Origin of the sequence: Peribacillus sp. NPDC097675 (assembly GCF_050277655.1) — a bacterium.
Classification (GTDB): domain Bacteria; phylum Bacillota; class Bacilli; order Bacillales; family DSM-1321; genus Peribacillus.
The window spans coordinates 1-53,037 of sequence record NZ_JBNNSK010000019.1; the positions used below are offsets into that span (position 1 = coordinate 1).

A 53,037-nucleotide genomic window follows, 5' to 3' on the forward strand; every position below is an offset into this window, starting at 1 on the left:
ACCCGTTCCCATTCCGAACACGGCAGTTAAGCTCTTCAGCGCCGATGGTAGTTGGGGGTTTCCCCCTGTGAGAGTAGGACGCCGCCAAGCCATTTGAAAGGTCAGCCATTGTGCTGGCCTTTTTTTGTTTGAGTAAAAGGTCTTAATCGGAAGAAAAGATTTCTAGGCAGGGATTTTTTATATAGACATACACCTAACGTAAGCCTTCAACATACATTATTAAAAGAGCCCCGAGTTCTCTTAAACTATTTAAAATCATGTATGTGGACAATGATTTTTGGGGAGAATGCAGCTATGGAGGTGGAGATGTTGGGGATAACAACAACCAAAACAACAGCAGGGGAATCGTGCGTGGTATGTGAACAAGTAAAAGGAATGGGGATACACCTATATACGACATTTATATGTGAGGAATGCGAAAGGGATATGATTGGTACGGATACGAATGATCCCAGGTATAAACATTATCTGAAACAGTTAAGGAAAATCACGAATCCTGAAATCTGTTCATAAGGAATAGTAGTTGTCGATAGTCGTAGAGTTAGAGAATGAGGAGTTTGGAATGTCCTTATTCTCTAACTTTTTTCTGCGCTTAAATGAACAGGAAATAGATGACCGGGGATAAACCTGGACATATTTGATAGAATGAAAGTATTAAGAAATTGAAGGATGAGGTAAATGAATCAATCCTATACACCATTGTTCGATGCAATGAGCGATTTAAATAAAAAGAGCCCTGTTTCACTACACGTCCCAGGCCATAAAAATGGGCACGTTTTTAACGAAAAAGGCCGTGCACTTTATAATTCCATACTTGGTATAGATGCTACGGAAATAAGGGGTCTGGATGATCTGCATGCTCCAGAAGGGGCCATATTAGAGTCTGAGCTGCTTCTAGCCGACTTATATGGAGTGAAGAAGAGTTACTTCTTAGTCAATGGATCAACTGTAGGAAATCTAGCGATGATCCTTGCTGCTTGTAGAGAAGGGGATAAGGTACTTGTTCAACGGAATTGTCATAAATCCATCTTGCACGGACTGATGTTGGCAAATCTACAGCCAGTCTTTTTACAACCGATTTATTACAAGGATTGGGGAGTGGCAGGTGGCATAAGTTCTGAACAATTGGAAGAGGCGCTGGCTGTTCATTCAGATGCCAAGGCTCTCATAGTTACAAATCCAAATTATTATGGACTTGGCGAAGACGGCTTATCCGACCTTGTGCTACTGGCACATGAAAAGGGCATTCCTGTGTTGGTGGATGAAGCACATGGTGCTCATTTCCAATTGGGAAGTCTTTTTCCTGATTCGGCAGTCCTGGCAGGGGCGGACGCAGTAGTCCACTCGGCACATAAAACGTTGCCCGCCATGACCATGGGTTCTTTTCTTCATGTTCAATCCGATTTGTTGGAAATCGATAAGGTGACCTTCTATTTACAAATGCTTCAATCGAGCAGTCCTTCTTATCCGATTATGGGATCCCTTGATTTAGCACGGGGATATCTAGCTTCATTTACAACAGAGGATCAAAATCATCTTATCAAAAGGATTTCAGACTTCAGGGCAGAGCTGGCTAACCTCGATACGATACGTGTGCTAGAGGCACCGCTGGGCACGACAGTTGACCCCTTGAAAGTAGCTATTAGGTCTATAAGGGGCCTAAGTGGATTTCAGTTGCAAGAGTTTTGCGAAGCGGAAAACATCTATTCGGAACTTGCAGATCCCTACAATCTATTGCTGACTCTTCCATTAGTGAAGGCAGATCAGGATTTTCCATTCCATGAAGTTATTCAAAAAATAAAACAAGCAACAAAAAATAGATCAGGAGAACAAGAAGAACCTTCTGTAGAAATTGGAATTGATGGTGGCAAGATGACAACCCTAGCCAATCCATATTCTGTCCTGAAACAAAAAAGTACAAAGCCTATTGAGTTTGGAAAGGCTATTGGGTCGGTCTCCGCTGAAATGGTTATCCCATATCCACCTGGTATCCCTTTAATTATGACCGGGGAAATGATTACAGCAGAGCACATGGTAAATCTAGAGAGATGGTTAGCACTGGGCTCTAGGTTTCATGGTGGTTCTTTACTTTCAAGTGGGAAGCTGATTGTTTATGAGAGCAGCCAGATTGGTTAAGATGATATACTACATACAAAGAACCTTGGAGGTACATCAATGAATCGTGGTATTTTTATAACAATGGAGGGTCCGGAGGGAGCAGGGAAAACGACAATCATCCACATGCTCGGCCAGGCTCTACAAGAAGAAGGCTATCAAGTTTTATTAACGCGTGAACCAGGCGGTATCCCAATATCCGAGCAAATAAGAGAAGTCATCTTAAATAAAGACAATACAGCAATGGATTCAAGGACGGAAGCTTTGCTGTATGCTGCAGCTAGGCGTCAGCATTTGGTCGAGAAAGTCATCCCGGCCCTAGAAAATGGGACCATCGTTCTCTGTGATCGATTTATAGACAGCTCGTTAGCCTATCAAGGCCATGCAAGGGGCTTAGATATAGAAGAGGTGTACAATATCAATAAATTTGCAATTGGTGACATGATGCCCGATGCTACGTTCTTTTTTGATATAAAGCCCGAAGAGGGTCTGAGACGTATACAGTCCAATGGAGACCGGGAAGTGAACAGGCTGGACTTGGAAGCCTTGGAATTTCACGAAAAGGTATATGAGGGCTATCAGGCAATTATCAACAGATGGAAAGGCCGTTTCATTATCATTGATGCTGATCGGACTATAGAGGAAGTTTTTCATGAAACGAAGAATCAATTAATGGTTGCTTTGAAAAAACAGTAATATGATTCGAGGTTTTCCATAATATTCAACTGCACCCTATTCCATGCAAGGACAAATTGTTATAATAGAGATGTAATAGTAATGAAAATTCATAGTAAGCGGAGGATGATGAGAATGAAAATGATCATTGCTGTCGTTCAAGATAAGGATAGCCATCGACTGCTTAATGAATTAGTGGAACATAATTTTAGGGCAACCAAGCTCGCCAGCACAGGTGGGTTTTTAAAATCAGGGAATACAACTTTTATGATTGGTACGGAGGATTCACGTGTCGATCAGGCCATTGAAATAATAAAGGAAAGTTGTCAGTCACGGTCCCAATTAGCATCACCGGTTTCACCCATGGGTGGCAATGCTGAATCCTACGTGCCTTATCCAGTGGAAATACAAGTAGGCGGTGCAACCATATTTGTTCTGCCGGTTGAAAATTTTTTACAATTTTAGCGGTCAGATATATGGAGGTTCTTTATGAAAATCAACCATGACATTCCTATTAAGTTGGATAAAGCCCGGCAAGATAACAAACAAATGCAAACAGGTAGTGGAAGGTTTCAACAGATGGTCCAAACACAGGATCAGAAGATGCAGGTTCAAACTTTGAACCGTTTAATCGGCGACATTGAAGGGGCAGGCCAGAGGCTAGTTCGGTCCCGTACCTTCAGAGAACTGGCCAAATATAAGGCATTAGTGAAGCGTTTTGTACGGGAAGCTGTTGAGTATGGACTTGAGTTGAAGCAGTCTACAAGTTGGAATCAATACGGACAGAGCCGTCCATTGAAAACCGTAGAAACGATTGATGCAAAACTGATTGAGTTAAGCGAGGAAATATTGAATAAAGAGAAGAGTTCGCTTGAGATATTAGAAATGATAGGCGAAATTAAAGGCCTTCTGATTAATTTATATACGTAAGTGAGTTGAAGAAGTTGGATAAAACATGGCAGGACATGAGACAAATTCAGCCACAGGTTATGACGATGTTGCAAAATAGCATCACGAAAAACAGAGTGGCTCATGCGTATATATTTGAAGGAGATAGAGGTACAGGTAAGCAGGAGGTTAGTAGAACGTTTGCTAAAAGCTTACTATGTGAGGCCCCGGTAGAGGGCTTTCAGCCATGCGAGCAATGTAAGAACTGCAAACGAATTTCTAGTGGTAACCACCCAGATATCCATTTAATTGAAAAAGACGGGCTCTCGATTAAGAAAGAACAAATTAAGAGTCTGCAAGAAGAATTTTCAAAGAAAAGTGTGGAAGCCAATCGGAAAGTGTACATGATTATGGACGCGGATAAAATGTCAGTCGGGGCAGCGAACAGTCTCTTAAAGTTTTTGGAAGAACCTATAGGAGATACGGTAGCGATACTGATGACCGAACAGTTTCAGCGTATCCTTCCGACAATTATGTCAAGGTGCCAATTGATATCGTTTAAACCGTTGTCACCTGAGAATGTAAAACGAAAGCTGATGGAACAGGATTTGGATCCACAGATGGCCTCTATCATCTCTCATATAACACAGAATGTGGGAGACGGAATCGACATGAGTCGTGATGAATGGTTTGTACAAGGTCAAAAAATAGTGGTAAAATTGTATGAAGTGTTAAAACAGAATTCCTTGAAGGCTTTGTTGTTCCTTCAGACGGATTGGTTTTCACACTTTAAAGAAAGAGAACAGGTAGACAGAGGACTTGATTTGTTACTTCTTATTTATAAGGATTTATTATACATTCAGTTGGACAAGAAGGACTTGGTTGTATTTCAAAATAAACTAAAGGAATTTGAAACTCACGCGCTTCATCTTTCTCCGAGACGACTCGCCGAACATATGGAGTTTATTTTGGAAGCGAAAAGGAAATTGATGTCCAACACAAATCCACAGCTGTTAATGGAACAGCTTGTGCTGAATTTGCAGGAGGGATCATGATTTGTATGATGTTGTAGGTGTCCGTTTTAAAAAAGCGGGCAAGATATACTACTTTGATCCGGGCGAATTCGCTATTCCTAAGGACGATTTTGTAATAGTAGAGACTGTCCGCGGTGTTGAATTCGGTAAGGTCGTTACAGCCCGTAAACAAGTAGATGAAAATGATGTTGTCCTGCCATTGAAAAAAGTACTTCGGGTTGCAGATGCAAAAGATAAGCTAATTGTTGAAGAAAACAAGGCTGCTGCAGAAGAAGCTTATTATATATGTTGTCAAAAGGTCGATGAGCATAAATTGGATATGAAGCTTGTCGACGTATCATATACTTTTGATAGAAATAAGGTAGTGTTTTACTTTACAGCGGATGGTCGCGTGGATTTCCGTGATTTAGTCAAAGATCTAGCCGCTATATTCAGAACCAGGATTGAACTTCGACAGATCGGGGTCAGGGATGAGGCAAAAATGCTTGGTGGCATTGGACCATGTGGCAGAATGTTGTGTTGTTCCACTTTTCTAGGAGACTTTGAACCTGTTTCCATTAAAATGGCCAAAGATCAGAATTTATCACTAAATCCTACAAAAATCTCAGGGTTGTGTGGCCGGTTGATGTGCTGTCTGAAATATGAAAATGATGAGTACGAAAGTGCTAAGGAAATGCTTCCTGATTTAGGTGAGATGATAGAAACGCCTGGTGGCAAAGGCAAGGTAGTAGGGCTTAATATTCTAGAACGCGTACTTCAGATTGAACTAATCGAGCAGGAGAGAGTATTAGAGTATACTTTAGATGAGATTCTAAAAGAGGGAGCCGTTTCTATTCAAGCCACAGATTATTAAGGTGGTGGGAGAGCGTGGACAAAAAAGATATTTTTGAGTCGGTTACCAATATGGAAGCCCAGATAGGCCAATTATATAAACAGCTTGGAGAATTGAAGGAAAATCTTGCGGATATTCTCGAAGGAAATCAGTCGCTTAAGTTGGAAAATGAGCACTTGCGCCATCGATTAGGCCTTACGGATGTCGAGAGTGAACCCACTTCTATAAAGGTGAAACAAAAAGCGAAAAACCGTACAGAGAGTACGGATAAGGTTATGGATATAGGGGAAGGCTATGATAATCTAGCCCGTATCTATCAAGAAGGCTTTCATATTTGTAATCTGCATTTTGGCAGTTTACGAAAAGAGGGAGATTGCCTGTTCTGTTTATCCTTTTTGAACAAGAAGTGAAAATGGAATAATAGAAAAGAATGTTCCATCTCTTTTACGTGATAGATAGACCGTTTACAATATAGAGTGATTCGGGGTCTGACGCATACTATGAGTCAGGCCCTTTTTGTACGAAAGAAGGTTAAAGTAAGGGCCTAATCCTGCTTTTTCTTCATATATAGGAGGGTTAACTGCAATGGTAGAACTTAAAGGAGATGAACGGCTTGATTACCTATTGGCGGAGGATCTACGAATCATCCAGAGTCCATCGGTTTTTTCTTTTTCATTAGATGCCGTTTTATTATCTAGATTTGTAAACGTACCAATTCAAAAGGGAAGGTTAGTGGATCTCTGCTCTGGAAATGGCGTCATACCTTTGTTGTTAAGCACGAGAACTAAAGGCTCAATTACAGGCGTGGAGATTCAGGAACGATTATATGACATGGCCCAAAGAAGTATCGATTATAACGAGGTATCTTCACAGATTAAGATGATACATGCTGATATAAAAGAAATTCCTAAGCAAATAGGGTACAGCAAATATGATGTAGTGACGTGCAATCCACCATACTTTACAACTCCATCCATCGAGGAAATCAATAAGAATGAACACTTTGCGATTGCCCGTCATGAAATCATGTGCACGTTAGAAGACGTCATGCGTGTTTCAAGTCAGTTGCTTCGTCAGGGCGGCAAAGCGGCATTCGTCCATAGACCGGGGCGATTGATGGATATTCTAAGACTCATGAAGGAGTATCGAATAGAACCGAAGAGGTTGCAATTTGTATATCCAAAAAGTACGAAAGAGGCCAATACGATTCTTATCGAAGGAATCAAAGACGGAAACCCGGATTTGAAAATCTTGCCTCCACTTGTCGTTTACAACGAACAGAATGAATATAATCCTGAAATCAGAAGGATTTTATATGGAGACGAATAAGCATTACTTCTACGTCTTGAAATGCAATGATGATAGCTATTATGCGGGATACACAAACAATTTAGAACGAAGGATAAACATGCATAATCAGGGTAAGGGAGCAAAATATACACGTGGACGGGTCCCTGTGGAACTCATTTACCATGAAACGTTTGAAAACCAAACATTGGCCATGCAGGCAGAATATCAGTTTAAGCAACTGACTAGAAAACAAAAAGAAAAATGGATGGCAAAGGAGGAGACATAATCAATGTGGCAACAAAAGAGTTTTGAAAAAGAGGGATTGGAGCCAGCTCTATATCTAGTCCCTACACCAATAGGAAATCTCGAGGATATGAGCTTCCGGGCGTTAAGAATTCTAAAGGAAGCGGATGTCATTGCAGCTGAGGATACGAGAAATACAAAAAAACTATGTAACTATTTTGAGATTTCCACACCTATTGTCAGTTACCATGAGCATAATAAAGAATACAGTGGGCGACAAATGCTTGAACGTCTTCGCTCAGGCCAAGTCATCGCTCTTGTCAGTGATGCAGGATTACCGACGATTTCCGATCCGGGATATGAACTTGTGAAGGAAGCAATTGCAGAGCAGTTCAAGGTCATCCCATTGCCCGGTGCTAACGCTGCATTAACGGCATTGATCGCCTCGGGTCTTGCCCCTCAGCCCTTTTACTTCTATGGATTCTTAAAGCGGGGAGCAAAAGAAAAGAAACAAGAGTTGGAAAAGCTAAAGAAAATGGAGGCTACTTGGATTGTATATGAGTCGCCACATCGTTTGAAGGAAACATTGAAACATATGCAAGAAATCCTCGGAGACCGTCAAATTGTACTATGTCGCGAATTAACCAAGAAATTTGAAGAGTTCATACGTGGTTCGCTAAGTGAGGCAATGAATTGGGCGGTTGAAAATGAGGTGCGCGGTGAGTTCTGTCTGATAATCGAAGGGGCGAAGGAACAGGAAGAAGAGCCAGAGGAATCATGGTGGACGGCATTCGACATTGTTGGACATGTTAATTATTATATCGAAAACAAGGAGCATTCATCAAAGGATGCTATAAAGCAAGTTGCAAAAGATCGAAATATGCAAAAACGTGACGTATATCAGGCATTTCATGTCGATGCCGAATAAGAAGACAAAAAAAACTTCCGGATATCGGAAGTTTTTTTGTATGTTAATTAGTTAGAAGTTGTAAAGTTTTGTTGGATTTCTTTAATAAGCATTTCGGCACCTTCACGGCTAAGAATCAATTTACCATTAGCAAGTGTAAGGTTGTTATCAGAAACTTCACCAGTTACTTGGCAAGTCATGTTAGGTTTATATTTTTTTAAGATAATGCGCTCATCATCAACATAGATTTCTAAAGCGTCTTTCTCAGCGATGCCTAATGTACGGCGAAGCTCGATTGGAATAACTACCCGGCCTAACTCATCAACTTTACGAACGATTCCTGTAGATTTCATTGAAATATTTCCCCTCTCAAAATACAATGTAGTACCTTTTTCTATTTTTTTCGTCATTATTCGACAATTTTTTTTATAAATTTATAATACCAGCCATTCCCATATTCGTCAATGATTTATTTTCACTTTTCTATATGACCGTATTAACGCCTTTTATAAAGAATGAAAAGGATGAATGCTCATAAATATTCAGTCTTAGTCTGAAATCCTCAACTACTTACTTAGCCATGATTCGACAAACTATGATAAATGATTTAAATTTCTCCTCCTATTATATGATTAATGATCTTTTAGTTTCAAATCATAAATTATGAATATAGGATATTTTTCCTGTAAAATCATATATGAGCAGTTGATATTGCGTAAAATATGAATAGTAGGGTATATTTTGTTGATGTAAGAGGTAATGCTGACATACAGGGGTAGCAGCATCTTTGCAAGTATTAGTGACAATTATAATCCTTCGTCGTTCGTTCACTTATCAAGAGCAAATGATTGTTGATTCTTGTCGCATAGAATGACAGATAGGGTTAAAATAGAGATAATAGTTTTACTGTAGTCAAATTAGCAGGAGGAAGTCCCTAGCTAGTTTTGCAAATGATGAGGAGGCAATACAATGCAGGATAAATCAAAAACATTTTATATCACAACACCCATATATTATCCAAGTGGTAATTTACATATAGGGCATGCGTATACGACAGTGGCAGGTGATGCCATGGCCCGTTATAAAAGGATGCGTGGCTTTGACGTTATGTACCTAACGGGAACAGATGAGCATGGCCAGAAAATCCAGCGCAAAGCGGCCGAAGAGGGAATTACGCCTAAGCAATACGTGGACAACATCGTATCCGGGATAAAAGAGCTATGGAATAAGCTTGATATCTCCTATGATGATTTCATAAGGACGACAGATGACCGACATAAAGAAGTTGTGGCGAAAATCTTCAAGAAACTCCTTGACCAGGGCGATATATATCTCGACCAATATGAAGGCTTATATTGTACCCCATGTGAGTCTTTCTTTACGGAACGGCAAGTCGAAGAGGCCAATGGGAACTGTCCGGATTGTGGAAGACCAGTAGAGAAGGTTAAGGAAGAGTCCTATTTCTTCAAAATGAGCAAATATGCGGATCGGTTGTTGAAGTTCTATGAGGAAAACCCAGAATTCATCCAGCCTGAATCTAGAAAAAATGAAATGATCAATAATTTTATCAAACCAGGATTAGAAGATTTGGCTGTTTCCCGTACAACATTCGATTGGGGAATTAAAGTACCGGGAGATCCAAAGCATGTGATTTATGTCTGGATTGATGCCCTGACTAACTATATTACAGCTTTAGGGTATGGGACGGATAATGATTCTAAATACAGGAATTACTGGCCGGCGGATGTACATTTAGTAGGGAAGGAAATTGTTCGTTTCCATACCATTTACTGGCCGATAATGTTAATGGCTCTCGATATGCCGCTACCAAAAAAAGTATTTGCCCACGGCTGGTTGCTTATGAAAGATGGCAAAATGTCGAAGTCAAAAGGTAATGTGGTTGATCCGGTTACATTGATTGATCGCTACGGTTTGGATTCCTTACGTTACTACCTACTTCGCGAGGTTCCGTTCGGTTCGGATGGGGTATTTACACCAGAGGGATTTGTAGAACGAATTAACTTTGATTTGGCGAATGACTTAGGTAACTTATTGAACAGAACGGTTGCAATGGTCAATAAGTATTTCGATGGTGTGATTCCAAATTACGAAGGATCAAATGGTGAATTTGAAAAGATTCTGCTGGAAATGAACCAAGATACGGTCAATAAGTATGAAGAAGCAATGGAAAAAATGGAATTCTCCGTGGCTCTCACTTCCATTTGGCAGCTTGTGAGTAGAACTAATAAGTTCATCGATGAAACCCAACCGTGGACACTGGCAAAAGAGGAAACCAAAAAAGGGGAACTTGCGAGTGTCATGGTCCACTTGGCTGAATCTTTACGCCGGACAGCCGTTCTGTTAAAACCATTTTTAACTCAGACACCGGAAAAGATCTTTGCTCAGCTAGGCATTCAGGACGAAGCTTTAAAAGTATGGGATAGTCTGGTTGAGTTTGGCCAAATTCCATCCGGGACAAGCGTGTTAAAAGGGGACCCTATCTTCCCACGATTAGAAATGGAAGAGGAAGTTCAATACATTAAAGAACAAATGCAGGGTGGCACAACTAAAGTGGAAGAAAAGGTAGAAGTGGAGATTCCAGAAGTTGATGAAATCACCATCGATGACTTTACTAAGGTTGAACTTCGCGTAGCACAGGTGATGGAAGTAGAGCCCGTGAAAAAAGCAGACAAGCTACTTAAGCTACAGTTGGATTTAGGCTACGAAAAGCGTCAGGTTGTTTCAGGTATTGCCCAACACTACAAACCGGAAGAACTAGTAGGAAAGAAAGTGATTTGCGTAACCAACCTTAAGCCGGTGAAGTTGCGTGGGGAGCTTTCACAAGGTATGATTTTGGCGGGCAGTCAGGATGGCGTCCTATCTGTTGCAACAATAGATGCTGCCATTCCTAATGGATCGAAAGTGAAATAAATTAAAAGAACATAAAAGTGTTTCATATGAAACACTTTTATGTTCTTTATTTATACAATCAAAAAATAGAATACGTTACTTACCCGCTCACATAGCAGGGTAACTATGTAATATGTTTGTTACCTAATTGAGAAACATAAAACTCTCATTTAGAAATAAAATAGTGCTAGAAAGGAAGAAATAACATGCTTTTCGATACACATGTACATGTAAATGCAGAGCAATTCAATGAGGATCTTGAGGAAGTCATAGAACGAGCACAAGAAGCAGGCGTCAAGAATATGATCGTCGTTGGATTTGATCGTCCTACCATTACCAGAGCAATGGAATTGGTGGAAACGTATGATTTTATGTTTGCAGCAGTCGGCTGGCATCCTGTTGATGCAATAGATATGACGGAAGAAGACCTCCGGTGGATTGAAGAACTGTCGGCACATCCTAAAGTTGTTGCTATAGGGGAAATGGGTCTTGACTATCATTGGGACAAATCACCAAAGGAAATACAAAAGGATGTATTTCGGAAGCAAATACGCCTAGCGAAGAAAGTGGGCTTACCCATTATCATTCATAATCGTGAAGCGACCGCAGATATCGTGAGTATATTGAAGGAAGAAAATGCTTCAGAAGTGGGAGGCATCATGCATTGCTTTAGCGGTAGTGCTGAAACTGCACTGGAATGCATTGATATGAACTTCTATATTTCATTGGGAGGACCTGTGACCTTTAAGAATGCGAAGAAACCAAAAGAAGTAGCAGCGGCTGTGCCTTTAGAGCGTCTATTAATTGAGACGGATTGTCCTTATCTTGCACCTCATCCTTTTAGAGGAAAACGTAATGAGCCATCCTATGTGAAGCTTGTCGCAGAGCAGATTGCCGAAATTAAGCAGCTTTCCATAGAAGAAGTATCCCAAGCAACAACGAACAATGCCAAGAAATTATTCGGCATTAATTGACAGCATTTTGGGTCATAGTCTCCCCGGGTTTGGCATCTGGAAAGCATTTTTTGAGATTCTACAAATCTCTTGCCCAGAATAGGCAATTTATGTCGAGAAGTCACCCTTCCCTTTTCTACACGGAATAGGCATAATAGTTAATAATTTCCTAAAAGAGAAGTGGATGGGTTGACAGCTCGATAAGTATGTCTATATAATCACCGGGAGGAAGGAGGAGTTTTTCATTCTATCAAAAACTATGAAAAACCTTATTTCCAAGCTGGTAGGTAAGAGGAGAATGACGGTTGCAATATGCACGGGAATTCTTGTCACTACTGCGCTGGGAATACTGATCCATAATGGAACAATGCATACTGTTACAATCATGCTTGACGGAAAAAAAGAGGTAGTGCGGACACACGCGGCTACTGTAAATGATATGTTAAAAGATTTAGAGATTACGGTTCAAGCCGCAGATTATGTTCATCCTTCGGTCGACAGCGAGGTAGCAGATGACCTGGAGGTCGTGTACAAGCAGGCTCGAAAGATTGACATCGTAGAGGATGGGGAGCGAGAGGAAGTCTGGTCAACCGCTGATACCGTGGAGGAATTTTTAAAGGAACAAAAGCTTGGGGTGGATGAGAAGGATAAAGTTACACCTTCGAATGATACGAAGCTCAAGGCGGATATGGAAGTTAGCATCAATAGAGCCTTTTTACTGAAACTGGTTGTAGGTGGAAAAGAAAGGCAGGTTTGGTCAACTTCGACTACGGTCGCTGACTTTTTAAAGCAACAGGGTGTCAAGCTCAATGATTTAGATCGAGTTGAACCGGGGTTAGTAGAAAAAGTTGAAGCAAAGAATACGGTAAACGTTATTCGAATTGAAAAAGTCACCGATGTAGTGGAAGAACCTATTGATTATGCTGTCATTACTAAAAAAGATGACTCCTTGTTAAAAGGGAAAGAGGATATTGTAAAAGAAGGTAAAAAAGGCGTCACTTCTAAGGAATATGAAATTATCAAAGAGAATGGCAAAGAAGTCAAAAGAAAACTGCTCTCTAAAAAAGTTGTGACTAAAAAGCAGGATAAAGTCGTAGTGGTCGGGACAAAAACAGTGGAGACTCAAACTGCACCTAGAGCTACCAACGTGGACTCTACTAACGGTAGAGAAATATACGTCTCATCAACCGCATATACGGCAAGTTGCCAGGGATGTTCGGGTGTTACTTCAACAGGAGTAGACCTGAAGAGTAATCCAAATGCCAAAATTATAGCAGTTGATCCAAGTGTGATTCCTTTAGGATCCAAAGTGTACGTAGAGGGCTATGGATATGCCACTGCTGCCGATAAGGGTGGAGCAATTAAGGGAAATAAAATAGACGTATTCTTCTCATCGAAGAATGACGCATATCGCTGGGGCGTAAAGAAAGTGAAAATCCGTTTACTGAACTAATAAGCTTTTACTCTCGCAGGAGATAAATAGTCTCCTGTTTTTTTGACGTTTTATTTTACCCTTTGTTGAAAACATCAGTATAAAACTGTTTTAATAAGATAGACGATTTATATGTCATAAAGTTTCAGTATAAAGAAAAATGGGTTGAGTGATGGTGTCTTGGTCCAGAAGCTATCTCGAGTGAAAGTCATTGCAAGGGTCTTTCGCTTTTCTGTATGGAGGAAAATATGAAAAAGATTAAAGAAATTATTGTCGTAGAAGGTAAAGACGATACGGTCGCGATAAAAAGGGCAGTCAATGCAGATACCATCGAAACGAATGGTTCTGCCGTGAATGAATCCTGTATAGAACAGGTTAGGCTGGCACAAGTGACACGTGGTGTTATCATCTTTACGGATCCGGATTTTCCAGGCCAAAAAATCAGAAACATCATTTCAGAACAAGTAAAAGGCTGTAAGCATGCCTTTTTAACAAAGAAGGAAGCATTGCCCAAGTCAGGTAGAGGAATAGGCGTGGAACATGCTTCTCCAGAAGCAATCCGTAATGCATTGAAAGACGCACAATTAATGGATGAAGAAGCCCAAGAGGAAATATCCCAGCAGGATTTAATAGATGCAGGTTTAATCGGTGGAGCTGGTGCTAGAGAGCGTAGAGAAAGATTGGGCACCATCTTAAAGATTGGTTTTACAAATGGAAAGCAATTATATAAGAGATTAAAGATGTTTCAAATATCAACTGAGGCTTTTTGCGAAGCGATTGTACAGATAAATCAGGAGGAAGAACATGAATAAGGATATAGCAACCCCTGTCAGGACAAAAGACATTCTAAAGAAGTATGGATTTTCGTTTAAAAAGAGCCTAGGTCAGAATTTTCTAATCGATACGAATATCTTGAAACGGATTGTCGAACATGCGGAGCTGACCGAGGAAAGTGGAGCAATCGAAATCGGGCCAGGTATCGGAGCGTTGACGGAACAATTGGCCAAAAGTAGCAAAAAGGTTACGGCTTTCGAGATAGATCAGCGTTTGCTTCCGATACTAGCAGATACGTTGTCTCCATATGACAATGTGAAAATCATCCATGGTGATGTTCTTAAAGCAGATGTTAAACAGGCTATAGAAGAGGAATTCGCGGATGTTAAGGACATCATGGTGGTTGCCAACCTTCCTTACTATGTGACGACACCGATTATCTTAAAACTCTTGTCGGAGGATTTGCCGATAAGGGGCATCGTATGTATGTTACAAAAGGAAGTCGCTGATCGAATTGCAGCTAAACCTGGGACAAAGGAATATGGTTCTTTATCGATTGCGATACAATACTATACGGAAGCAGAAACGGTGATGATTGTTCCAAAAACGGTATTCATGCCGCAACCGAACGTTGACTCAGCCGTTATTCGCCTCACAAAACGTATTACACCGATTGTTGAAGTTCAAGATGAGGACTTTCTTTTCGTCGTGACTCGAGCGAGCTTTGCGCAGCGCCGTAAAACGATATTAAATAACCTAACAAGTCAATTGCCAGAGGGAAAAGCCAAAAAGGAATTGATTCTTGCTGCCCTTAAGGCATCAGAAGTGGACCCAACCAGAAGAGGGGAAACATTGAGCATTGAGGAATTCGGGCGGCTGAGTGACGCATTGCTGCCGAATTTTAAATAAGTATGTCTATAAACTAAAGCCGGATGGGGAATTCCATACTCCCTCATCCGGCTTTTTTTTGATTAGAGCAATTAGAGACCCTGTTCATGCATGAGATATACTGTCATTTTTTACTTTCACCAATCATGGGGCGTTGGCATAACTTAAGAAGGAAAACAATCTAGGGTGGGCTTTAAATTAGTCTTCTCATGGGGTGGAGCAATGAATGTTCAGATAAACGATATAGTCGGTCGAGTTTCCTATAAGTGCGACGTCTTGTTTCGGGTGATTGATATCAGGGACAATAACGGAAGACGTGAAGCGGTTCTTTATGGGGAAGATATCCGGCTAATCGCAGATGCACCTTTTCAAGATTTAATGATTATTAACGATAATGAGCGAAGTGTACGACAAAGGTCCAATGAAGTACTTCAAGAACAATCATACCGCCTATTAACGCAGGACCTAGAGCTACAGCAACAAAAAAGTGGATATCAATCGAGCAATGGCTATCGCTATAGCGGTGAATATTTTCAAATACCAGGAAGAGTGCTACACGTCGATGGAGATGCCTCCTATCTACGAAAGTGCCTGGATTTGTACCAAAAATTTGGCATACCGGTAAATGGCGTCTATTGTAATGAAAAAGAAATGCCTCAGCGGATTGGCAGTCTACTGGACCATTACCGTCCAGATATTCTCGTCGTCACTGGACATGACGCCTATTCTAAATCAAATGGACCAATGTCCGATATCAACGCCTATCGTCACTCGAAGGATTTCGTGCAAACTGTCCGGGAGGCGAGAAAAAAGGTATCGCATCTGGATCAACTAGTTATTTTTGCAGGTGCTTGTCAATCCCACTTTGAATCCATCATCCAAGCAGGGGCCAATTATGCAAGTTCCCCTTCGCGTGTAAATATTCATGCGCTAGATCCAGTTTATATCGTGGGCAAGGTGAGTTTCACGGCCTATATGGAGAATCTTCATGTATGGGATGTTCTACGCAATACATTGACTGGCGAAAAGGGGTTAGGCGGAATCGAAACAAAAGGCGCGCTTCGAACAGGGCTTCCCTTTAAACCTTTTCTTGAAGAATGATGAGCTGCATTTTGAAAGAATGCAGCTCGCTTTTGTTGTTTGGAATTTCGGATTCTACAAGAATGCTTGGACTTTTTTGACCGAAAAGGGAAGTAGATGACTCAGTGGCGAAAATTCAGCATTTTTTCAGATGAATAGTTCGCTTACATATATTCTTAGTTACTAGGGGATAATAAAATTGTTAACGATTTTTGCAGAATAAAGGTAAAAATATATTGACTACATTTTTAACTGCTGATATAATTTATTATTTTGTTTGCGTAGATTAACAATTTGTGATATACTATACTTAGTGAGGTGGACCGAAAATGCCAAAAACTCTAGCTGATATTAAAACTGCACTTGATTCAAACCTAGGTAAAAGATTGCTTTTAAAAGCAAACGGTGGAAGAAGAAAGACTGTAGAACGTTTTGGAATTTTGGCGGAAACTTATCCGGCTGTTTTTGTAATTGAACTCGACCAAGATGAAAATGCGTTTGAAAGAGTATCTTACAGCTATGCGGATGTATTAACGGAAGCCGTGGAACTAACCTTTTTAAACAAACAACAAGAGATTTAACTTAGAGGAAGTAGCAAACAATATGTTTGCTGCTTTTTGATTTGTCTAAAAACCCCAAAAGTGACCAGTTCAGGATGAAAGAAGTAGTTATGAAATAGCGTATGTAACAAACACTAGGCATGTGACAGCATGTGAAAGGGGTTGTTTCGCTTGAGTAGAAAAAAAGGGATTATGTCAGAGGGTTTTAAGGAAGAATTGGCAAAAGAACTTGGGTTTTATGATGTTGTCCAGAAAGAGGGTTGGGGAGGAATCCGAGCCCGCGACGCAGGAAACATGGTAAAACTTGCAATCGAAAAAGCACAACGTCAATTGGTGGATAAAGAATAAAATCTCACTAAAATGAATCATGCTGTCCTTACGAAATAGGCCAGGCTCTTTCTTCGATGTATAGCGATGTCCTTTTATGCTTACATTGTAGAAACCGGAGTCTGGCCTTTTATAGAATGAATAACGGGCACTAAGTTGCATGGAAAGTCCTTCAAGAAGGAGCAACGGCCCCCTCTCCCCGCAGTGCTTTTCGCCCCCCTAAGGTAATCTCCACTTCAATACATTGTAAATACGATGAAAAAACCTTTAGAATAGAAACAAATATGATAGAATAGGACAAGAACTTTTAGAACGTTAAAGTAGGTGAACATATTGAAGATTATGGAAAAAGCCCCGGCTAAAATTAATTTGGCTTTGGATGTGCTTTTCAAACGGCCTGATGGGTACCATGAGGTAGAGATGATCATGACGACAGTCGACCTTGCCGATAGGATAGAGCTAAAAGAAATAAAAGGGAACCACATTCAAATTCTATCTCATAACCGGTTTGTTCCGGATGATCATCGGAACTTGGCGTATCAAGCTGCATTCATATTAAAGGAACGTTATGGAATCAATAAAGGTGTTTCTATTACAATAGAGAAAAATATTCCGGTTGCAGCCGGACTTGCAGGTGGAAGCAGTGATGCCGCCGCTACATTAAGAGGATTAAATAGACTATGGAAGTTAGGACTTTCCATGGATGAACTGGCTGAAATCGGGGCCGAAATTGGTTCTGACGTTTCGTTCTGTGTATATGGAGGTACGGCCTTGGCCAAAGGACGCGGGGAAAAAATCACTCATCTTCCTACACCGCCAAAATGCTGGGTTATTTTAGCCAAACCGACTATTGGCGTATCTACAGCTGATATCTATAAACGGCTTCAAGTTGCTAGAATGGACCATCCTGATATTCCAGGTATGATTTCGGCCATAAAAGACAATAGTTATGAAGATGTATGTCAAGGGTTGGGAAATGTGCTGGAGCAGGTCACTTTGCAGTTGTATCCAGAAGTGGCCAATATCAAAGACCAAATGAAGACATTCGGTGCGGATGCTGTTTTAATGAGCGGAAGTGGACCGACCGTCTTTGGCCTGGTGGAACATGATTCCCGTATGCAAAGAATCTATAATGGCCTTAGAGGATTTTGTGATCAAGTCTATGCTGTCCGCATGTTAGGTGACCGGAACGACCTTGAATAAATGCGTACAATGATGGTATAGTTGCATTATAATATTCGGAAATGACAGAGGGTGTGTTTCAAATGAAATTTCGTCGCAGCGAGAGGCTAGTCGATATGACCAATTATTTATTAGAACATCCAGGGGAACTCGTTTCACTGACCTATTTTGCCGAAAGGTATAGTTCAGCAAAATCTTCAATAAGTGAAGATTTGACGATTATCAAGGATACCTTTGAACAACGAGGAATAGGCTCTTTGACGACTGTACCTGGTGCAGCGGGTGGCGTGAAGTATATCGTTTCCATTAGGCAGGAGGAAGCCGATACCTTTATAGATGGACTTTGTGAGACGATCGCTAGCCCTGAAAGACTGTTACCGGGCGGCTATCTCTATATGACCGATATCTTAGGTCACCCACAAACTGTAAATAAGGTCGGTCGAATAATTGCTTCCATGTATGCCAAGAAAGATGTCTCGGTTATCATGACGATGGCTACTAAAGGGATATCATTAGCCTACGCAGTGGCGAACTATTTGAATGTTCCCGTCGTCATCGTAAGAAGGAATAATAAGGTGACAGAGGGCTCTACCGTTAGTATCAACTATGTCTCGGGATCTTCAAAGCGAATTCAGACCATGGTGCTCTCAAAGAGAAGCCTGGTCGAGGGCTCCAATGTACTGATTGTGGATGATTTCATGAAGGCAGGAGGGACAATCAATGGGATGGTCAGCCTACTGGATGAATTTAAGGCAACCGTTGCTGGAATTGCTGTCCTTGTTGAATCGGAACATACAGAAGAGTGTCTCGTGGAGGATTATGTTTCATTAATCAAGCTGACACAAGTTGTTGAAAGAGATAAAAAAATAAATGTCAGTCGTGGGAACTATTTTACAAAAAGGGATTAGGGGGAATTTTTCATGAAAAAAGTGCAAACGAATGAAGCTCCAGTAGCAATCGGTCCATATTCACAAGGTATGATTGTGGAAAACTTATTCTTTAGTTCGGGTCAAATTCCTCTTACTGCTTCAGGTGACATGGTCACTGGAGATGTAAAAGAACAAACACATCAGGTATTTAAAAATCTTAAAGCCGTATTGAAAGAAGCAGGGGCTACTTTAGACACAGTCATTAAAGCGACGGTATTTATTAAAAGCATGGATGATTTCGGTTCGATTAATGAAGTATACGGGGAATATTTCTCCACACATAAGCCAGCTCGCTCTTGCGTAGAGGTCGCACGTTTACCTAAAGATGCTCTGGTAGAAATAGAAGTGATTGCGCTCGTTAATTAAACGGGCCTTTTTTTTTTGTCTTTCTAGGGGGAATGTATTGGGTACTTTTCCTATATTTTAAGGATTTATTCTTATTTTTAAAAAAACTAGGCTTAATTTTCTAAAAAACTTACAGATAATAGAAGGAGTTCCTGAATTTTTGTTGAATATGTACTTTAAGATTTAACAACAAAAAGGGATGGTGAGCTTAAATGGAAGTTACTGACGTAAGGCTACGCCGTGTAAATACGGATGGTCGTATGAGAGCAATCGCATCAATTACACTGGATAATGAATTTGTAGTTCATGATATTCGAGTAATTGACGGGAATAATGGTTTATTTGTGGCTATGCCAAGTAAACGAACTCCAGATGGAGAATTCCGTGACATTGCACACCCGATTAATTCTTCCACACGCGGGAAAATTCAAGAAGCTGTCTTGACAGAGTATCATCGTTTAGGAGAACTTGAAACCGAATTAGAGGAAGCAGGAGCAGGAGCTTCTTAATTGTTTAAATGGGTAATTATAAATAAGCGCAGCCAGAGCCTACTTCTTAAGTAGTGCTCTTTTTTATTTTTATTACAGAGTACTTGACTCTTAGCCAAACCGATAAGTAAGTGTTAATATCTTCAAATTACAAATACCCAGAATATTTAAACTTTAAACCAATTTATATAAAAATAAATTTTTTTAATGAATTATTCACTTACCATAAAAGGAAAATCAAAGAAAAATAAATAATCATTAATAAAGAGGCACCTACATATTAGAAGTACCTTTTTAAAATAGGGTAAAATGAAACGATATTTCCTTGTAAATAGGGTTGTTATGGCATTGGAGGTAACGTTAAGGGGTGTTTACGGGCTATCAATAACTCGTCGTTTTGTAAGGAATATCGTTATGAATGGGGAAATATAAGATCATCATTATTCCTAAAAATAGGATAAATGGCAGGGGGATTCAGTCTTTTCTCTATAGGATGAAGGCTAATTATATCATCTACTTTCAAATGTTACCTTGAAATGAAACCTTATTTGAGATAATATTTTTAATGGATAAAAAGGTGAAAATGGAGGCCTGTTATGAGTAATCGCTATGCAATAATTTTGGCCGCTGGGCAAGGCACTAGGATGAAATCTCAGCTTTACAAGGTTTTACACCCTGTTTGCGGAAAACCAATGGTACAACATGTTATCGATCAAGTCAATCAACTTCAAATAGAAGATATTGTAACAGTTATTGGCCATGGAGCCGAAAAAGTACAAGAACAGCTTGGGGATTCATGCAAGTACGCCTTGCAGGAACACCAATTAGGTACGGCACATGCTGTTATGCAGGCGGAAAGCGTATTAGCGGGTAAAAGTGGAATTACACTTGTTATTTGTGGGGATACGCCCTTAATCAAAGCAGAAACGATGGAAGAGCTTATCGCATTGCACGAAAAAAGCCAGGCGAAAGCAACAATTCTGACAGCTTATGCAGATAAGCCGGACGGTTATGGCAGAGTCATACGTAGTGAAAATGGTCTCGTTGAAAAGATTGTTGAGCATAAGGATGCTTCCATTGAAGAACGATATGTTAAGGAAATCAATACCGGTACATATTGTTTTGACAATCAGGCATTATTCAGCGCGTTGAAAAAAGTTTCAAATGAAAATGTCCAAGGTGAGTACTATTTACCAGATGTCATTGAAATTTTGAAACAAGAAGGCGAAACGGTAACAGCCTTTCAATCAAATAACTTCGAAGAGACTTTAGGTGTGAACGACCGGGTCGCTTTATCACAAGCGGAACAGATATTACGGAGCCGTATCAATGAAGTGCATATGAGAAATGGTGTAACGATAATTGATCCGCTCACGACGTTTATTGAAACCGATGTGAAAATCGGACAGGATACGGTTATTTATCCTGGAACAATGATTAAAGGACAAAGTGTCATCGGACCAGATTGCCTGATTGGCCCACATTCGGAAATCATTGATTGTGAAATAGGAAAAGGAACGGAGATACGCCAGTCGGTTGCACAGGATAGCCATATTGGAAGTTCTGTAAAAATCGGTCCCTTTGCGCATATCCGGCCTCAATCGGATATACATGATTCCGTAAAAATCGGTAATTTTGTTGAAATTAAAAAGACCGTTTTTGGAAAAGGAAGCAAGGCCTCTCACTTGAGTTATATAGGGGATGCCGAGGTTGGAGAGAATGTAAATATAGGCTGCGGATCTATTACCGTGAATTATGACGGTAAAAACAAATATTTGACGAAGATTGAAGACGATGTCTTTATTGGCTGTAATTCAAATCTTGTCGCACCTGTAACGATTGCAAAAGGAGCGTATGTTGCTGCGGGGTCAACTATTACGAAGGACGTACCGCAGGAAGCTCTGTCAGTTGCGCGGGCACGTCAAGTGAACAAAGAAGATTATGTTAAGAAATTAAAATTCAATAACTAACCAACGGAGGTCATCATGTCAAATCAGTATTTAGATCCTAATTTAAAAGTATTCTCTTTGAATTCAAACTTTGGTTTAGCCCAAGAAATTGCCGCAACAATAGGCGTTGAACTTGGAAAGTGTACCGTAACCAGTTTCAGTGATGGTGAAGTTCAAATTAACATAGAAGAAAGTATTCGTGGATGTGACGTTTACGTCATTCAATCAACTAGCCAGCCAGTCAACGAGAACTTGATGGAACTTTTAATCATGATTGATGCTTTAAAACGTGCGTCTGCAAAAACAATTAATATTGTTATGCCTTATTATGGGTATGCCCGTCAAGATAGAAAAGCTCGCGCACGTGAACCGATTACGGCTAAACTTGTAGCAAATCTGCTTGAAACAGCTGGTGCGCACCGAGTAATTACACTAGACCTGCATGCACCGCAAATTCAAGGTTTCTTCGATATTCTAATTGATCACCTAGTTGCGGTTCCGATTCTATCTGATTTCTTTAAAGAAAAAAATCTTGAAGATATCGTTATTGTTTCACCGGACCACGGTGGTGTGACGCGTGCGCGTAAGATGGCAGATCGTTTGAAAGCGCCGATTGCGATTATTGATAAACGTCGTCCAAGACCGAATGTGGCCGAAGTAATGAACATCATCGGTAACATTGAAGGAAAAACAGCTATCCTGATCGATGACATCATTGATACAGCAGGAACCATCACACTTGCAGCTAATGCACTTGTAGAGAATGGAGCTAAAGAAGTTTACGCATGTTGTACTCACCCAGTCCTTTCAGGTCCGGCAATTGAACGCATTCAAAATTCATCAATTAAGGAATTAGTCATCACAAATTCTATTGACCTTTCTGAAGAGAAGAAAATTGATAAAATTGTTGAATTATCTGTTGCTCCCCTGATTGCTGAGGCGATTATTCGTGTGCATGAAGAACAATCTGTTAGCACGTTGTTCGATTGATATATTTTAAAAAGGTGGGCCTTAGGGTCCGCCTTTTTTATATAGAATTCACCAATAACCCTATGCAAGGGATTGTTTAGCGTAACGAATACCCCTTCTTTCACATGAATCAGACTTCCATCATGCCAATATATGTTTAATCCTCCTCTCATAAGGGAAGATTTAATAATATAGTGAAACTGTAATAATTTAAATTCAGGAAGGCGGAGGAATTTATGAGTAAGAGTAATTTATTAGTGGCAAAAGAACGCAAAGTTGCAAAACAATCTAATTTAAGAAACCTGAGAGAAAGCGGAGAAATTCCTGCTGTAGTATATGGTAACCATAACGGTAGCACAGCCATTTCGGTTAATAATGCAGATTTCCAAAGAACAATTAAAGAAGTAGGCCGTAACGGAATTATTTCTTTAGATTTAGAAGGAACCAAACATCAGGTCATGCTTTCTGATTATCAGAAGGATTCGCTGAAAAACCATGTATTTCACGCCGATTTCTTAATCGTGGACATGAAGGCAGAACTACAAGCGCAGGTACGCATCAATCTCGTTGGTACATGCAAAGGGGTGAAAGATGGTGGTGTCCTTCAACAGTCACTACACGAGGTCACTGTTTCAGCTAGACCTGATGATATCCCTGAATCAATCGATGTTGATGTCACAGAGCTTCAAGTAGGAGACTCTATCTACATATCTGACATCCAAAAAAACCAAAAAGTTTCGCTGGATAATAGCGCGGAAGAAGTCATTGCATCTGTATTGCCACCTCGTCAGGAAGAGGAAATTAGCACAGGTGAACAGCAAGATGGTGGCATCCCAGAAAACCAAGAAGGCAGGGAGACTGAGGCTTCACCAGAGTCATGATGCCGGGATTCTATAAGTAAATCATGGTATAATAGGCGTAGCTCTAACGAGTTGCGTCTTTTTTGCTTCTTCTGCATCCTGCACACCACATATGAAAAATTTCATTTCAAAATAGAAATTATTTCTAATTAGTTCTCCGGTCGCTTGCGGAAATGCTTAAAATTAAGGTACTATTTTTCTAAGGTCACTTATGATTTTTAGAATCTTCGCTAAAACGCAACTCTCTAAATATCAGGAATGACGGAGTGTGAATCATGAAAATTATTGTAGGGTTAGGAAACCCAGGCAAGCAATATGAAAAGACACGGCATAATGTCGGTTTTGAAGTAATAGATGAGTTAGCTAAAAGATGGTCCATTTCACTAGACCAAGCCAAGCATAAAGGCATTTATGGTGTCGGAATGGTCCGGGGTGAAAAGGTCTTACTACTTAAGCCTTTAACCTATATGAATTTGTCAGGTGAATCGATTGCTGCAGTTATGCATTTTTTCAAAGTGGAAGTAGCCGATGTCATCATTATTTATGATGATCTCGATTTGCCGCCAGGGAAAATTCGTCTCCGTCAAAAGGGGAGTGCTGGGGGACATAATGGAATTAAATCGACCATTGCCCATTTAGGCACCCAGGATTTCAATCGAATCAGAATAGGAATCGGCCGTCCGATTGGTAGAATGCCGGTGCCTGATTATGTCTTGGGCCGCTTTTCTAAAGACGATTGGGAGCATGTTGGGACAACGATAGAAAAAAGCGCAGACGCTTGTGAGACATGGCTAGAGAAACCATTTATCCAGGTTATGAACGAATATAACCAATAAGGTTGGAGTAGATATAAAGTAAATAAAATATCTTCCTGTTTCGCTGAATAAATCCCCCCTACTTTAGTACATACTAACGGTATTATAAAAATAGGGGGTTATCAAATGGCTCTCCATTATCGTTGCCGGCATTGCGGAACTAAGCTAGGTTCACTAGAGAGTGAAGCATTGACCACGGAGCAGTTAGGGTTTAATCAACTTACTGATGAAGAACGTCAAGAGATGATCGTTTATGATTCCGAAGGGGATATGCATGTGAAGGCAATATGTGAAGAATGTTATCAATCACTGCAAGAGAACCCTGAATTTTATGAAAGCGATTATATCATTCATTAGCGGGAGAGGCTTTGGACAAAATCCAAAGCATTTTTCCGTTCATTTTCGTATACATGGTTAAAAAAATAGAAAATAAGATCATTCTATCTATAAAGAGAGAATTAGGATCAACTTGATTCATGCAAATTAAAGAGAGGAGGGACAGACTGTGGATGGATTGCAAAATTTGTTTTCTAAGCAAGATGATGTTCATTCGTTAATATCCGGCATAGATGAAGGGCTAAAGGAGCAAATGGTATCTGGCTTGACCGGTTCATCTAGATCGCTTCTGTTGGCATCTGTGTACGAGAAGACGAACAGACCCATTTTGGTAGTGACTCATAATTTGCTGCAAGCTCAAAAGTTCCAAGAAGACTTATCCAGTTTTATCCCGGAAGATGAACTATTTATATATCCAGCCAATGAATTAATTGCAGCTGACTTGAGTGTAGCCAGTCCTGAATTACGAGCTCAACGTGTAGAGGCCTTGAATTTCTGGGCTAAGGGCAAGAAAGGGATCGTCATTGCACCAATTCCTGGTGTCCGCCGAGTGCTTCCTCCAAAAGATGTCTGGAAGAAGCATCAGCTATCATTTAAATTAGGTGAAGAAATCGACCTGGAATCCACTTTAGGCAAGTTCATCGCTATGGGGTACACCCGGGCCGAGATGGTTTCTTCCCCAGGGGAGTTCAGCATCCGCGGCGGTATCATTGATATCTATCCCATAACGGAACCTAACCCTATGCGCATTGAGTTATTTGATACGGAAATTGATTCTATCAGGACGTTTTCATCAGAAGATCAGCGCTCCATCAATAAGCTTCAGACAGTAACCATAGGTCCTGTTAGCGAGGCGTTATTGGAGAAAGTTCATATTGAATCCATTATCTCGAAACTTGAAAGTGGATTGAGCAAGAGCTTGAAAAAAATTAAGGATGAAAAAACGAAGGAACAATTAATCCAAACCATCAGCTATGAGCTTGAGCAGCTTAAGATGGGGAATAAACCGGATCAAATCTTCAAATACCTTAGTTTAGCGTATGAGAAACCCGCTAGTTTAATAGATTATCTTCCCGTAAATGGCTTGGTTTTCTTAGACGAGATCAGTAGGATACAAGAACTCAATGATTCTTTGGAAAAAGAAGAGGCAACATGGTATACAGAGCTTATAAGCCAGGGGCAGATAATCCATGATATCCAATTAGCCCACCCGATGCAGGAACTAATTGTGAAATCAAATAGGCCGTTTGTGTACCTTTCCTTATTTTTACGGCATGTACCGCACACGAACCCGCAAAACATCCTTAACTTTTCCAGTAAGCAAATGCAGAATTTCCATGGACAGATGAACGTGTTTAAAGCCGAACTGGAACGCTGGAAAAAAGGGAACTTTACGGTGATCATTCTTGGCCAAGATGAGGAACGAGTGAAAAAGTTGCATGCTATATTAGCGGACTATGATATAGAAGCGGCAGAGCTCTTGGATGCCAATAGCATTCTTCCGGGTAAAGTACAGATCCTACATGGTAGCCTTAATAGCGGCTTTGAATTACCGATGCAGAAATTCAGCATCATTACGGAAACGGAATTATTTAATAAGAAAGCAAAAAAATCGATTCGCAGGCAGAAACTATCAAATGCGGAACGAATCAAAAGTTACTCCGAGCTGAAGATCGGCGATTATGTCGTCCATGTTAATCATGGGATTGGGAAGTACTTGGGGATTGAAACGTTAACGATTAATGGGGTACATAAAGATTATCTGCATATTAAGTATCAAGCGGACGATAAATTGTATGTTCCCGTTGATCAAATCAACCTTGTCCAAAAGTATGTGGGTTCCGAAGGGAAGGAACCGAAGCTTTACAAGTTAGGCGGAACAGAGTGGAAGCGTGTAAAAAGCAAGGTTCAATCTTCTGTGGAGAATATCGCAGATGATTTAATTAAGCTGTATGCAGAACGGGAAGCGGCGAAGGGTTATGCTTTTTCTCCTGATGGGGATATGCAGCGGCAATTTGAGACATCATTTGCTTATAACGAAACGGAAGATCAGTTGCGATCCATCACCGAGATTAAAAAGGATATGGAACGTGAAAGGCCAATGGACCGTTTGTTATGCGGTGATGTGGGATATGGAAAAACGGAGGTAGCTATTCGGGCTGCTTTTAAAGCGATTATGGATGGTAAACAGGTGGCCTTCCTTGTTCCGACTACGATTCTTGCCCAACAGCATTATGAAACATTAAGGGAACGGTTCCAGGATTATCCCATCAATATAGGGCTCATGAGTCGCTTCCGTACAAAAAAACAGCAAACGGAGACGATAAAGGGTTTAAAGGCTGGCACTGTGGACATCGTTGTCGGAACCCACAGGATTCTATCCAAGGATTTGGTGTATCGTGATTTAGGGTTGCTGGTAATTGACGAGGAACAGCGCTTTGGTGTGACTCATAAGGAAAAAATAAAACGATTAAAGACCAATGTCGATGTTTTGACTCTGACAGCTACTCCTATCCCGAGAACCCTTCATATGTCTATGCTTGGCGTTCGTGATTTATCTGTCATCGAGACACCACCGGAAAACCGTTTTCCCATTCAGACATATGTTATGGAGTATAACGGAAACTTGGTAATAGAAGCGATAGAGCGAGAGCTAGCGAGGGATGGACAGGTTTATTTCCTTTATAATAGGGTAGAGGATATAGCAAGAAAAGCAGAAGAAATTTCCATGTTGGTACCCGATGCCCGTGTTACATATGCTCATGGGCAAATGTCCGAACAGGAACTAGAAGCCGTCATGTTTGGTTTTCTAGAAGGAGAATACGACGTTTTAGTAAGTACAACTATTATAGAAACCGGTGTAGATATTCCTAACGTCAATACGCTCATCGTGAATGAAGCGGATAGAATGGGTCTTTCCCAACTTTATCAGCTTCGTGGTCGCGTTGGACGGTCAAATCGGGTGGCCTACGCATTCTTTACGTACAGAAAAGATAAAGTGCTAACTGAAGTTGCTGAAAAACGCCTCCAATCTATCAAGGAATTCACGGAATTGGGATCAGGATTTAAAATTGCCATGCGTGATTTATCCATTAGGGGAGCAGGAAATATATTAGGAGCCCAACAACATGGCTTTATTGATTCAGTTGGTTTTGACCTGTACTCTCAAATGTTACAAGAGGCTGTAGAGGCAAAACGTTCTGATAAACCGGTCGAAGAAAAGTCTTCACTCGAAATTGATATCGAAGTCGATGCATATATCCCGGATGCCTACATATTGGACGGACATCAGAAGATCGAAATGTATAAACGGTTTAGAGGAATTGATTCGCTTGAAGAAGTGGATGAATTAAAAGACGAAATGCTCGATCGATTTGGTGAATATCCAGAAGAGGTAGCCTATTTATTTTTAATCGCTGAAATGAAGGTGTTTGCTAATAATGCTGGCATTGAGAGTGTGAAGCAGCTCAAGCAGGAAATCACCATTCTCCTTAGGGAAGAAGTAAGTGGCTCTGTGGATGGGCAAAAGGTCTTTGAACTTGGATCGAAATACGGCCGAATGGTCGGATTCGGTATGGATGGTAATCGAATGAAACTTGTTCTGCACATAAAAGGGGTAGAACAAAGCAAGTGGTTACCTATTCTTTTCGAAATGACAAAAGGTCTGCAGCATGTCCAAAAGGAAATACAAGCGACAAAAAATTAATGGAACTTTTTAACGAAACCGTTATTAAATTATTTATAAAAAATACATCAAAAAGAAATATTTTTTCAAAATGTATAGAACTTACCATTAGAAAAATACTAAGTTCAATAGCTGGTGATGTTTTTCTTTACAAAAAGAGGATAGATCAAATCAATTAGATGAAAGTGAGGCAACATTAGATGAAAGCAACAGGTATCGTTCGGCGAATTGATGATTTAGGAAGAGTTGTCATCCCAAAAGAAATTCGAAGGACTCTCCGCATTCGTGAAGGTGATCCACTAGAAATTTTCGTGGATAGAGATGGAGAAGTCATCTTAAAGAAATACTCCCCAATTAGTGAACTGGGCGATTTCGCAAGAGAATATGCAGAAGCAATATACGATAGCCTTGGAAATCCAGTTATGATTTGTGACCGAGATACCTACATTGCAGTGGCAGGCGGTTCTAAAAAAGAATATTTAAATAAAAGCATCAGTGACTTAGTGGAAAAAATCATGGAAGATAGAAACCCAGTCCTTGAATCACCGAATGGACAAGTTTCCTTCGTGGATTCAAACGATGAGGAAGTTCAATCTTATGCAGCAGCTCCCATCATAGCTAGCGGCGATCCAATTGGTGCGGTCTTGATTTTCTCTAAAGATGGTGCGCTAGGGGAAGTGGAACAGAAGTCCGTTGAAACTGCAGCAAGTTTTCTAGCAAGACAAATGGAACAGTAATTGATGCAATTATATATATGGACGGGCAAAGGGCAGCATTCGCTGTCCTTTTTGTTCATTTATAAGTAGGTTTTTGCAAGGGTGCCCTATAAAAAATTGATCTTTCAGTCAGAATGAAAATATAGGAGGAGGTCTGTCCTGTAGGCAAAACAAGTTCTTAATTATGCTATAATAACAACCACATATAAGTGAAAAGGGGAAAAGAAATGGCTGAAAAGCCTTATAAAGCGTCAACGGATATCTTTCGCGGAGCCCTGATTTTAAGTGCAGCGGCAATCATCGTGAAAATCTTGAGTGCCGCCTATCGCATACCTTATCAAAATATCGCAGGGGATATCGGATTTTATATCTATCAGCAGGTGTATCCTTTTTACGGAGTTGCTCTGACACTCTCGACCATTGGCTTTCCAGTGGTCATATCAAAACTCATTGCAGAGCGGGGATCTTCTGAAGAAGACTATACGATTAAAGATATTCTGACAACTGCCATGATTGTCTTAAGCTCAATTGGTTTATTGTTATTTATGGCTCTTTTCCTTGGAGCGGATTGGATTGCAGGGGGTATGACGGATCCAGGGCTATCCGGTCTCTTGAAAATCATTGCCTTCTCCTATTTATTAATGCCGCTTTCATCTGTCTTAAGAGGATATTTCCAAGGGAAACACGACATGATGCCCACTGCGGGTTCGCAGGTGGCTGAACAGAGTATCCGAGTTATTACGATCCTCGTATTATCGACGCTGTTTGTGCAAAAGGGCTACTCAATGTATGCTGTCGGTAAGGGGGCGGTCTTCGGTTCCATTACGGGAGGCATCACGGGGCTGGCGCTCTTACTTACCTTTGTACTGTTAAGAGGGGAATGGAAGCTATTTTCACCAATGATAGTAAAGCGCTCGCATTTCCTTAGTATTTCCAAGAGCCTACTCTTTCAAGGTTTGGCCTTTTGTGTGACCGGCCTTATCCTTATCTTATTTCAGTTCGTGGATTCCCTGCATCTCTATTCCTTATTGAGAGATTCCGGAATGGATGAGGGGGAAGCAAAGAGATGGAAAGGGATCTATGATAGAGGTCAGCCTTTGCTTCAACTGGGTACGGTCGTGGTGAACTCTTTTGCACTGGCACTTGTCCCGGTTATCGCGGGATTCGTCCGGGATCGTAACGATCAGGAAATACTCGGGAAGGTAAGATTGGTTTTACGTGTGAGTACAACGCTAGGAATGGCTGCAACGGTAGGCTTGGTGGCCATGATGAGACCAGTCAATTACATGTTGTTCACCGACTCGGAGGGTACAGGCACCTTAGCCATATACTCCTTATCAATCGTATTTACTTCGCTCATCATGACAACAGCGGCAGTAATACAATGCCTGGGTCATTCAGTCACCCCTGTGACCATTACACTCATAGGGGTAGGTATCAAATGGATCTTAGACCTTATTCTAGTTCCCCATTACCATATTGCGGGGGCAGCCACTTCTACTGTAATCGCGTTTATGGTCATGACGATTTTGTTCTATATGGTTTTGAAGGTACATATCAAAAATCCCTTATTTAAGAAGAGGCACCTGTTTATTATAGGTAAGAGTACGGTATACATGGGATTGGCAGTCGTACTTTTCAATGAAGCATACTTTTGGTTAATGTCTTCCGGAGAAAGCAGACTGCTTGCTACAATTCAGGCCTTAGCGGGTGTAGGCTTGGGCGCGGTAATTTTCCTTGTAATAATCATTCGCACCGGTTTGTTCACAGAAGAAGAGCTATCCTTAATACCTGCAGGTTTAAAGGTTAAACGCCTTATTATAATGAAGAATAGAGGTACTAAAAAATGTTGACGAATGAGATAACAATCATAGGTCTTGGAGCGGGTGATTTAGATCAGCTTCCATACGGGATTTATAAAAAATTAACACAAGCAAAAGAATGCTTCGTCCGGACACTGGACCATCCGGTGATCACAGATTTGGCTGGGGAAGGAATCCAGTTCTTTTCGTTTGATTCAGTATACGAGAAACATGATCAGTTTGAGGCGGTATATGAGGAAATATCAGAAACACTATTAGAGGCGGCGATTAAAGGACCAGTTATATATGCTGTTCCAGGCCATCCCATGGTTGCCGAGAAGACGGTCCAGCTCTTATTGGAAAAAGGGCCAGACCGAGGAGTCGCCATCAAGCTTGAAGGCGGACAAAGCTTCCTTGACCCATTGTTCCAAGCGGTTAAAATAGACCCGATTGAAGGGTTTCAACTATTGGACGGAACGGCACTCTCTCCCGACGACCTGCATATCGGTCAGCATATGATCATCGGTCAGGTGTACGATGCATTCAGCGCTTCTAACGTGAAGTTGACACTAATGGAAAAGCTCCCGGATGACTACGCTGTGTTTATCGTAACAGCGGCGGGAAGCAGTAAGGAAAAGGTGACCCAATGTGCGCTTTATGAGCTAGATCGGCAAATGGAGCTAAGTAATTTGACGAGTGTTTATGTACCGCCTGTTAAAGAAGAGGCGATGCAGTATCGAGAATTTTCCAAGCTTCGGCAAATCATCGCACAACTGAGAGGCCCTGACGGATGTCCTTGGGATAAGAAACAAACACATGAAAGCCTAAAAAAATATCTAATAGAAGAGGCGTATGAACTGATAGACTCAATCGATGAAGAAGATGATGAAGGAATGATTGGGGAATTAGGGGATGTGCTTCTACAAGTGATGCTTCACGCGCAAATCGGTGAAGATGAAGGCATGTTCACTATTGATGATATAATAGGCGGGATTTCGGCTAAAATGGTCCGCCGTCATCCACATGTATTCGGAGATGTACAGGTGAGCGGTGAGGAAGATGTTTTAGTAAACTGGCAGAAAATCAAAGAAGAAGAAAACGGAAAAGAGACAGATGCCTCCCTTTTAGATGGCGTGGAAAAATCACTGCCGAACCTGCTCCGTGCCGAGGATTATCAGAAGAGGGCTGCCAAGGTTGGATTCGACTGGGGAGAGGTTTCCGAGGCGTGGAAAAAGGTTATAGAAGAAGTGCAAGAATTTGAAGATGAAATGAAGAATCCAAATCCGGACAAGAATCGGATCAAATCCGAATTGGGCGACCTCTTTTTTGCACTAGTCAATGTTTCGCGCTATTATGACATACAAGCAGAAGAAGCTGTCCATAAGGCAAATCATAAATTTTATCAACGGTTTACATATATCGAAGAGTGTATCAAGAAGGAGGGAAAAGATTTCTCTGATTATACGTTAGAGGAATTGGATTCTTACTGGAATGAAGCCAAAGCAAAAGGACTTTAATAATAGGGGGATGTAAAATGTCGATGAGATTAGATAAATTTCTAAAGGTGTCAAGGTTAATCAAGCGTAGGACTCTTGCCAAAGAAGTAGCGGATAAAGGCCGAATCACCATTAATGGCGTACAGGCAAAGGCGAGTTCTAATGTAAAAGAGGGCGATGAATTAACGGTGCGATTTGGCCAAAAACTGGTTACAGTACGCGTCGAGAAAATTCAGGAAACCACGAAAAAAGAAGCAGCCGCTGAGATGTTTTCTATCGTAAAGGAAGAGAAGCTGGTAGAAGAGTAAGGACAGGCTTGTTCTAATTCATCCCAAATGCACATACACTTGTACAAAATCAATGGTATTGTGAGGGATGAAAAATGAGCCAATATATTGATCCAAATGCTGGTTATACAAAAGGAACAATCCAGGAACATGATGTCACGATGAAGGGCCGCCGTTTATTGGATATTACCGGTGTTAAGCAAGTGGAAAGTTTCGATAATGAAGAGTTCCTGCTTGAAACATCCATGGGGTTTCTATCGATACGCGGTCAAAATTTACAAATGAAGAATCTAGACGTCGATAAAGGGATTGTTTCTATCAAGGGGAAAGTTTTTGACCTTGTATACTTAGATGAGCAATCTGGGGAGAAAGCTAAAGGATTCTTTGGCAAATTGTTCAAATGACCTTGACGATTCAATTTTATACGTTGCTTTCGATGATAGGAATGGGCAGTTTGTTTGGTGCTGCCCTAGATACGTATAACCATTTTCTAAAGCGTGCAGAGAGAAGTAAGTGGATTGTCTTCCTGCATGATTTTCTTTTCTGGGTCATTCAAGGCCTAATCATTTTTTATGTCCTGTTTTTAGTGAACGAGGGTGAGCTACGCCTCTATTTATTTTTGGCCTTATTATGCGGATTTTCTGCCTACCAAGCTCTTTTGAAAGGATTATACCTTCAATTTTTGGCATTTGTGATTTTAGTTGTAATCAAACTGTTTAGGTTTTTGACGGAATTGGTTCGCATGCTACTATTCAAGCCAATCAAGTGGATCGTCATGTCCATATTTGTATTTATACTTGGAATAGGAAAAGTTATTGGAGCTCTTTTAAAAGGTATCGGTAAAGTAGTCCTTTTTATATTAAATATATTTTGGAAGCCCCTAAGCTGGATATTGATAAAAATGTGGAATTTATTGCCGGTTTTTGTTACAAAAAACGGCGAGAAGTTTTATAATAAAGGAAAAGGTATTTTATTGAAAATGAAGAATTCTATAAGTGAGACAGTCCATAGATGGAGAAAAAGAAAAAAGTGAGGAGTGATAGGACCATGAGCAGCCTCGAGAAAAGGAAAGTAGCAAAAATCGATAATCCTTACGTCGCTCAACAGGAGAAAAAGGTACAAACAGTCCAGAAAAAGAAACGTGGTTTGGTTCGCCGATTAACGCTATATTCCGTTTTCGCCGCTATTTTTTTGATTGTGGCTGTTTCCACTCTTGTCACGCAGAGTATGGCCTTAGATGAAAAAGTACAGCAAAAAGAAGAATTAGAAGAAAAGTTTGCTAAGATGGAGAAAAAAGAGACCCTCCTTAAAGAAGAAATCGTTAAACTAAATGATGAGGATTATATCGCGAAAATTGCGAGACGGGATTACTTCTTATCGGACAAAGGGGAAGTCATCTTCAACCTTCCAAAGGGGAAGGAAGAAAGCGACTGAAATTTTGACACTGTTTTTTTACTTTAGCTATAATATAAGTGAAGAGATCTTTTAACATTTCTAAGGAGGAACATTTTTTTTATGTCAATCGAAGTAGGCAGCAAGTTACAGGGTAAAGTAACGGGCATAACTAATTTTGGTGCATTTGTAGAGTTGACTGAAGGTTCTACAGGTCTCGTCCATATCAGTGAAGTCGCAGATAACTATGTCAAAGATATTAATGACCATTTGAAAGTCGGAGATGTAGTTGAAGTGAAAGTCATCAATGTGGAAAAAGACGGAAAAATTGGCTTATCCATAAAGAAAGCAATAGACCGGCCTGAAGGAGAGCGAAAACCTTCGTATACACCGCGTCCACGACAAGGAAGAGGAAATGATAATCGTTCAAAAGACCTCCGTTCAAAAGGTGCAGGCTTTCAACCTAAGGAAAACTTTGAACAAAAAATGGCTAAATTTCTAAAAGATAGCGAAGACCGCTTAACAACCCTCAAACGAAGCACCGAGACAAAGCGTGGAGGGCGAGGAGGAAGACGCGGATAAACCTGCTGCTGAAATGGTTTAGCAACTTTCCTGTTTAAAATTCACTGAATGAATAAAAGAATATAGATCATAAAGAAGGCAAACCTACTGGGGTTGCCTTCTTTTCATATAATAAGAGTTTATTCTAACTAAAAAGCGCCAACGGTTCCTCCACTAGAGAGTACCGTTTGGCGCTTTTTTCTTTATATGGATGACCCGTACGGGATTCGAACCCGTGTTACCGCCGTGAAAGGGCGGTGTCTTAACCGCTTGACCAACGGGCCGAAAGTTATCAAAAGGATAGCGGCAGAGGGGATCGAACCCCCGACCTCACGGGTATGAACCGTACGCTCTAGCCAGCTGAGCTACGCCGCCATAATGGTAAGTGCTACTGAAGCACAAGTTATATCTTACATTCGGACAGAAGGAATGTCAATAAAAAAAAGAAAAATGTTATATATCCAATTTTAGAATAAATATTCGAGGCATTTTCCACAAAAATAACCTAAAAACTTTGCTTTTCTTCAAAAAAAGAGGAACATACGTTTCTCTATTCAGCAAACCCGTCTAAAAACCTGTATACAAATGAACGTTCAAGAAGAAATACGTCGAACATTTTTTCGTTTTGCTTTTAAAATTCTGACAAAAAAATAGACATGCTCTCTATATAATAAAAATCATTAAAGTGAATGGGGTGTTGAAATGGAGAAAATAGAAAGACCTATGATGGAACCACTAGGAGATGTGCAATTGAAAGAAGCAAAGGAGGGTGCAATCAACTGGATTCAAAAGTTACAGGCGAAAACAGATGACATCTTTATTAAGAAAGGCATTTCATTAGCAATTATTGGTTTTTTATTAGGACGAGCTTTAATTCTTTCACAGTTATCACCATTTGCCCTTCCGTTTTTCGCCGCCGTATTTCTCATGCGTCGTGATCGAGCACCACTTGCACTGTTCGGTTTAATTGCAGGAGGTTTAACCATCCATTACTCCAATAGTTTAGTGATTTTTGCATCGGCGTTCCTGCTTCTCCTTTTCAACAAGATTAAGAGGCCGGGAATTGAAGGGCAATTCAAGACAATGTCGATGTATGTGTTCGCTTCACTCTTCCTGGTGAATCTGGGTCAGCAATATCTGGTTTTCCGAACGATTCAGCTTTACGACATGATGATGATAGGGGTAGAGGCGGGACTCGCAATGATACTCACCTTGATTTTCATTCAGTCCATTCCGTTGCTATCCATACGAAAGAAATCGCAAGCATTAAGGACAGAGGAGATCGTCAGTATAATCATCTTACTTGCCTCGGTGATGACCGGGACGATTGGCTGGATGATTTATGATTTATCCCTCGATCATATATTCTCAAGATATCTGGTCCTCCTATTCGGGCTGGCGGGTGGGGCCGCCATAGGCTCCACGGTCGGCGTCGTAACAGGATTAATATTCAGTCTAGCCAGCGTCGCAAGCCTTTATCAAATGAGTCTCCTTGCCTTTTCAGGCTTACTTGGTGGGTTATTGAAAGAGGGTAGAAAGATCGGCGTTGCCGCAGGCCTATTAATTGCGACGCTATTAATAGGCCTGTACGGAGAAGGAACAAACAATATCATGATCACACTCTATGAATCATTTATTGCCGTTCTATTATTTGTATTAACACCATCATCCATCATAAACAAAATTGCAAAACATATACCGGGGACAACGGAAAATTCGGATGAACAGCAGCAGTATGCCCGAAAAGTGAGAGACGTGACCGCCCAAAGGGTCGAACAGTTCTCACATGTATTTGAAGCGCTTTCCAATAGTTTCTCACAAGTGGATGAACGCGGAAGGATGGAGGAGGATGAAAAAGAGTTTGATTACTTTTTAAGCAATGTCACTGAAAAGACATGTCAGATATGTTTTAAAAAGGATCAATGCTGGGCTAAAAACTTTAATACAACCTATGATGGGATGCAGGAAATTATGATCCAATTGAGTGAAAATGATGGACAGCTCCCTCAAAAGACCTCAAAAGAATGGGATAAATATTGTACAAGAGGTCCACAGGTCGTAGGGGCAATTGCTCAAGAGCTTAATTATTTCGAGGCCAATCAAAAACTGAAAAGGCAGGTGAAAGAAAGCAGGAAACTAGTAGCAGACCAGTTACGGGGCGTTTCTGCAGTAATGGATGATTTCGCCAAGGAAATACAAAGGGAAAGGAAGAACCATCATTTACATGAGGAATCTATAATGGAAGCCATTCAGGATTTCGGGCTGAATATCGGGTATGTGGAGATATACAGCCTAGAACAGGGAGGTGTGGATATTGAGATGAGTGTCCCTTACTGTCAAGGCAGAGGGGAATGTGAGAAATTGATTGCTCCCATGCTTTCCGACATTTTGGGAGAAACGATTGTTGTCCATTCTGAGGAATGTGCAAAGTATCCAAATGGACAATGTGAGGTGATATTCCGATCTGCGAAAAAATTCATGGTTGAAACGGGTGTAGCTCATGCTGCAAAAGGGGGAGGGCTTGTATCGGGGGATAGTTATACGACAATGGAAATTGGTGCCGGCAAATATGCAATTGCCATAAGCGATGGTATGGGTAATGGGGAAAGGGCCCACTTTGAAAGTACTGAAACGTTGAAGCTGCTTCAGAAATTCTTACAATCCGGAATAGAAGAAAAGATAGCCATTAAATCTGTAAACTCCGTATTATCTCTGCGTACGACTGATGAAATATTTTCTACTCTTGACCTAGTGATGATTGACCTTCAAGACGCAAAGGCTAGATTTTTGAAAATCTGTTCCATTCCGAGTTTTATCAAGAGGGGGGATAAAGTCATAAAAATAGAATCAAGTAACCTGCCGATGGGCATTATCCAAGAGGTTGATGTGGATGTTGTGTCAGAGGAACTGCGGGACGGGGATATCTTGATCATGATGAGCGATGGGGTATTCGATGGACCATCTCATGTAGAAAATATTGAGTTTTGGCTAAAACGAAAAATCAAGGAAATGGAGACGGATGATCCCCAGGAAATATCTGATTTGATTCTAGAAGAAGTCATACGGACGAAAGGGGTCATTGATGATGACATGACGGTGGTCACATCGAAAATTAAACACAATATACCTAAATGGGCTTCCATTCCTGTTTCCAAACGAAAAGCCCAATAGATGGTTCTATACATGTCCTAAGGAGGATCTTAAAATGCCAAGTTGGTACCTATTTACCCGTTTTAGCAAGTTCGCCGGAACGAAGATTTTACATAGGCAACCAGTCTAGAACGGCGACTGGTTGCCTATGTATTTTAGCGTATAAATTCTTCCTTTTTAGTCAAGTATGGTAACAGATTGAAAGGAAGGGAGAGCCAAACATGAAAGCAGGTACATTAAGACAGATTTTGCTTATAACGGACGGCTGTTCGAATCACGGTGAGGAGCCTGCATCTGTAGCTGAACTAGCAAGAGAGCAGGGCATAACCATCAATGTCATAGGAGTATTGGAAAATGACGTAATAGATGAAAAGGGACTTAAAGAGATCGAGAAAATTGCAGGAGCCGGAGGCGGTGTCAGCCAGATTGTTTATGCACAACAATTATCACAGACCGTTCAGATGGTGACCCAAAAAGCAATGACTCAAACTATACAGGGAGTTATTAATCGTGAGCTTCAACAAATATTGGGCGACTCGAGAACAATGGAAGATCTCCCACCGGATAAAAGGGGAGAAGTGATGGAGGTCGTTGATGAGCTTGGGGAAACGAGCAAGCTTGAAGTGTTAATTCTTGTCGATACCAGTGCGAGTATGAAACATAAGCTTCCAACCGTGAAGGATTCCTTATTAGACCTATCCCTCAGTATGAATGCAAGGATGGGTGATAGTCGTTTTTCCGTATTTGCATTTCCCGGGAAAAGGAACGACGTGGAAAAATTGCTAGATTGGACACCGAACCTGGAAGCATTGACGAAGATTTTTTCCAAGCTTAGTACGGGAGGACTTACACCGACGGGACCAGCAATTCGGGAAGCACTTTCTCATTTTAATAAAAAACGTTCATTGAGGGGATTGTTATCACATGATGATGAACAATACTTTGAGGAATCTATGTAAACTACCCACTGGAAGTATCATCACTGGAAAATGGAATAAGAATCACTACACAATTATTAAGGAGTTGGGCTGCGGCGCTAACGGATATGTTTATCTAGTTGAAAGCAAAAACCGTCATTATGCACTGAAGCTCAGCGATAATGGGACTTCCATTATTTCAGAGATGAATATTTTAAAATCCTTTTCCAAGGTCCAGGGGTCTACCCTTGGGCCTTCATTTCTGGAAGCGGATGATTATATGGAAAAGGGAAAGCAACTGCCGTTCTATGTGATGGAATATATACATGGCCATGATTTCTTATACTTTATTAAGAAAAAGGGATTTTCGTGGATTGGAGTCTTGGTCCTTCAATTATTAACGAGTTTATCTGCCTTGCATGCCAACGGGTGGGTTTTTGGTGACCTGAAACCTGAGAATTTGATCGTGACTTCCCAAGCTTATAAAGTCAGGTGTGTAGATGTTGGCGGAACGACGCTGATGGGGCGATCTGTTAAAGAGTTTACCGAGTTTTTTGATAGAGGATACTGGGGAATGGGATCAAGAAAGGCGGATTTACAGTATGATTTGTTCGCAGTAGCAATGATTATCATCAATTCTGCCTATCCTTCGCGTTTTCAAAAAAAAGGGGAGGGGTATATTCAACTAACTGAATTAATCAAACAGAAAAAGGAATTGCGCCCGTATAGAAAGATGCTAGATAAAGCGTTACTCGGAAAGTATGATTCTGCATTACGGATGCGAGAGGACTTAGTTGCTTTACTGAGTGATCAGAATCAAACAATGAAAAAACCGTCGAGTCAGGCTGCCACCAGACAGACTAGAAGGAGCCAGAATCAACCTAGAAACAAAAGGGGGGGATTTGTGGAGACCTTTTTATTAGTTGCCGTTATTTCAATAATCTATGTTCTTTACATATATGAACAGTTGTTATGATATAGTTAATAAGGTGTAGAAAAGAAATAATTGAAACCATTACACTTTTAAAACGTAGAAACTAATGCCTGTACATAAAGAAGGAAGATTGTATGTTAAAGGAAAAAGTTCTCAAGACCATTTATAGAAACGATTTGATTCAAAAAGATTCAAAGCTGCTCGTAGGTGTTTCGGGAGGACCTGACTCCCTGGTGCTGCTACATTTCCTTAATGAGATTCAGTCTCTTTTCCATTTTGAAATCATTGTTGCGAGTGTTGACCATATGTTTCGCGGCGAGGAATCCTTTGGCGATTATCAATATGTCAAACAAATATGCAAACAGTGGGGAATCATTTTTGAAGGCAGAAGGATCGATGTACCAGCATATATTGAAGAGACAGGCCAAAGTTCTCAAGCATCTTCACGAATATTGCGTTTTGCTTTCTATGAAGAAATGATGGAAAAGCACCAAGCTACAACGCTTGTTTTAGGACACCATGGTGATGACCAAGTCGAAACAATCCTCATGCGAATGACCAGAGGAGCAACAGGTAAAGCTAGGGCCGGGATATCGTTAAAAAGACCTTTCCATGGCGGTCAGCTCATCCGACCTTTTCTTGAAGTCACTAAGGATGAGATTATCGAATATGCAAGCATTCACCATCTTGAACCCAGATACGATCCAAGCAATCAAAAGGATGATTATCTAAGAAACAGGTTTAGACACGAGGTCCTTCCATTCCTGAAGAAAGAAAATAATAATGTTCATGATCATTTCCAACGCTTTAGCGAAGAACTAATGGAGGATGAGGATTTTCTACAGGAATTAGCCAGGAAAGAAACATCCGAAATTTGGCTTCAACAGGATAGGAATCATTCAGTCATTCAGATTGAAAAGGTTCTTGCAATGCCTAAACCTTTACAAAGAAGATCTATTCAACTAATATTAAACTATCTTTATTTGGAGAGACCTTCATCGCTTTCAGCATTACATATCGATCAACTTTTAGCTTTGTTTTTAAATCCTCAACCTTCTGCAGAATTGCACCTACCGGAAGGCCTTATTGTGGAAAAGTCCTATCAAACATGCATCTTTAGATTTTTCCGGCAAGAAAGCCTTGAATATTCCTTTTTATTACAAATTCCTGGTGAGACTTTTCTTCCGAATGGATATAAAATTAAAGCACACTATATAAAAGATGAAATTCCCCATACAAAAGGAAACGATTCTTTTATACTACCTGAATCAGCTGTTCAATTTCCCCTGATTGCACGAACAAGGCGTGAAGGCGAAAGAATGGGTGTGAAGGGATTGGGTGGCACGAAAAAGTTGAAGGAGATTTTTATCAATGAAAAAATCCCAATGCTAGAAAGAAATGCATGGCCGATTATCATCGATCAATCGGGATTGGTCATTTGGCTTCCCGGCTTAAAAAAATCGAATGTTGAACCGGACCTGGTTTCTGATGAATCATCTTTAATCTACTTAGAATATAAAAAAGCTTAATCTTCTTGGGGGGCAATTAATTACAATGACCATGCAAAATGACATTGAAAAAGTGTTAATATCTGAGGAAGAACTTCAACAGAAAATCAGGGAAGTGGGAGCGCAGCTTGAAGCTGATTACCAAGGCAAATTCCCACTGGCTATCGGTGTTTTAAAAGGCGCTATGCCTTTTATGTCAGATTTATTGAAACGTGTGGATACACATCTTGAAATGGATTTCATGGATGTTTCTAGTTATGGCAACTCCACTGTTTCATCTGGTGAAGTGAAAATCATCAAAGATTTAGATACATCAGTTGAGGGTCGGGACATTTTAATCATCGAAGATATCATCGACAGCGGTTTAACCTTGAGCTACCTTGCAGAGCTTTTCCGTTACCGCAAGGCAAAATCAATTAAAATCGTTACCTTATTAGATAAACCAACAGGCAGGAAGGTTGATATTAAACCTGATTATGTAGGATTCATCGTTCCTGATGCATTTGTTGTCGGATATGGTCTTGATTATGCAGAAAAATATCGTAATCTCCCGTATATCGGCATATTGAAACCTGAGATTTACACGAAATAATCGTATTCATTTAAAAGTGAGGACCAGATAAAAACAGCGGTGTTAAATTATTGTAATTCATTAATTTTGTATGATAATATTTACTATAGTTTTTGTACCCGTGGGAGGAGGTAAGGAATGAATCGGATCTTCCGTAATACCATATTTTATTTACTGATATTTTTAGTCATCATTGGAATTGTGAGCATTTTCAACAATAACAATGAACCTCAGGAAAAATTGACTCAAGATCAATTCTATAAGCATTTGGAGAGTGGGGACGTCAAATCTTTAACGATGCAACCCGAAGGCAGTGTATTTGAAATTACAGGGAAGCTTAAATCGTATGAAGACGAAAACAAGTACTTTGTAGCATACGTTCCATTTAGTGAATATGCACAGAGTCGCATCGGTGAAGCTGTAAAAAAACAAAATACTGAAATCATTGATGTTTTACCTCCAAAACAAACAAGTGGTTGGTTTACATTCTTTACTTCGATCATTCCGTTTGTAATCATTTTCATACTCTTCTTCTTCTTACTTAATCAGGCACAAGGCGGCGGTGGCGGCCGAGTGATGAACTTCGGTAAAAGTAAGGCGAAGCTGTATAACGATGATAAGAAAAAAGTTCGCTTCAATGATGTTGCCGGGGCGGATGAAGAAAAGCAAGAGTTAGTCGAGGTTGTTGAGTTCTTAAAAGATCCTCGCAAATTTGCAGAGCTTGGTGCCCGTATTCCTAAAGGGGTCCTTTTAGTGGGTCCTCCTGGTACAGGTAAAACTTTACTCGCACGAGCGGTAGCTGGTGAGGCAGGCACTCCTTTCTTCTCAATCAGTGGTTCTGATTTCGTGGAAATGTTCGTTGGTGTCGGTGCATCACGTGTTCGTGATCTATTTGAAAATGCAAAGAAAAATGCTCCATGTATCATCTTCATTGATGAAATTGATGCTGTAGGTCGTCAAAGGGGCGCAGGCCTTGGTGGCGGTCATGATGAACGTGAACAGACGTTAAATCAATTACTCGTGGAAATGGATGGTTTCGGTGGAAATGAAGGCATTATCATTATTGCCGCAACAAACCGTGCAGATGTATTGGATCCTGCGTTGCTGAGACCTGGACGCTTTGACCGTCAAATTACGGTAGGACGCCCGGATGTTAAAGGCCGTGAAGAGGTACTGAAAGTTCATGCTCGTAACAAACCTTTAGCAGATAGTGTTGATTTAAAAGCAATTGCTCAACGAACACCTGGTTTCTCCGGTGCCGATCTCGAAAACTTACTGAACGAAGCAGCTCTTGTAGCAGCTCGACAAGATAAGAAAAAAATCGATATGTCCGATTTAGACGAAGCTTCAGATCGGGTTATTGCGGGACCTGCAAAGAAAAACCGTGTCATTTCGAAAAAAGAACGGAATATTGTCGCTTGGCATGAAGCAGGTCATACAATTATTGGTTTGGTCCTTGATGATGCTGAAGTGGTTCATAAAGTTACGATTGTCCCTCGTGGTCAAGCTGGCGGATATGCAGTCATGCTTCCGAAAGAAGATCGATTCTTCATGACCGAACCGGAACTAAAAGACAAGATTGTTGGTCTCTTAGGTGGTAGGGTAGCGGAAGAAGTCACTTTCGGTGAAGTGAGCACAGGTGCTCATAATGATTTCCAACGTGCGACTGGCATTGCTCGTAGCATGGTAATGGAATATGGAATGAGTAAACTTGGACCTCTACAGTTTGGTAATTCACAAGGTCAAGTATTCTTAGGACGCGACTTCAATAATGATCAGAACTATTCAGATGCGATCGCTTATGAGATTGATTTGGAGATTCAACGTATCATTAGAGAAGCATATGAAAGATGTAAGAAAATTCTTACGGAGAATCGTGAAAAGCTTGATTTGGTTGCCAAGACACTGCTTGAAGTGGAAACACTGGATGCAGAACAAATCAAAGGACTTTTCCATGATGGTAAATTACCTGAACGTGATTATACCGCTCTAAATGGGGATTTGACTACGGATAAAAACGTAAAAGTTAACATCAATACGAAAAAGGAAGAGAAGGAAGCTCTTTTAGATCCTTTGGATAAAAGAGATCCTGAGGACCTTGAGATAACGGAGGAAGGCTTGAAAACACCTCCGATAGAAGAAGGTAGACCTCAAGATAAACCACTTTCCTTCCCGAATGAAGACGACAATAAAAAGTTATAAGTTGATTTGAAACCTAAAGGGTATTTCCTCATCGGAAATACCCTTTTCTTTACACAAGAAAAGGTGCTATCGCTTACAACTTATTATTTCATCTCCTAGGAAGTGTGACTAATAGCGTGGAAAATAACAGTATGGTATGATGTGGGAGAATAATTTAGCGGAGTGGTGAAAACAATGATTTTTGTACTGGATGTTGGGAATACGAATACTGTATTGGGCGTATACGATGAAGAAATTCTTAAATATCATTGGAGAATTGAAACGAGTCGCAATAAAACAGAAGATGAGTATGGAATGGTCATTAAGTCTTTACTGCAACATGAAGGACTCACTTTCGACCAATTTGATGGCATCATTATTTCATCGGTAGTACCACCAATAATGTTTGCACTTGAGCGCATGTGCAAAAAATATTTTGGCATCAAACCGCTTATCGTTGGACCTGGGATTAAAACAGGTTTGAATATAAAATATGAAAACCCCCGCGAAGTGGGAGCAGACAGAATCGTGAATGCAGTAGCAGGCATTCAGGAGTATGGAAGCCCTCTCATAATCGTGGATTTTGGAACGGCAACGACATATTGCTATATAAATGAGGAAAAACAGTATATGGGTGGCGCAATTGCTCCAGGAATCGGTATCTCTACAGAAGCTCTTTACTCGAAGGCATCTAAACTACCGAGAATTGAAATTAGCCGTCCAGACGGAATAATCGGGAAAAATACGGTTTCAGCCATGCAATCAGGCATTTTATACGGGTATGTCGGTCAAGTAGAAGGTATCGTAAACCGGATGAAGGCACAAAGTAATTTAGAGCCTACGGTCATTGCAACTGGGGGATTAGCAACACTTATCGCTAATGAGTCAACTGTTATCGATGTTGTGGAGCCATTTTTAACATTAAAAGGGCTACAGCTAATTTATAAACGAAATCGGGAACAAGTGAAGAAATAAAAAATTAACAAAAAACCAGCATGGGAGGACATATAATGAAAGATTATTTAGTAAAGGCGTTAGGGTATGAGGGGCAAGTGCGGGCATATGCGGTCTCTACAACAGAAACGGTAGGGGAAGCTCAAAGAAGGCATTATACATGGCCGACAGCATCTGCAGCACTCGGTCGTTCTATGACTGCAGGCGTAATGATGGGTGCCATGATGAAAGGTGAAGAGAAGCTAACCATTAAGATTGAGGGCGGAGGACCTATCGGCTCGATTCTCGTTGATAGTAATGCTAAAGGGGAAGTGCGCGGATACGTTACGAATCCACAAACCCATTTTGATTTAAATGAACAAGGGAAACTGGATGTCAGAAGAGCAGTTGGGACGGAAGGGTTATTGACCGTCGTGAAAGACATTGGCTTACGTGATTATTTTTCAGGTCAGGTTCCACTTGTTTCGGGTGAATTAGGGGAAGACTTCACGTACTACTTCGCAACTTCCGAGCAGGTTCCTTCTTCCGTGGGTGTGGGAGTTCTGGTGAATCCAGACAATTCAATTCTTGCTGCGGGCGGTTTCATCATTCAACTAATGCCTGGTGCTACCGACGAAACGATTACCAAGATTGAACAACGGTTAAGTACGATTGTACCCGTTTCTAAAATGATTCAAAATGGATTAACTCCGGAAGAAATTCTAACTGAACTATTAGGAGAGAAGAATGTAGAAATTTTAGAAAAGATAAACGTCGAATTCTCCTGCCAATGTTCAAGGGAGAGGATTTCGAATGCTTTAATCAGCCTTGGGCAAGAGGAAATTAGAGATATTATTGAGACAGATGGACAGGCCGAGGCTCAATGTCATTTCTGTAATGAGACCTACCAGTTTTCAAGAGAAGACCTTGAAGAACTAGAGGGCGAAGCCAAAAAATAAAGAAGACGGGAGATAAGGATTTTGTCTAAACAAAAGCTTAGGGCCATCATTGCCGGTCTTGCCTTATTGAACCTACTGACAATCCTAATCTTTGTCATCTGGCCACTCATCGCTTCCAAGATTTCCTTGGGAGAGGAAACGGCAGCGAGGGTTGGCTCTGAAGATATTTCCCGGGAAGCCTGGATCGATGAACTTGAAAAACGTTATGGTAAAGATCTGCTCGAGGAAATGGTTGATAAAGAGGTAGTTGAACAAGCGGCAAAAAAATATAAAGTGACCCTATCTGATGATGAAGTGGATCGGGAACTTAAGATGATGAAAACGATGTATGGAACCGTTGGTCAGAATCGTAGTAAAAGCAAAGAACAATGGAAGCGGGAAATTAGATCGAACCTCCTTCTCGAGAAGCTGCTTACAAAGGATGTTAAAGTTTCCGAAGCGGTCATGAAAGACTATTATGAAACCAATAAGGACATCTATCGAATACCCACCACCTATCATATTTCCCAGATAACTACATCGACGAAGACAGATGCCGAACAAATCATTAAAGAACTGAAAAAAGGTGTTAAGTTCCCTATATTAGCCATGGAAAAATCACTTGATGAATTTACAGCAAATCAGGGGGGCGACATGGGATATATATCAGAGGATAATGAACAAATATCTGAGACATATATTTCGGCTGCTGAAAAGTTAAAGGTGGGCAAATGGAGTCAGCCTGTGGAGACGGATGAAGGATGGGCCATTCTCTTTTTACATGAAAAAATTGAGGGTAGGCAATATTCCTATAAGGAAGTAAAAGAGCAAATTCATCGCCAAAAGGCTCTTGAACAAATCCAGACGCCAGTTTCCGGTAAGATTTTCTGGGAAGAGTTTGACGTAGACTGGATATATGGAACCGATGACCAGAAGAAATAGTTCGAAAGATATAAAAGAAAATTTTGAAAATTGTAGTTAAACATTGACAATGAACTAGTGAAGCTGTTACCTTTAAATTAATAAAACCAATAAACATACTCGGTATTAATAATAAAAGGAGTGGAGAACATGGCACGTATTGTTAACTCTGTAACAGATTTAATCGGACAAACGCCTATTGTGAAATTAAATAAGCTTCAAAATGAAAATAGCGCAGATATTTATTTGAAACTTGAGTATTTTAACCCTGGGAGTAGCGTTAAAGACCGGATCGCTCTTGCGATGATTGAAGCTGCAGAAAAAAGTGGAGACCTTAAAGCAGGTGATACAATCATTGAGCCTACAAGTGGTAACACTGGGATTGGTCTTGCGATGGTAGCAGCTGCAAAAGGGTATAAATCGATTCTGGTCATGCCTGAAACCATGAGCTTAGAGCGTCGTAACCTGCTTCGTGCATATGGGGCTGATTTAGTCCTGACACCTGGACCTGAAGGAATGAAAGGTGCAATTGCTAAAGCGACTGAGTTATCGAAAGAACACGGATACTTCATTCCACAACAATTCGAGAATAAAGCAAACCCTGAGGTTCACCGTAACACTACTGGCCCGGAAATTGTTGAAGCCTTTGGTGAAGATGGACTGGATGCTTTCATTGCAGGTATTGGAACGGGTGGTACGATTACAGGTGCAGGAGAGGTGCTTCGTGAAAAGTATCCAGATATTAAAATTTACGCTGTAGAACCTGCAGACTCACCGGTATTGTCTGGAGGAAAACCTGGACCTCACAAAATTCAAGGGATTGGTGCAGGATTCATTCCGAGTATATTAAATACAGACCTATATGATGAAATCATTCAGGTAAACACGGATGAATCTTTTGAATACGCACGCCGTGCAGCAAAAGAAGAAGGTATCTTAGGTGGTATTTCATCTGGCGGAGCTATCGCTGCTGCCATTAAAGTGGCTGAGAAACTAGGAAAAGGTAAAAAGGTCCTAGCTATCATTCCGAGTAATGGCGAGCGTTACCTAAGTACGCCACTATATAACTTTGAATAAGATTAATAAAAGGTAATCGAGAAGCAAAGTACCTCCAAGGGTCTTTGCTTCTCTTTTTTTTATGTGAGAATCTACATGATTTCTAAGGTGCTTGCACATTACCGGTGTAAATAGGTAAACTCATATATATGTAGATTGATTAGATGAAGGGGAGCGTCCTATGTCATTAGCGGGTACATCAAAGATAAAATGCGGTACATTCGAATTGGATTATAGCAAGAAGACTTTAATCATGGGTATTTTAAACGTCACACCGGATTCTTTTTCGGATGGAGGAAAATATGATCGGGTAGATTCCGCACTAAAGCATGCGGAGCAGATGGTTAAAGATGGAGCGGATATCCTGGACATCGGTGGAGAGTCCACCCGGCCTAATTATGAGCGAATATCAGATATGGAAGAAATTGAACGGGTCGTACCTGTGATTGAAGCCATTTCGCGTAATATAGAGATACCTATCTCGGTAGATACGTACAAATCTGAAGTTGCAGAAGCGGCGGTGAAGGCAGGAGCTCATATCCTGAATGACATTTGGGGAGCAAAGGCCGATCTGAGAATGGCAAAAGTGGCTGCTAGCTATCAGGTGCCGATTATTTTAATGCATAACCGGGATAATATGGAGTACCAACAATTTATCCGTGACTCTTTGCAAGATCTATTCGAAAGCATTAGGATTGTTAAGAAAGAGGGAGTCTTGGATGAAAATATCATCCTCGACCCAGGTATCGGGTTTGCAAAAGATTTAACGCTGAATTTGGAAATGATGAGGAATCTTGATAAGCTGGTATCATTAGGTTATCCGATACTACTTGCTACATCAAAAAAATCTATGATCGGACAAGTTCTTAATTTACCGCCACATGAACGCTTGGAAGGGACGGCAGCAACAATTTGTCATGGAATTCTACAAGGCTGCCAAATGGTCCGGGTGCATGATGTGAAGGAAATGGGACGGACAGCGAAAATGATGGATGCTCTTATGGGAAAAGGTGAGTTTAATGGATAAGATATTTGTGAATAAGATGGAGTTTTACGGGTACCATGGGGTATTTCCAGAAGAAACGAAACTTGGCCAGCGGTTCAAAGTAGACCTCATTGTAGAAGCGGATTTAGCTCAAGCAGGAAAGAGTGATAATCTCGAAGACTCTATTAATTATGGAGATCTATATGAAGTCTGTAAAGGTGTTGTTGAAGGGAGACCGTATAAGCTAGTGGAAGCCGTTGCGGAAAGAATCGCTTCAGAGTTACTAACCAAGTTTCCGACAATCAATTTATGCACGGTCAAAGTGTATAAACCAGACCCCCCAATAGCAGGGCATTACAAATCCGTTGCCATAGAAATTGTAAGAGGGCGTTAATATGGAGAATATATCTTACTTATCAATTGGTTCGAATATGGGGAACCGTCTTGAAACCTTTCAAACTACTTTCCGATTATTGGATGAACATGCACATATTGAACTTGTATCCTGTTCATCTTTATATGAAACGGACCCGGTTGGGTATACGGATCAAGATTGTTTTTTGAATGCTGTAATTAAGGTGAAGACGGATTTAAAGCCGGAGGAATTATTGCAAACATGTATGGAAATCGAACAAGAGTTAGGGAGAAAAAGGGATATAAGGTGGGGCCCTCGTACTTTAGACCTTGACATTTTACTGTATAATCATGAAAATGTTGAGACGGAGATTCTTTCAATCCCTCATCCTCGAATGCATGAAAGAGCTTTTGTGATTATTCCCTTAATGGAATTGGAACCAGATATTAATCTTCCGAAAATGAATACATCCTTGAGCGACCTGCTTGATAAGATTCCGGATAAAGAAGGAGTTCGATTATGGAAGCTGAAAAATGGGGAAGGCGTATTCGCGCTTTTCGAAAGTTAAAGGGATTTACCCAAGAGGAGTTCGCAAAAGAGATGGGTGTTTCTGTTTCTTTGTTAGGTGAAGTCGAAAGAGGAAACCGTAACCCCTCAGAGGAGTTTTTATTAGAAGTGGTGGATGTTCTTAATGTTTCCATGGAGGATCTTCAACCGCTTGAGGATAAATGAAAGACAGCGTAGGAGGTCACAATGTGTTAAAAATAGGCGATATCGAAATGAAAAACCAAGTAGTGCTTGCTCCGATGGCTGGTGTTTGTAATTCAGCTTTCCGGTTGACCGTCAAAGAATTCGGTGCAGGATTAGTGTGTGCAGAGATGGTAAGTGATAAGGGAATCATTCTTCAAAATGCCAAAACGATGAATATGCTTTATATAGATGAAAGAGAGAAACCGCTAAGCTTGCAAATCTTTGGCGGAGAAAAGAAAACTTTAGTAGAAGCAGCGCGGTTTGTAGATAAAAACACAACAGCGGACATTATTGATATCAACATGGGGTGTCCTGTTCCGAAGATAACGAAATGCGATGCTGGTGCAAGGTGGTTGCTTGATCCCGATAAGATATATGAGATGGTTTCAGCAGTCGTGGATGCAGTAGATAAACCTGTTACCGTTAAAATGCGTATTGGTTGGGACGATGAACATGTTTTTGCTGTTGAGAATGCCAAAGCGGTAGAACGGGCTGGCGGCAAGGCAATATCCCTTCATGGCAGAACCCGCGTTCAACTTTATGAAGGAAAAGCTAATTGGGACATTATTCGAGAAGTGAAAAACTCCATTAACATTCCCTTAATTGGAAACGGCGATGTAGAAACTCCACAAGATGCTGAAAGAATGTTAAAAGAAACCGGTGTTGATGGAGTAATGATTGGCCGGGCTGCTTTAGGCAATCCGTGGATGATCTACAGGACGGTAAAATATTTAGAAACAGGGAAATTGATTGATGAACCTAATGTTCGTGAAAAGATGGATGTATGCGTTCTTCATATGGACCGTCTGATTGCTTTGAAGAATGAACATGTTGCAGTTCGTGAAATGCGTAAGCATGCTGCCTGGTACTTAAAGGGTATCAAAGGGAATGCTAAAGCGCGTAAAGGCATAAATGAATGTGAGACAAGAGAAGATGTAGTCCGCCTAGTTTATGAGCTCGTTGCTGAAGTTGAAGCAAAGGAACAGAATATCCAAATGGTTTGACGTTTGACATTACCTTCCTGTTTTTCTATAATACGTTTATCAAAAACTGCCAGGGAACCTGGCAGTTTTTATCTGTCCTTAAATTATAATTTAAGATAAAAAGCTGTTGAATTCCTTTACTTTATGTAAGAATAAATAGGTATGCAAAAAGAAAGTTATAATAGTAATAAGAGGCTTTGATTAATAGAGATGGAGATGATTTTCGTGAGTCATGAAGAATTGAATGACCAACTGCAGGTAAGACGCGATAAAATGCAGGCTATGATAGACAATGGACAAGACCCGTTCGGCAGCAGGTTCGAACGTTCCCATACTACGCAGGAAATTGTTGATGCATATAGTGAATTGGAAAAAGAAGATCTAGAAGAAAAAGAAATAGAGGTTACCGTTGCAGGTCGTGTTATGACCAAACGTGGGAAAGGGAAAGCAGGATTTGCCAATATACAAGATATAAGCGGACAAATCCAAATCTACGTCCGTTTGGATAAGGTTGGAGAAGAGTCATATCAACTATTCAATCAAACGGATCTTGGTGATATTGTAGGAATCACGGGAGTTATCTTTAAAACGAAAGTCGGCGAACTTTCTATTAAAGCTAAAGATTATGTGTTCCTTTCTAAAGCGCTACGTCCGCTTCCGGATAAATTCCATGGCTTGAAGGATGTTGAGGAACGTTACCGGAAACGTTATGTGGATTTAATTACAAATGAAGAAAGTAAAAACACCTTAATTATGCGCAGCCGTATTGTGCAGGCTATGAGACGCTATTTAGATGACCAAGGGTATTTGGAAGTTGAAACACCGTTATTGCATTCCGTTGCGGGTGGAGCGGCTGCACGTCCATTCCTGACTCATCACAATGCTTTAGATATGCCACTAAACCTAAGGATTGCAATCGAACTTCATTTAAAACGTCTGATTGTCGGCGGTTTAGAGAAAGTATATGAAATCGGTAGAGTATTTAGGAATGAAGGTGTCTCTACAAGGCATAACCCGGAATTTACCCTAATTGAATTATATGAGGCATATGCCGATTATAAGGATATCATGAGCCTAACGGAGAACCTTGTTGCCCACATCGCTAAAGAGGTTATAGGTACGACAACTATCCAGTACGGAGAATATGAGATTGATTTGAAACCAGAGTGGAAAAGACTTCATATGGTTGACGCTGTAAAAGAATATACTGGTGTAGATTTCTGGGCTACCATGAGCAAAGAAGAAGCGCAACAGCTTGCAAAGGACAATGGGATTGAAGTGAAGGATTCCATGGAATTTGGTCATATCGTTAATGAATTCTTTGAACAAAAAGTAGAAGAAAAATTAATTCAACCTACCTTTATTTATGGACATCCGGTTGAAATTTCACCATTAGCGAAGAAAAACCCAGAGGATCCTCGTTTTACTGACAGATTTGAGTTGTTTATTGTAGGAAGAGAGCATGCCAATGCATTCACGGAGTTGAATGATCCTATAGATCAACGCCAACGCTTTGAGGCACAATTAAAAGAGCGTGAACAAGGCAATGATGAAGCACATGAAATGGACGAAGATTTCTTAGAGGCTTTAGAATATGGAATGCCACCAACAGGAGGATTGGGAATTGGGGTAGACCGTCTGGTTATGTTGTTGACGAATTCACCGTCGATTCGTGACGTCCTATTGTTCCCGTTAATGAGACATCGTTAATTCATATTGAAGATTAGAGCCATTAGAACCGGTTTAGGAAGAGGAGATAGCATAGAGCAACGCCTCGATGCGCCCTGTTCCAAATCGGTTTTTGTTTTTTAATTATAATTAATATGAGGTTATCAGAGGGTGAAATGACTACCTTTAATAAAAACTTTGCTATTTTAAAAAAACTTTTTAAAAAGGTATTGCACAGTTTGAATAATGATGTTATATTTATATCTGTTGTTACGAACGAGTTACACACGGATTACAAGTTTTAAAAAAAGTTGTAAAAAGTTGTTGACTCCGGGTTAATAAAGTGTTATTATAAATAAGCTGTCGTAAGGCATTGCTCTTTGAAAACTGAACAAAACAAAGCGCCAACGTAAATTTTGAGTGAGCACACACTATTAAAAAAGCAAAATGAGCAAGTCAAACATTTC

General features: G+C 40.6%; 54 protein-coding genes, 2 tRNA genes and 1 rRNA gene. 54 read left to right on the forward strand and 3 right to left on the reverse strand.

The genetic code is table 11. The annotated features are described in order from the left end of the window. The 12 genes from rrf to rsmI form a co-directional block, all read left to right on the forward strand. Positions 1-90 (forward strand): 5S ribosomal RNA (rrf, locus tag ACQKL5_RS20250); the annotation flags it as partial. A 204-nt stretch (positions 91-294) separates the two neighbouring features. After that, complete coding sequence (locus ACQKL5_RS20255; protein ID WP_427610648.1) at positions 295-513, forward strand: sigma factor G inhibitor Gin; 219 nt, start codon at positions 295-297, stop codon at positions 511-513. Between the two features lie 165 nt (positions 514-678). Next, positions 679-2,136 carry an aminotransferase class I/II-fold pyridoxal phosphate-dependent enzyme gene (locus ACQKL5_RS20260; protein ID WP_427610649.1) on the forward strand — a complete coding sequence of 486 codons (1,458 nt, stop codon included), beginning with the start codon at positions 679-681 and terminating at the stop codon, positions 2,134-2,136. A gap of 39 nt (positions 2,137-2,175) precedes the next feature. Next, positions 2,176-2,811 carry a dTMP kinase gene (gene tmk, locus ACQKL5_RS20265; protein WP_427610650.1) on the forward strand — a complete coding sequence of 212 codons (636 nt, stop codon included), beginning with the start codon at positions 2,176-2,178 and terminating at the stop codon, positions 2,809-2,811. 114 nt (positions 2,812-2,925) lie between these two features. Further along, positions 2,926-3,255: a cyclic-di-AMP receptor gene (locus ACQKL5_RS20270; RefSeq protein ID WP_427610691.1), complete on the forward strand. Its 330-nt coding sequence runs from the start codon at positions 2,926-2,928 to the stop codon at positions 3,253-3,255. 24 nt (positions 3,256-3,279) lie between these two features. After that, entirely contained in the window at positions 3,280-3,720 is a 441-nt protein-coding gene (locus tag ACQKL5_RS20275) for a YaaR family protein (protein WP_427610651.1), read from the forward strand. Between the two features lie 35 nt (positions 3,721-3,755). Continuing rightward, positions 3,756-4,733 (forward strand): DNA polymerase III subunit delta', encoded by a 978-nt coding sequence (gene holB / locus ACQKL5_RS20280; RefSeq protein WP_427610652.1) that lies wholly within the window; start codon positions 3,756-3,758, stop codon positions 4,731-4,733. Position 4,734: 1 nt separating this feature from the next. After that, positions 4,735-5,565, forward strand: coding sequence for a PSP1 domain-containing protein (locus ACQKL5_RS20285; protein ID WP_402970928.1), 831 nt, complete (start codon positions 4,735-4,737; stop codon positions 5,563-5,565). Between the two features lie 14 nt (positions 5,566-5,579). Then, positions 5,580-5,954 carry a DNA replication initiation control protein YabA gene (yabA, locus tag ACQKL5_RS20290; RefSeq protein ID WP_427610653.1) on the forward strand — a complete coding sequence of 125 codons (375 nt, stop codon included), beginning with the start codon at positions 5,580-5,582 and terminating at the stop codon, positions 5,952-5,954. A gap of 175 nt (positions 5,955-6,129) precedes the next feature. Beyond that, positions 6,130-6,873 carry a tRNA1(Val) (adenine(37)-N6)-methyltransferase gene (locus tag ACQKL5_RS20295; protein WP_427610654.1) on the forward strand — a complete coding sequence of 248 codons (744 nt, stop codon included), beginning with the start codon at positions 6,130-6,132 and terminating at the stop codon, positions 6,871-6,873. Continuing rightward, positions 6,860-7,120, forward strand: a complete 261-nt coding sequence (locus tag ACQKL5_RS20300) for a GIY-YIG nuclease family protein (protein WP_427610655.1) — start codon at positions 6,860-6,862, stop codon at positions 7,118-7,120. The genes ACQKL5_RS20295 and ACQKL5_RS20300 overlap by 14 nt, the downstream gene beginning before the upstream one ends. 3 nt (positions 7,121-7,123) lie before the next feature. Continuing rightward, positions 7,124-8,005 carry a 16S rRNA (cytidine(1402)-2'-O)-methyltransferase gene (rsmI, locus tag ACQKL5_RS20305; RefSeq protein WP_427610656.1) on the forward strand — a complete coding sequence of 294 codons (882 nt, stop codon included), beginning with the start codon at positions 7,124-7,126 and terminating at the stop codon, positions 8,003-8,005. Between the two features lie 47 nt (positions 8,006-8,052). Here rsmI and ACQKL5_RS20310 read toward each other — a convergent pair whose 3' ends face one another. Then, positions 8,053-8,337 (reverse strand): AbrB/MazE/SpoVT family DNA-binding domain-containing protein, encoded by a 285-nt coding sequence (locus tag ACQKL5_RS20310; RefSeq protein WP_402970913.1) that lies wholly within the window; start codon positions 8,335-8,337, stop codon positions 8,053-8,055. Positions 8,338-8,953: 616 nt separating this feature from the next. Here ACQKL5_RS20310 and metG point away from each other — a divergent pair. The 26 genes from metG (at position 8,954) to ACQKL5_RS20440 (ending at position 34,741) form a co-directional block, all read left to right on the forward strand. Continuing rightward, positions 8,954-10,915: a methionine--tRNA ligase gene (gene metG / locus ACQKL5_RS20315; RefSeq protein WP_427610657.1), complete on the forward strand. Its 1,962-nt coding sequence runs from the start codon at positions 8,954-8,956 to the stop codon at positions 10,913-10,915. A gap of 185 nt (positions 10,916-11,100) precedes the next feature. Continuing rightward, complete coding sequence (locus ACQKL5_RS20320) at positions 11,101-11,868, forward strand: TatD family hydrolase (RefSeq protein WP_427610658.1); 768 nt, start codon at positions 11,101-11,103, stop codon at positions 11,866-11,868. 238 nt (positions 11,869-12,106) lie between these two features. Further along, entirely contained in the window at positions 12,107-13,300 is a 1,194-nt protein-coding gene (locus ACQKL5_RS20325) for a ubiquitin-like domain-containing protein (RefSeq protein ID WP_427610659.1), read from the forward strand. Positions 13,301-13,527: 227 nt separating this feature from the next. Then, the gene (rnmV, locus tag ACQKL5_RS20330; protein ID WP_427610660.1) at positions 13,528-14,091 is read left to right on the forward strand and encodes a ribonuclease M5; all 564 of its coding nucleotides are present in this window, start codon (positions 13,528-13,530) and stop codon (positions 14,089-14,091) included. Further along, positions 14,084-14,962 (forward strand): 16S rRNA (adenine(1518)-N(6)/adenine(1519)-N(6))-dimethyltransferase RsmA, encoded by an 879-nt coding sequence (gene rsmA / locus ACQKL5_RS20335; protein WP_427610661.1) that lies wholly within the window; start codon positions 14,084-14,086, stop codon positions 14,960-14,962. Before rnmV ends, rsmA begins: the two co-directional genes overlap by 8 nt. Before the next feature lie 201 nt (positions 14,963-15,163). Further along, on the forward strand, positions 15,164-16,042 hold the full coding sequence (gene yabG, locus ACQKL5_RS20340) for a sporulation peptidase YabG (RefSeq protein ID WP_427610662.1): 879 nt from the start codon (positions 15,164-15,166) through the stop codon (positions 16,040-16,042). A 308-nt stretch (positions 16,043-16,350) separates the two neighbouring features. Continuing rightward, positions 16,351-16,602, forward strand: a complete 252-nt coding sequence (veg, locus tag ACQKL5_RS20345; RefSeq protein WP_402875897.1) for a biofilm formation stimulator Veg — start codon at positions 16,351-16,353, stop codon at positions 16,600-16,602. 150 nt (positions 16,603-16,752) lie between these two features. Next, entirely contained in the window at positions 16,753-16,929 is a 177-nt protein-coding gene (locus ACQKL5_RS20350) for a small, acid-soluble spore protein, alpha/beta type (protein ID WP_427610663.1), read from the forward strand. A gap of 312 nt (positions 16,930-17,241) precedes the next feature. Then, positions 17,242-18,111, forward strand: coding sequence for a 4-(cytidine 5'-diphospho)-2-C-methyl-D-erythritol kinase (gene ispE, locus ACQKL5_RS20355; protein ID WP_427610692.1), 870 nt, complete (start codon positions 17,242-17,244; stop codon positions 18,109-18,111). Positions 18,112-18,173: 62 nt separating this feature from the next. Next, complete coding sequence (gene purR / locus ACQKL5_RS20360; RefSeq protein ID WP_427610664.1) at positions 18,174-18,998, forward strand: pur operon repressor; 825 nt, start codon at positions 18,174-18,176, stop codon at positions 18,996-18,998. 12 nt (positions 18,999-19,010) lie between these two features. Further along, positions 19,011-19,385, forward strand: coding sequence for a RidA family protein (locus ACQKL5_RS20365; RefSeq protein WP_427610665.1), 375 nt, complete (start codon positions 19,011-19,013; stop codon positions 19,383-19,385). 191 nt (positions 19,386-19,576) lie between these two features. Beyond that, positions 19,577-19,873, forward strand: coding sequence for a septation regulator SpoVG (gene spoVG, locus ACQKL5_RS20370; RefSeq protein WP_034316332.1), 297 nt, complete (start codon positions 19,577-19,579; stop codon positions 19,871-19,873). Positions 19,874-20,448: 575 nt separating this feature from the next. Next, on the forward strand, positions 20,449-21,822 hold the full coding sequence (gene glmU / locus ACQKL5_RS20375) for a bifunctional UDP-N-acetylglucosamine diphosphorylase/glucosamine-1-phosphate N-acetyltransferase GlmU (RefSeq protein WP_427610666.1): 1,374 nt from the start codon (positions 20,449-20,451) through the stop codon (positions 21,820-21,822). 15 nt (positions 21,823-21,837) lie between these two features. Beyond that, entirely contained in the window at positions 21,838-22,791 is a 954-nt protein-coding gene (locus ACQKL5_RS20380) for a ribose-phosphate diphosphokinase (protein ID WP_427610667.1), read from the forward strand. A gap of 215 nt (positions 22,792-23,006) precedes the next feature. Beyond that, positions 23,007-23,651 (forward strand): 50S ribosomal protein L25/general stress protein Ctc, encoded by a 645-nt coding sequence (locus ACQKL5_RS20385; protein WP_427610668.1) that lies wholly within the window; start codon positions 23,007-23,009, stop codon positions 23,649-23,651. 254 nt (positions 23,652-23,905) lie between these two features. Then, the gene (gene pth, locus ACQKL5_RS20390) at positions 23,906-24,466 is read left to right on the forward strand and encodes an aminoacyl-tRNA hydrolase (RefSeq protein ID WP_427610669.1); all 561 of its coding nucleotides are present in this window, start codon (positions 23,906-23,908) and stop codon (positions 24,464-24,466) included. A 105-nt stretch (positions 24,467-24,571) separates the two neighbouring features. Further along, on the forward strand, positions 24,572-24,802 hold the full coding sequence (locus ACQKL5_RS20395; protein WP_427610670.1) for an anti-sigma-F factor Fin: 231 nt from the start codon (positions 24,572-24,574) through the stop codon (positions 24,800-24,802). A gap of 148 nt (positions 24,803-24,950) precedes the next feature. Continuing rightward, positions 24,951-28,487, forward strand: coding sequence for a transcription-repair coupling factor (gene mfd / locus ACQKL5_RS20400; RefSeq protein ID WP_427610671.1), 3,537 nt, complete (start codon positions 24,951-24,953; stop codon positions 28,485-28,487). A 179-nt stretch (positions 28,488-28,666) separates the two neighbouring features. Further along, a complete protein-coding gene (spoVT, locus tag ACQKL5_RS20405) occupies positions 28,667-29,203 on the forward strand; it encodes a stage V sporulation protein T (RefSeq protein WP_427610672.1) in 537 nt (178 codons plus the stop codon). 206 nt (positions 29,204-29,409) lie between these two features. Next, positions 29,410-31,035: a putative polysaccharide biosynthesis protein gene (locus ACQKL5_RS20410; RefSeq protein ID WP_427610673.1), complete on the forward strand. Its 1,626-nt coding sequence runs from the start codon at positions 29,410-29,412 to the stop codon at positions 31,033-31,035. Next, positions 31,029-32,501 (forward strand): nucleoside triphosphate pyrophosphohydrolase, encoded by a 1,473-nt coding sequence (gene mazG / locus ACQKL5_RS20415; RefSeq protein WP_427610674.1) that lies wholly within the window; start codon positions 31,029-31,031, stop codon positions 32,499-32,501. Before ACQKL5_RS20410 ends, mazG begins: the two co-directional genes overlap by 7 nt. Before the next feature lie 23 nt (positions 32,502-32,524). Further along, positions 32,525-32,788 carry an RNA-binding S4 domain-containing protein gene (locus tag ACQKL5_RS20420; protein ID WP_427610693.1) on the forward strand — a complete coding sequence of 88 codons (264 nt, stop codon included), beginning with the start codon at positions 32,525-32,527 and terminating at the stop codon, positions 32,786-32,788. 74 nt (positions 32,789-32,862) lie between these two features. After that, the gene (gene yabP, locus ACQKL5_RS20425) at positions 32,863-33,171 is read left to right on the forward strand and encodes a sporulation protein YabP (RefSeq protein WP_402875924.1); all 309 of its coding nucleotides are present in this window, start codon (positions 32,863-32,865) and stop codon (positions 33,169-33,171) included. Next, positions 33,168-33,800, forward strand: a complete 633-nt coding sequence (yabQ, locus tag ACQKL5_RS20430; protein ID WP_427610675.1) for a spore cortex biosynthesis protein YabQ — start codon at positions 33,168-33,170, stop codon at positions 33,798-33,800. The genes yabP and yabQ overlap by 4 nt, the downstream gene beginning before the upstream one ends. Positions 33,801-33,814: 14 nt before the next feature. Then, on the forward strand, positions 33,815-34,201 hold the full coding sequence (locus ACQKL5_RS20435; protein WP_427610676.1) for an FtsB family cell division protein: 387 nt from the start codon (positions 33,815-33,817) through the stop codon (positions 34,199-34,201). Between the two features lie 81 nt (positions 34,202-34,282). After that, a complete protein-coding gene (locus tag ACQKL5_RS20440; protein WP_427610677.1) occupies positions 34,283-34,741 on the forward strand; it encodes a S1 domain-containing RNA-binding protein in 459 nt (152 codons plus the stop codon). A 191-nt stretch (positions 34,742-34,932) separates the two neighbouring features. Here ACQKL5_RS20440 and ACQKL5_RS20445 read toward each other — a convergent pair. After that, a tRNA-Glu gene (locus ACQKL5_RS20445) sits at positions 34,933-35,004 on the reverse strand. Positions 35,005-35,021: 17 nt separating this feature from the next. Continuing rightward, positions 35,022-35,095: transfer RNA gene (locus ACQKL5_RS20450), tRNA-Met, on the reverse strand. Positions 35,096-35,422: 327 nt separating this feature from the next. Between ACQKL5_RS20450 and spoIIE the strand changes: the two genes are divergently transcribed. From spoIIE to lysS, 16 genes are all read left to right on the forward strand, one after another. Next, entirely contained in the window at positions 35,423-37,891 is a 2,469-nt protein-coding gene (spoIIE, locus tag ACQKL5_RS20455) for a stage II sporulation protein E (protein ID WP_427610678.1), read from the forward strand. Positions 37,892-38,091: 200 nt separating this feature from the next. Beyond that, positions 38,092-38,829, forward strand: a complete 738-nt coding sequence (locus tag ACQKL5_RS20460) for a VWA domain-containing protein (protein ID WP_427610679.1) — start codon at positions 38,092-38,094, stop codon at positions 38,827-38,829. Continuing rightward, positions 38,795-39,763 (forward strand): protein kinase domain-containing protein, encoded by a 969-nt coding sequence (locus tag ACQKL5_RS20465; protein WP_427610680.1) that lies wholly within the window; start codon positions 38,795-38,797, stop codon positions 39,761-39,763. The genes ACQKL5_RS20460 and ACQKL5_RS20465 overlap by 35 nt, the downstream gene beginning before the upstream one ends. A gap of 92 nt (positions 39,764-39,855) precedes the next feature. Continuing rightward, positions 39,856-41,250, forward strand: a complete 1,395-nt coding sequence (gene tilS, locus ACQKL5_RS20470) for a tRNA lysidine(34) synthetase TilS (protein ID WP_427610681.1) — start codon at positions 39,856-39,858, stop codon at positions 41,248-41,250. Positions 41,251-41,281: 31 nt separating this feature from the next. Continuing rightward, entirely contained in the window at positions 41,282-41,821 is a 540-nt protein-coding gene (hpt, locus tag ACQKL5_RS20475; protein WP_427610694.1) for a hypoxanthine phosphoribosyltransferase, read from the forward strand. Positions 41,822-41,938: 117 nt separating this feature from the next. Beyond that, positions 41,939-44,002: an ATP-dependent zinc metalloprotease FtsH gene (gene ftsH / locus ACQKL5_RS20480; RefSeq protein WP_427610682.1), complete on the forward strand. Its 2,064-nt coding sequence runs from the start codon at positions 41,939-41,941 to the stop codon at positions 44,000-44,002. 174 nt (positions 44,003-44,176) lie between these two features. After that, complete coding sequence (locus ACQKL5_RS20485) at positions 44,177-44,956, forward strand: type III pantothenate kinase (RefSeq protein ID WP_427610695.1); 780 nt, start codon at positions 44,177-44,179, stop codon at positions 44,954-44,956. A 35-nt stretch (positions 44,957-44,991) separates the two neighbouring features. Continuing rightward, entirely contained in the window at positions 44,992-45,873 is an 882-nt protein-coding gene (gene hslO / locus ACQKL5_RS20490) for an Hsp33 family molecular chaperone HslO (RefSeq protein ID WP_427610683.1), read from the forward strand. A 21-nt stretch (positions 45,874-45,894) separates the two neighbouring features. Continuing rightward, positions 45,895-46,794, forward strand: a complete 900-nt coding sequence (locus tag ACQKL5_RS20495) for a peptidyl-prolyl cis-trans isomerase (protein WP_427610684.1) — start codon at positions 45,895-45,897, stop codon at positions 46,792-46,794. A 129-nt stretch (positions 46,795-46,923) separates the two neighbouring features. Further along, the gene (gene cysK / locus ACQKL5_RS20500; RefSeq protein ID WP_427610685.1) at positions 46,924-47,850 is read left to right on the forward strand and encodes a cysteine synthase A; all 927 of its coding nucleotides are present in this window, start codon (positions 46,924-46,926) and stop codon (positions 47,848-47,850) included. Positions 47,851-48,010: 160 nt separating this feature from the next. Further along, entirely contained in the window at positions 48,011-48,856 is an 846-nt protein-coding gene (folP, locus tag ACQKL5_RS20505) for a dihydropteroate synthase (protein ID WP_427610686.1), read from the forward strand. Then, on the forward strand, positions 48,849-49,208 hold the full coding sequence (gene folB / locus ACQKL5_RS20510) for a dihydroneopterin aldolase (RefSeq protein ID WP_427610687.1): 360 nt from the start codon (positions 48,849-48,851) through the stop codon (positions 49,206-49,208). Before folP ends, folB begins: the two co-directional genes overlap by 8 nt. A 1-nt stretch (position 49,209) precedes the next feature. Then, positions 49,210-49,737, forward strand: a complete 528-nt coding sequence (gene folK / locus ACQKL5_RS20515) for a 2-amino-4-hydroxy-6-hydroxymethyldihydropteridine diphosphokinase (protein WP_427610688.1) — start codon at positions 49,210-49,212, stop codon at positions 49,735-49,737. Beyond that, entirely contained in the window at positions 49,689-49,901 is a 213-nt protein-coding gene (locus tag ACQKL5_RS20520) for a helix-turn-helix domain-containing protein (protein WP_402970801.1), read from the forward strand. The genes folK and ACQKL5_RS20520 overlap by 49 nt, the downstream gene beginning before the upstream one ends. A gap of 23 nt (positions 49,902-49,924) precedes the next feature. Continuing rightward, the gene (gene dusB, locus ACQKL5_RS20525; RefSeq protein WP_427610689.1) at positions 49,925-50,923 is read left to right on the forward strand and encodes a tRNA dihydrouridine synthase DusB; all 999 of its coding nucleotides are present in this window, start codon (positions 49,925-49,927) and stop codon (positions 50,921-50,923) included. Between the two features lie 195 nt (positions 50,924-51,118). Continuing rightward, complete coding sequence (lysS, locus tag ACQKL5_RS20530; protein WP_427610690.1) at positions 51,119-52,612, forward strand: lysine--tRNA ligase; 1,494 nt, start codon at positions 51,119-51,121, stop codon at positions 52,610-52,612. The last annotated feature ends 425 nt before the right edge of the window (positions 52,613-53,037 follow it).

Excerpts from the sequence above, each read along its gene's own strand:
- ACQKL5_RS20255 (WP_427610648.1), top strand. The coding sequence starts at position 295 with ATGGAGGTGGAGATGTTGGGGATAACAACAACCAAAACAACAGCAGGG.
- ACQKL5_RS20260 (WP_427610649.1), top strand. The coding sequence starts at position 679 with ATGAATCAATCCTATACACCATTGTTCGATGCAATGAGCGATTTAAAT.
- tmk (WP_427610650.1), top strand. The coding sequence starts at position 2,176 with ATGAATCGTGGTATTTTTATAACAATGGAGGGTCCGGAGGGAGCAGGG.
- ACQKL5_RS20270 (WP_427610691.1), top strand. The coding sequence starts at position 2,926 with ATGAAAATGATCATTGCTGTCGTTCAAGATAAGGATAGCCATCGACTG.
- ACQKL5_RS20275 (WP_427610651.1), top strand. The coding sequence starts at position 3,280 with ATGAAAATCAACCATGACATTCCTATTAAGTTGGATAAAGCCCGGCAA.
- holB (WP_427610652.1), top strand. The coding sequence starts at position 3,756 with ATGAGACAAATTCAGCCACAGGTTATGACGATGTTGCAAAATAGCATC.
- ACQKL5_RS20295 (WP_427610654.1), top strand. The coding sequence starts at position 6,130 with ATGGTAGAACTTAAAGGAGATGAACGGCTTGATTACCTATTGGCGGAG.
- ACQKL5_RS20300 (WP_427610655.1), top strand. The coding sequence starts at position 6,860 with ATGGAGACGAATAAGCATTACTTCTACGTCTTGAAATGCAATGATGAT.
- rsmI (WP_427610656.1), top strand. The coding sequence starts at position 7,124 with ATGTGGCAACAAAAGAGTTTTGAAAAAGAGGGATTGGAGCCAGCTCTA.
- ACQKL5_RS20310 (WP_402970913.1), bottom strand. The coding sequence starts at position 8,337 with ATGAAATCTACAGGAATCGTTCGTAAAGTTGATGAGTTAGGCCGGGTA.
- metG (WP_427610657.1), top strand. The coding sequence starts at position 8,954 with ATGCAGGATAAATCAAAAACATTTTATATCACAACACCCATATATTAT.
- ACQKL5_RS20320 (WP_427610658.1), top strand. The coding sequence starts at position 11,101 with ATGCTTTTCGATACACATGTACATGTAAATGCAGAGCAATTCAATGAG.
- ACQKL5_RS20325 (WP_427610659.1), top strand. The coding sequence starts at position 12,107 with ATGAAAAACCTTATTTCCAAGCTGGTAGGTAAGAGGAGAATGACGGTT.
- rnmV (WP_427610660.1), top strand. The coding sequence starts at position 13,528 with ATGAAAAAGATTAAAGAAATTATTGTCGTAGAAGGTAAAGACGATACG.
- rsmA (WP_427610661.1), top strand. The coding sequence starts at position 14,084 with ATGAATAAGGATATAGCAACCCCTGTCAGGACAAAAGACATTCTAAAG.
- yabG (WP_427610662.1), top strand. The coding sequence starts at position 15,164 with ATGAATGTTCAGATAAACGATATAGTCGGTCGAGTTTCCTATAAGTGC.
- veg (WP_402875897.1), top strand. The coding sequence starts at position 16,351 with ATGCCAAAAACTCTAGCTGATATTAAAACTGCACTTGATTCAAACCTA.
- purR (WP_427610664.1), top strand. The coding sequence starts at position 18,174 with ATGAAATTTCGTCGCAGCGAGAGGCTAGTCGATATGACCAATTATTTA.
- ACQKL5_RS20365 (WP_427610665.1), top strand. The coding sequence starts at position 19,011 with ATGAAAAAAGTGCAAACGAATGAAGCTCCAGTAGCAATCGGTCCATAT.
- spoVG (WP_034316332.1), top strand. The coding sequence starts at position 19,577 with ATGGAAGTTACTGACGTAAGGCTACGCCGTGTAAATACGGATGGTCGT.
- glmU (WP_427610666.1), top strand. The coding sequence starts at position 20,449 with ATGAGTAATCGCTATGCAATAATTTTGGCCGCTGGGCAAGGCACTAGG.
- ACQKL5_RS20380 (WP_427610667.1), top strand. The coding sequence starts at position 21,838 with ATGTCAAATCAGTATTTAGATCCTAATTTAAAAGTATTCTCTTTGAAT.
- ACQKL5_RS20385 (WP_427610668.1), top strand. The coding sequence starts at position 23,007 with ATGAGTAAGAGTAATTTATTAGTGGCAAAAGAACGCAAAGTTGCAAAA.
- pth (WP_427610669.1), top strand. The coding sequence starts at position 23,906 with ATGAAAATTATTGTAGGGTTAGGAAACCCAGGCAAGCAATATGAAAAG.
- ACQKL5_RS20395 (WP_427610670.1), top strand. The coding sequence starts at position 24,572 with ATGGCTCTCCATTATCGTTGCCGGCATTGCGGAACTAAGCTAGGTTCA.
- spoVT (WP_427610672.1), top strand. The coding sequence starts at position 28,667 with ATGAAAGCAACAGGTATCGTTCGGCGAATTGATGATTTAGGAAGAGTT.
- ACQKL5_RS20410 (WP_427610673.1), top strand. The coding sequence starts at position 29,410 with ATGGCTGAAAAGCCTTATAAAGCGTCAACGGATATCTTTCGCGGAGCC.
- mazG (WP_427610674.1), top strand. The coding sequence starts at position 31,029 with ATGTTGACGAATGAGATAACAATCATAGGTCTTGGAGCGGGTGATTTA.
- ACQKL5_RS20420 (WP_427610693.1), top strand. The coding sequence starts at position 32,525 with ATGAGATTAGATAAATTTCTAAAGGTGTCAAGGTTAATCAAGCGTAGG.
- yabP (WP_402875924.1), top strand. The coding sequence starts at position 32,863 with ATGAGCCAATATATTGATCCAAATGCTGGTTATACAAAAGGAACAATC.
- yabQ (WP_427610675.1), top strand. The coding sequence starts at position 33,168 with ATGACCTTGACGATTCAATTTTATACGTTGCTTTCGATGATAGGAATG.
- ACQKL5_RS20435 (WP_427610676.1), top strand. The coding sequence starts at position 33,815 with ATGAGCAGCCTCGAGAAAAGGAAAGTAGCAAAAATCGATAATCCTTAC.
- ACQKL5_RS20440 (WP_427610677.1), top strand. The coding sequence starts at position 34,283 with ATGTCAATCGAAGTAGGCAGCAAGTTACAGGGTAAAGTAACGGGCATA.
- spoIIE (WP_427610678.1), top strand. The coding sequence starts at position 35,423 with ATGGAGAAAATAGAAAGACCTATGATGGAACCACTAGGAGATGTGCAA.
- ACQKL5_RS20460 (WP_427610679.1), top strand. The coding sequence starts at position 38,092 with ATGAAAGCAGGTACATTAAGACAGATTTTGCTTATAACGGACGGCTGT.
- ACQKL5_RS20465 (WP_427610680.1), top strand. The coding sequence starts at position 38,795 with ATGATGATGAACAATACTTTGAGGAATCTATGTAAACTACCCACTGGA.
- tilS (WP_427610681.1), top strand. The coding sequence starts at position 39,856 with ATGTTAAAGGAAAAAGTTCTCAAGACCATTTATAGAAACGATTTGATT.
- hpt (WP_427610694.1), top strand. The coding sequence starts at position 41,282 with ATGCAAAATGACATTGAAAAAGTGTTAATATCTGAGGAAGAACTTCAA.
- ftsH (WP_427610682.1), top strand. The coding sequence starts at position 41,939 with ATGAATCGGATCTTCCGTAATACCATATTTTATTTACTGATATTTTTA.
- ACQKL5_RS20485 (WP_427610695.1), top strand. The coding sequence starts at position 44,177 with ATGATTTTTGTACTGGATGTTGGGAATACGAATACTGTATTGGGCGTA.
- hslO (WP_427610683.1), top strand. The coding sequence starts at position 44,992 with ATGAAAGATTATTTAGTAAAGGCGTTAGGGTATGAGGGGCAAGTGCGG.
- cysK (WP_427610685.1), top strand. The coding sequence starts at position 46,924 with ATGGCACGTATTGTTAACTCTGTAACAGATTTAATCGGACAAACGCCT.
- folP (WP_427610686.1), top strand. The coding sequence starts at position 48,011 with ATGTCATTAGCGGGTACATCAAAGATAAAATGCGGTACATTCGAATTG.
- folB (WP_427610687.1), top strand. The coding sequence starts at position 48,849 with ATGGATAAGATATTTGTGAATAAGATGGAGTTTTACGGGTACCATGGG.
- folK (WP_427610688.1), top strand. The coding sequence starts at position 49,210 with ATGGAGAATATATCTTACTTATCAATTGGTTCGAATATGGGGAACCGT.
- ACQKL5_RS20520 (WP_402970801.1), top strand. The coding sequence starts at position 49,689 with ATGGAAGCTGAAAAATGGGGAAGGCGTATTCGCGCTTTTCGAAAGTTA.
- lysS (WP_427610690.1), top strand. The coding sequence starts at position 51,119 with ATGATTTTCGTGAGTCATGAAGAATTGAATGACCAACTGCAGGTAAGA.